The 57,671-nt window shown below is 68.6% G+C and carries 51 protein-coding genes and 2 tRNA genes (2 of these 53 only partly in view); 14 read left to right on the top strand and 39 right to left on the bottom strand.

Annotation, left to right across the window (positions count from 1 at the left end):
• From OG976_RS22420 to ftsY, 4 genes are all read right to left on the bottom strand, one after another.
• On the bottom strand, positions 1 to 570 hold the 5' portion of the coding sequence (locus OG976_RS22420; RefSeq protein ID WP_328353831.1) for a [protein-PII] uridylyltransferase. Its footprint begins 1,914 nt before the window's first position; 570 of the gene's 2,484 nt are visible here — the first part of the coding sequence; it begins with the start codon at positions 568 to 570; its stop codon lies beyond the left edge, outside the window.
• 72 nt (positions 571 to 642) lie between these two features.
• Complete coding sequence (locus OG976_RS22415) at positions 643 to 981, bottom strand: P-II family nitrogen regulator (RefSeq protein WP_167103821.1); 339 nt, start codon at positions 979 to 981, stop codon at positions 643 to 645.
• A 5-nt stretch (positions 982 to 986) separates the two neighbouring features.
• On the bottom strand, positions 987 to 2,366 hold the full coding sequence (locus tag OG976_RS22410) for an ammonium transporter (RefSeq protein ID WP_328353826.1): 1,380 nt from the start codon (positions 2,364 to 2,366) through the stop codon (positions 987 to 989).
• A gap of 177 nt (positions 2,367 to 2,543) precedes the next feature.
• Positions 2,544 to 3,887, bottom strand: coding sequence for a signal recognition particle-docking protein FtsY (gene ftsY / locus OG976_RS22405; protein ID WP_328353823.1), 1,344 nt, complete (start codon positions 3,885 to 3,887; stop codon positions 2,544 to 2,546).
• Positions 3,888 to 3,947: 60 nt separating this feature from the next.
• Here ftsY and fni point away from each other — a divergent pair, with 60 nt between their 5' ends.
• The gene (fni, locus tag OG976_RS22400) at positions 3,948 to 4,973 is read left to right on the top strand and encodes a type 2 isopentenyl-diphosphate Delta-isomerase (protein ID WP_328353820.1); all 1,026 of its coding nucleotides are present in this window, start codon (positions 3,948 to 3,950) and stop codon (positions 4,971 to 4,973) included.
• Here fni and OG976_RS22395 read toward each other — a convergent pair.
• The 16 genes from OG976_RS22395 to OG976_RS22320 all read right to left on the bottom strand — a co-directional run bounded on the left by OG976_RS22395 (position 4,970) and on the right by OG976_RS22320 (position 23,588).
• Positions 4,970 to 6,289, bottom strand: a complete 1,320-nt coding sequence (locus tag OG976_RS22395) for a carboxylesterase family protein (protein ID WP_328353817.1) — start codon at positions 6,287 to 6,289, stop codon at positions 4,970 to 4,972. The two genes, fni and OG976_RS22395, sit on opposite strands and share 4 nt — an antisense overlap.
• 60 nt (positions 6,290 to 6,349) lie before the next feature.
• Positions 6,350 to 9,940 (bottom strand): chromosome segregation protein SMC, encoded by a 3,591-nt coding sequence (gene smc, locus OG976_RS22390; protein WP_328353814.1) that lies wholly within the window; start codon positions 9,938 to 9,940, stop codon positions 6,350 to 6,352.
• 26 nt (positions 9,941 to 9,966) lie between these two features.
• A complete protein-coding gene (locus OG976_RS22385; RefSeq protein WP_328353811.1) occupies positions 9,967 to 10,248 on the bottom strand; it encodes an acylphosphatase in 282 nt (93 codons plus the stop codon).
• Complete coding sequence (locus tag OG976_RS22380) at positions 10,235 to 10,651, bottom strand: OsmC family protein (protein ID WP_328353808.1); 417 nt, start codon at positions 10,649 to 10,651, stop codon at positions 10,235 to 10,237. The genes OG976_RS22385 and OG976_RS22380 overlap by 14 nt, the downstream gene beginning before the upstream one ends.
• A 45-nt stretch (positions 10,652 to 10,696) precedes the next feature.
• Positions 10,697 to 11,152 carry a cupin domain-containing protein gene (locus OG976_RS22375; protein WP_328353805.1) on the bottom strand — a complete coding sequence of 152 codons (456 nt, stop codon included), beginning with the start codon at positions 11,150 to 11,152 and terminating at the stop codon, positions 10,697 to 10,699.
• A gap of 32 nt (positions 11,153 to 11,184) precedes the next feature.
• A complete protein-coding gene (gene mutM, locus OG976_RS22370) occupies positions 11,185 to 12,042 on the bottom strand; it encodes a bifunctional DNA-formamidopyrimidine glycosylase/DNA-(apurinic or apyrimidinic site) lyase (protein WP_328353803.1) in 858 nt (285 codons plus the stop codon).
• 24 nt (positions 12,043 to 12,066) lie between these two features.
• On the bottom strand, positions 12,067 to 12,759 hold the full coding sequence (gene rnc, locus OG976_RS22365) for a ribonuclease III (protein WP_328353800.1): 693 nt from the start codon (positions 12,757 to 12,759) through the stop codon (positions 12,067 to 12,069).
• Positions 12,756 to 13,343: a YceD family protein gene (locus OG976_RS22360; protein WP_328353797.1), complete on the bottom strand. Its 588-nt coding sequence runs from the start codon at positions 13,341 to 13,343 to the stop codon at positions 12,756 to 12,758. Before OG976_RS22360 ends, rnc begins: the two co-directional genes overlap by 4 nt.
• A 76-nt stretch (positions 13,344 to 13,419) precedes the next feature.
• A complete protein-coding gene (locus tag OG976_RS22355) occupies positions 13,420 to 15,387 on the bottom strand; it encodes a PE family protein (protein ID WP_328353794.1) in 1,968 nt (655 codons plus the stop codon).
• Positions 15,388 to 15,442: 55 nt separating this feature from the next.
• Positions 15,443 to 16,180 (bottom strand): cell division protein SepIVA, encoded by a 738-nt coding sequence (sepIVA, locus tag OG976_RS22350; RefSeq protein ID WP_328353791.1) that lies wholly within the window; start codon positions 16,178 to 16,180, stop codon positions 15,443 to 15,445.
• A 254-nt stretch (positions 16,181 to 16,434) separates the two neighbouring features.
• A complete protein-coding gene (gene coaD, locus OG976_RS22345; RefSeq protein WP_328353788.1) occupies positions 16,435 to 16,917 on the bottom strand; it encodes a pantetheine-phosphate adenylyltransferase in 483 nt (160 codons plus the stop codon).
• 20 nt (positions 16,918 to 16,937) lie between these two features.
• Positions 16,938 to 17,492 carry a 16S rRNA (guanine(966)-N(2))-methyltransferase RsmD gene (gene rsmD / locus OG976_RS22340; RefSeq protein ID WP_328363895.1) on the bottom strand — a complete coding sequence of 185 codons (555 nt, stop codon included), beginning with the start codon at positions 17,490 to 17,492 and terminating at the stop codon, positions 16,938 to 16,940.
• Positions 17,489 to 20,953 (bottom strand): pyruvate carboxylase, encoded by a 3,465-nt coding sequence (locus OG976_RS22335; protein WP_328353785.1) that lies wholly within the window; start codon positions 20,951 to 20,953, stop codon positions 17,489 to 17,491. The genes rsmD and OG976_RS22335 overlap by 4 nt, the downstream gene beginning before the upstream one ends.
• A 35-nt stretch (positions 20,954 to 20,988) precedes the next feature.
• The gene (locus tag OG976_RS22330) at positions 20,989 to 21,627 is read right to left on the bottom strand and encodes a vitamin K epoxide reductase family protein (RefSeq protein WP_328353782.1); all 639 of its coding nucleotides are present in this window, start codon (positions 21,625 to 21,627) and stop codon (positions 20,989 to 20,991) included.
• Positions 21,624 to 22,415 (bottom strand): DsbA family protein, encoded by a 792-nt coding sequence (locus OG976_RS22325; protein ID WP_328353779.1) that lies wholly within the window; start codon positions 22,413 to 22,415, stop codon positions 21,624 to 21,626. Before OG976_RS22325 ends, OG976_RS22330 begins: the two co-directional genes overlap by 4 nt.
• A 75-nt stretch (positions 22,416 to 22,490) precedes the next feature.
• Positions 22,491 to 23,588, bottom strand: coding sequence for an alpha/beta hydrolase (locus OG976_RS22320; RefSeq protein ID WP_328353776.1), 1,098 nt, complete (start codon positions 23,586 to 23,588; stop codon positions 22,491 to 22,493).
• 193 nt (positions 23,589 to 23,781) lie between these two features.
• On the opposite strand from OG976_RS22320, the gene OG976_RS22315 reads away from it, so the two are divergent.
• Together OG976_RS22315 and OG976_RS22310 are read left to right on the top strand one after the other, a co-directional pair.
• Complete coding sequence (locus OG976_RS22315; protein WP_328353773.1) at positions 23,782 to 24,621, top strand: aldo/keto reductase; 840 nt, start codon at positions 23,782 to 23,784, stop codon at positions 24,619 to 24,621.
• A 120-nt stretch (positions 24,622 to 24,741) separates the two neighbouring features.
• Positions 24,742 to 26,157: an aspartate aminotransferase family protein gene (locus tag OG976_RS22310; protein ID WP_328353770.1), complete on the top strand. Its 1,416-nt coding sequence runs from the start codon at positions 24,742 to 24,744 to the stop codon at positions 26,155 to 26,157.
• A gap of 13 nt (positions 26,158 to 26,170) precedes the next feature.
• Here the strand turns inward: OG976_RS22310 and OG976_RS22305 are convergent, their stop codons facing one another.
• The 3 genes from OG976_RS22305 to OG976_RS22295 are packed head-to-tail and all read right to left on the bottom strand — an operon-like array spanning position 26,171 to position 30,788.
• The gene (locus OG976_RS22305; RefSeq protein ID WP_328353767.1) at positions 26,171 to 26,878 is read right to left on the bottom strand and encodes an HNH endonuclease family protein; all 708 of its coding nucleotides are present in this window, start codon (positions 26,876 to 26,878) and stop codon (positions 26,171 to 26,173) included.
• On the bottom strand, positions 26,875 to 29,094 hold the full coding sequence (recG, locus tag OG976_RS22300; protein ID WP_328353764.1) for an ATP-dependent DNA helicase RecG: 2,220 nt from the start codon (positions 29,092 to 29,094) through the stop codon (positions 26,875 to 26,877). The genes OG976_RS22305 and recG overlap by 4 nt, the downstream gene beginning before the upstream one ends.
• A gap of 2 nt (positions 29,095 to 29,096) precedes the next feature.
• Positions 29,097 to 30,788: a DAK2 domain-containing protein gene (locus OG976_RS22295; protein ID WP_328353761.1), complete on the bottom strand. Its 1,692-nt coding sequence runs from the start codon at positions 30,786 to 30,788 to the stop codon at positions 29,097 to 29,099.
• 294 nt (positions 30,789 to 31,082) lie between these two features.
• On the opposite strand from OG976_RS22295, the gene OG976_RS22290 reads away from it, so the two are divergent.
• Both OG976_RS22290 and rpmB read left to right on the top strand, forming a co-directional pair.
• Positions 31,083 to 32,312, top strand: coding sequence for an SfnB family sulfur acquisition oxidoreductase (locus OG976_RS22290; protein ID WP_328353758.1), 1,230 nt, complete (start codon positions 31,083 to 31,085; stop codon positions 32,310 to 32,312).
• 136 nt (positions 32,313 to 32,448) lie between these two features.
• On the top strand, positions 32,449 to 32,643 hold the full coding sequence (gene rpmB, locus OG976_RS22285; protein ID WP_328353755.1) for a 50S ribosomal protein L28: 195 nt from the start codon (positions 32,449 to 32,451) through the stop codon (positions 32,641 to 32,643).
• A 79-nt stretch (positions 32,644 to 32,722) separates the two neighbouring features.
• Here rpmB and OG976_RS22280 read toward each other — a convergent pair whose 3' ends face one another.
• Both OG976_RS22280 and OG976_RS22275 read right to left on the bottom strand, forming a co-directional pair.
• Positions 32,723 to 33,451 carry a uracil-DNA glycosylase gene (locus OG976_RS22280; RefSeq protein WP_328353752.1) on the bottom strand — a complete coding sequence of 243 codons (729 nt, stop codon included), beginning with the start codon at positions 33,449 to 33,451 and terminating at the stop codon, positions 32,723 to 32,725.
• A gap of 22 nt (positions 33,452 to 33,473) precedes the next feature.
• Positions 33,474 to 34,439, bottom strand: coding sequence for a thiamine-phosphate kinase (locus tag OG976_RS22275; RefSeq protein ID WP_328353749.1), 966 nt, complete (start codon positions 34,437 to 34,439; stop codon positions 33,474 to 33,476).
• 161 nt (positions 34,440 to 34,600) lie between these two features.
• On the opposite strand from OG976_RS22275, the gene OG976_RS22270 reads away from it, so the two are divergent.
• Both OG976_RS22270 and OG976_RS22265 read left to right on the top strand, forming a co-directional pair.
• Complete coding sequence (locus OG976_RS22270; RefSeq protein ID WP_328353747.1) at positions 34,601 to 34,837, top strand: Lrp/AsnC ligand binding domain-containing protein; 237 nt, start codon at positions 34,601 to 34,603, stop codon at positions 34,835 to 34,837.
• A complete protein-coding gene (locus tag OG976_RS22265) occupies positions 34,827 to 35,399 on the top strand; it encodes a DUF3515 domain-containing protein (protein WP_328353744.1) in 573 nt (190 codons plus the stop codon). Before OG976_RS22270 ends, OG976_RS22265 begins: the two co-directional genes overlap by 11 nt.
• Here the strand turns inward: OG976_RS22265 and OG976_RS22260 are convergent.
• From OG976_RS22260 to OG976_RS22250, 3 genes are all read right to left on the bottom strand, one after another.
• Complete coding sequence (locus OG976_RS22260) at positions 35,396 to 36,496, bottom strand: D-alanine--D-alanine ligase family protein (RefSeq protein WP_328353741.1); 1,101 nt, start codon at positions 36,494 to 36,496, stop codon at positions 35,396 to 35,398. The two genes, OG976_RS22265 and OG976_RS22260, sit on opposite strands and share 4 nt — an antisense overlap.
• Before the next feature lie 67 nt (positions 36,497 to 36,563).
• Positions 36,564 to 37,673, bottom strand: coding sequence for a cystathionine gamma-lyase (locus OG976_RS22255; protein ID WP_328363892.1), 1,110 nt, complete (start codon positions 37,671 to 37,673; stop codon positions 36,564 to 36,566).
• Positions 37,674 to 37,679: 6 nt separating this feature from the next.
• Entirely contained in the window at positions 37,680 to 38,690 is a 1,011-nt protein-coding gene (locus OG976_RS22250; RefSeq protein ID WP_328353738.1) for an NAD(P)H-dependent glycerol-3-phosphate dehydrogenase, read from the bottom strand.
• 149 nt (positions 38,691 to 38,839) lie between these two features.
• Between OG976_RS22250 and cofC the strand changes: the two genes are divergently transcribed.
• From cofC to OG976_RS22235, 3 genes are all read left to right on the top strand, one after another.
• The gene (gene cofC, locus OG976_RS22245) at positions 38,840 to 39,481 is read left to right on the top strand and encodes a 2-phospho-L-lactate guanylyltransferase (protein WP_328353735.1); all 642 of its coding nucleotides are present in this window, start codon (positions 38,840 to 38,842) and stop codon (positions 39,479 to 39,481) included.
• A gap of 50 nt (positions 39,482 to 39,531) precedes the next feature.
• Positions 39,532 to 41,697, top strand: a complete 2,166-nt coding sequence (locus OG976_RS22240) for an RNA degradosome polyphosphate kinase (protein ID WP_328353732.1) — start codon at positions 39,532 to 39,534, stop codon at positions 41,695 to 41,697.
• Between the two features lie 69 nt (positions 41,698 to 41,766).
• Positions 41,767 to 42,735 carry an NUDIX hydrolase gene (locus OG976_RS22235; protein ID WP_328353729.1) on the top strand — a complete coding sequence of 323 codons (969 nt, stop codon included), beginning with the start codon at positions 41,767 to 41,769 and terminating at the stop codon, positions 42,733 to 42,735.
• 70 nt (positions 42,736 to 42,805) lie between these two features.
• Here OG976_RS22235 and OG976_RS22230 read toward each other — a convergent pair whose 3' ends face one another.
• The 3 genes from OG976_RS22230 to leuC form a co-directional block, all read right to left on the bottom strand.
• Positions 42,806 to 43,483, bottom strand: coding sequence for an HU family DNA-binding protein (locus OG976_RS22230; protein ID WP_328353726.1), 678 nt, complete (start codon positions 43,481 to 43,483; stop codon positions 42,806 to 42,808).
• A gap of 198 nt (positions 43,484 to 43,681) precedes the next feature.
• Positions 43,682 to 44,278, bottom strand: a complete 597-nt coding sequence (gene leuD, locus OG976_RS22225; protein WP_328353723.1) for a 3-isopropylmalate dehydratase small subunit — start codon at positions 44,276 to 44,278, stop codon at positions 43,682 to 43,684.
• A 19-nt stretch (positions 44,279 to 44,297) separates the two neighbouring features.
• On the bottom strand, positions 44,298 to 45,728 hold the full coding sequence (leuC, locus tag OG976_RS22220) for a 3-isopropylmalate dehydratase large subunit (protein WP_442930371.1): 1,431 nt from the start codon (positions 45,726 to 45,728) through the stop codon (positions 44,298 to 44,300).
• Positions 45,729 to 45,804: 76 nt separating this feature from the next.
• Between leuC and OG976_RS22215 the strand changes: the two genes are divergently transcribed.
• Positions 45,805 to 46,506, top strand: coding sequence for an IclR family transcriptional regulator (locus tag OG976_RS22215; protein ID WP_328353717.1), 702 nt, complete (start codon positions 45,805 to 45,807; stop codon positions 46,504 to 46,506).
• Between the two features lie 44 nt (positions 46,507 to 46,550).
• The gene (locus tag OG976_RS22210; protein ID WP_328353714.1) at positions 46,551 to 47,048 is read left to right on the top strand and encodes a pyridoxamine 5'-phosphate oxidase family protein; all 498 of its coding nucleotides are present in this window, start codon (positions 46,551 to 46,553) and stop codon (positions 47,046 to 47,048) included.
• Positions 47,049 to 47,068: 20 nt separating this feature from the next.
• On the opposite strand, the gene OG976_RS22205 is transcribed toward OG976_RS22210, so the two are convergent.
• From OG976_RS22205 to OG976_RS22180, 6 genes are all read right to left on the bottom strand, one after another.
• Positions 47,069 to 48,577 carry a zinc ribbon domain-containing protein gene (locus OG976_RS22205; RefSeq protein ID WP_328353711.1) on the bottom strand — a complete coding sequence of 503 codons (1,509 nt, stop codon included), beginning with the start codon at positions 48,575 to 48,577 and terminating at the stop codon, positions 47,069 to 47,071.
• Positions 48,578 to 48,581: 4 nt separating this feature from the next.
• Positions 48,582 to 50,195 carry a S53 family peptidase gene (locus OG976_RS22200; protein WP_442930559.1) on the bottom strand — a complete coding sequence of 538 codons (1,614 nt, stop codon included), beginning with the start codon at positions 50,193 to 50,195 and terminating at the stop codon, positions 48,582 to 48,584.
• Positions 50,196 to 50,404: 209 nt separating this feature from the next.
• A tRNA-Glu gene (locus OG976_RS22195) sits at positions 50,405 to 50,480 on the bottom strand.
• Positions 50,481 to 50,575: 95 nt separating this feature from the next.
• Positions 50,576 to 50,647 (bottom strand) — tRNA-Gln (locus OG976_RS22190).
• Between the two features lie 104 nt (positions 50,648 to 50,751).
• A complete protein-coding gene (gene gltX, locus OG976_RS22185; RefSeq protein ID WP_328353703.1) occupies positions 50,752 to 52,242 on the bottom strand; it encodes a glutamate--tRNA ligase in 1,491 nt (496 codons plus the stop codon).
• Entirely contained in the window at positions 52,242 to 53,018 is a 777-nt protein-coding gene (locus tag OG976_RS22180; RefSeq protein ID WP_328353700.1) for a fumarylacetoacetate hydrolase family protein, read from the bottom strand. The genes gltX and OG976_RS22180 overlap by 1 nt, the downstream gene beginning before the upstream one ends.
• Positions 53,019 to 53,169: 151 nt before the next feature.
• On the opposite strand from OG976_RS22180, the gene OG976_RS22175 reads away from it, so the two are divergent.
• Positions 53,170 to 54,363 (top strand): MFS transporter, encoded by a 1,194-nt coding sequence (locus tag OG976_RS22175; protein WP_328353697.1) that lies wholly within the window; start codon positions 53,170 to 53,172, stop codon positions 54,361 to 54,363.
• Here OG976_RS22175 and OG976_RS22170 read toward each other — a convergent pair.
• Positions 54,360 to 55,370 carry a 3-isopropylmalate dehydrogenase gene (locus OG976_RS22170; RefSeq protein ID WP_328353694.1) on the bottom strand — a complete coding sequence of 337 codons (1,011 nt, stop codon included), beginning with the start codon at positions 55,368 to 55,370 and terminating at the stop codon, positions 54,360 to 54,362. The genes OG976_RS22175 and OG976_RS22170 overlap by 4 nt on opposite strands.
• Complete coding sequence (gene serA / locus OG976_RS22165) at positions 55,367 to 56,953, bottom strand: phosphoglycerate dehydrogenase (protein ID WP_328353691.1); 1,587 nt, start codon at positions 56,951 to 56,953, stop codon at positions 55,367 to 55,369. The genes OG976_RS22170 and serA overlap by 4 nt, the downstream gene beginning before the upstream one ends.
• A gap of 65 nt (positions 56,954 to 57,018) precedes the next feature.
• On the opposite strand from serA, the gene OG976_RS22160 reads away from it, so the two are divergent.
• Positions 57,019 to 57,671 carry the 5' end (the start) of a phytoene desaturase family protein gene (locus tag OG976_RS22160; protein ID WP_328353689.1) on the top strand. Its footprint extends 775 nt past the window's final position, so the window shows 653 of its 1,428 coding nt (coding positions 1–653); the start codon lies at positions 57,019 to 57,021; its stop codon lies beyond the right edge, outside the window.

The raw sequence follows: 57,671 nt of genomic DNA, 5'->3' as shown, positions 1-57,671 counted from the left end.
GGAGTGCTCGACGAGTTCCTCGAAGCGGGAGGCGATTCCGGTGCGCCACTGGCGCCGTGCGCCACCGACCAGCAGCGACGACAGCTCGGAATCCCCGGCGATGTGACGGACTTCCAGCATCGCCAGACCGGCCGAGATGTCCTCGCCGGCGACCTGAAGCGCTTCGGGCACCGTTCGCACGCTGTGGTCCAGCCGAATATTGGCGTCCCACAACGGGTACCACAACATCTCGGCCACCTGGCTGACGATCTCGGGTGGCATGTTGTCGTGCAGCAGCATCAGGTCCAGGTCCGTGTACGGAACCAGCTCCCGACGGCCCAGGCCCCCGGTAGCCACCAGTGCGAAGCCGCTGGTGGCAGTGATGCCGATCTCGGCGGCCTTGGTGGTGAGCCAGAACTCGTGCAGATCTAGCAGAGCGTCGCGTAGCGCGACCGAATCGAGTTGACGCTGGCCGCCTTCCAGCAATTGCTTGTTGGCCGCGGCGAGATCTTTGGCGGGCTTGAAAGAAGCCGCCGCCGGCGCCTCCCATCGGGGCGCGCCGGCGGCGGAATCTCTTGTGTGCTTTGTCATCTCAGTCCTCCTGCGGCCGTTGCCGACGAACTCTTATCCGGTGTGGCCGCAAGAAGACTCACATCGTGTACGTCAGAGGGCGTCCGACCCTCGCTCGCCGGTACGAACCCGAATGACGGTCTCGACCGGGCTGACCCACACCTTGCCGTCGCCGATCTTGCCGGTCCGGGCTGCCTGCACGATGACGTCCACCACCTTGTCGACGGCGGAATCATCAACCAGGACCTCCACCCGAACCTTGGGCACGAAGTCGACGGAGTATTCAGCACCGCGGTAGACCTCGGTGTGACCCTTCTGGCGTCCATACCCCTGGACTTCGCTGACGGTCATTCCGAGAATACCCGCCTGCTCAAGACCGGTCTTGACGTCTTCCAGCGTGAACGGCTTGACGATCGCAGTGATCAGCTTCATTTCCCTCATTCCTCCGCGCCGTGACGACCGAGAACCGAGCCTGTGCCGGCGACCGCGAAGTCGTACGCGGTCTCCGCGTGTTCGGCTTCGTCGATACCGGACGCCTCGGCCTCACGGTCAAGCCGCAGTCCGATGGTGTACTTGACGATCAAGGCCAAGATAGCGGTACCAACAGCGGAGTAGAGCAAAACCGCTCCCGCACCGACGGCCTGTCGCCAGAGTTGGTCGAAGCCGCCGCCGTAGAACAGACCAGCGACTGCTGCCGGTGCTTCGGGCGTTGCGACCAGACCGATGAGCAGGGTGCCCAAGATGCCACCCACAAGGTGCACGCCGACGACGTCGAGCGAATCGTCGAACCCGAACTTGAACTTCAGGCCGACTGCCAGTGCGCAAGCAACGCCCGCGACCACACCAATGACCAACGCGCCGACCACATTCACCGACGAGCAGGACGGGGTGATAGCGACCAGCCCGGCGACGATACCCGAGGCGGCACCCAGGGTGGTGGCATGCCCGTCACGAATACGCTCGGTGAGCAACCAGGCCAGCATTGCCGCCGCGGTGGCCACCGTGGTGGTGATGAAGGTCGTACCGGCAGCGCCGTTGGAGCTGGTGGCCGAACCGGCGTTGAATCCGTACCAGCCGAACCACAGCAGACCAGCACCGAGCATCACGAACGGCAGGTTGTGTGGGCGCATCGGCGTGCTCGGCCAGCCGACACGCTTGCCCAGGATGATGGCAAGCACCAGGCCGGCAGTACCGGCGTTGATGTGCACCGCGGTACCACCCGCGAAGTCGATTGCCTTGAGTTTGTTGGCAATCCACCCGCCCGTCTCAGAAGTCACTCCGTCGAAGGCGAACACCCAGTGGGCGACCGGGAAGTAGACGAAAGTGGCCCACAGACCCGCGAACACGAGCCAGCCGCCGAACTTGAGGCGGTCTGCCACGGCACCGGAGATCAGCGCGACGGTGATGATCGCGAACATCAGCTGGAAGGCCACGAATACCGTCGCCGGCAACGTGCCAACCAGCGGAATGTTCACCGCGTCAGCGGCCTCGACTCCTGCGGCCGGGTCAGCCGACACCGCGGCGATGGCATTGCCGCCGATGAGGCCCTTGAGGCCGAAGAACTGCAGGGGATCGCCGAAGAGGTTGAACTTGTCATTGCCGAAGGCCAGCGAGTAGCCGTAGAGCACCCACAGCACCGTCACGACACCCATCGAGCTGATGCTCATCATGATCATGTTGAGCACGCCCCTGGCGCGCACCATGCCACCGTAGAAAAAGGCCAGGCCTGGCGTCATCAGCAGCACGAGCGCGGAGCTCGCAAGCATCCACGCAGTGTCGCCGGTGTCCGGCGCACCTAATATCGGGAATCCATCCACTCGCAGTTTCCTCCTTCACCCATGCCACGGTTAGGCACCGTTGACCTAGGCCAGAACAATGCTGAGTGGTTGTTTCCACGAGGACGCCTGGGTGTTTCGCATATGTGAACGGATCGGCAGTCTGCGTTTCGCGGTTGTTACATCCCGCAATTCCCACCGCTGAGAACGGATTTGCGGTTATCCGAGCAGCGCATCAACGAAGGCGCCGGGCTCGAACGGAGCCAGATCGTCAGGTCCTTCGCCCAGGCCGACCAGCTTGACCGGGACACCCAGCTCCTGCTGCACGCGGAAGACGATGCCACCCTTCGCGGTGCCATCGAGTTTGGTCAGCGCCACTCCGGTGATGTCGACGACGTCGGCGAACACCCGTGCCTGTGCCAGACCGTTCTGGCCGATCGTGGCATCGAGCACCAGGATCACCTCGTCGACAGCCGCCCGCTTACTGACCACGCGCTTGACCTTGCCCAGCTCGTCCATCAGGCCGGTCTTGGTGTGCAGCCGGCCCGCGGTGTCGATGACGACGACGTCAGCACCCGAGGCGATGCCTTTGTCGACGGCGTCGAAGGCCACCGAGGCGGGATCGGCACCTTCGGCTCCGCGCACCACTTCGGCGCCGACCCGCGACGCCCAGCTCTGCAGCTGATCGGCGGCTGCGGCGCGAAACGTGTCGGCCGCACCCAGAACGACCCGGCGTCCGTCGGCCACCAGGACGCGGGCCAGCTTGCCGACCGTCGTCGTCTTGCCGGTGCCGTTGACACCGACGACCAACAGCACTGACGGTTTGTCGGCGTGCGGCAGCGCCTTGATCGAGCGGTCGAGGCCAGGATTCAGTTCGGCGATCAGCACGGCGCGCAGGATCGCGCGGACATCGTCCTCGGTGCGTACCGTGCTGCTGGCCAGCCGGCTGCGCAGCTGCGCGACCACCGATGAGGTCACGACAGGGCCCAGGTCGGCGATCAGCAGGGTGTCCTCGATCTCTTCCCACGACGCCTCGTCGAGGTCGCCGCCGCCCAGCAGGCCGAGCATGCTGCGTCCGAGCGCGTTCTGGGATTTGGCCAGCCGGCCGCGCAGACGCTCCAGTCGGCCTTCGGCAGGCGCAATGGCGTCGAGGTCGAGCGGGGCGGGCGCAGTCGAGGCAGCTTCGGGGACCGCCGGCGCCTCAGGCTCGACGGGCTCCTCGACCACCGGCGGCTCGGGCAGTCGCACGTCGGAGATCGGCCGCTTGACCGAGTCGCGGGGCACCGCCGCGTCGTCGCCGACTCCGGGCCGCCCCACGCCGGTGTCAATCCCCCGGTCGCCTCGCTCCTGCCCCGGGGCGTCCAGCGTGGCAGTTGCTGACGATTGTGTGAACGATATGCCTGACGAGGCCGTATAGCCGCCCGAGCGGTCGATCGGTGTGGCAGCCTCTGAGCTGCGGCGCAAGCTGATCTGGCGCCGCCGATACCGGACCAGACCGACGATCAGCGCAGCGACAACCAGGACGGCGATGACCGCGATAGCGATCCAGAGACCCTGTGACACCGTGCCATTGTTTCAGGGCCCGGCACGGGTCGGTGTCGCGCCTGCACATCCGGGTAGGCCATGACCGTGGACGAGGGCGGCATCGCGACCCGCAAACTGCGCCACATAGACGCCTGTCTGACCGGGCCGGTCGAGTATGTCTCGGTCACCACCGGTTTCGAGCGCTACGGGCTTGCCTACAACGCGCTGACCCAGACCAGCCTGACCACCATCGACCTGAGCACGCAGTTTCTCGGCGCTCAGCTGCGCGCACCCGTCCTGGTCGGGGCGATGACCGGCGGGGCCGAGCTGTCCCGCACGATCAACCGCAATCTGGCCGAGGCCGCACAGAAGCTGGGTGTCGGCATGATGCTCGGTTCGCAGCGCATCATGCTCGACGACGACACGGCGGCCCGCAGTTTCGAGGTCCGCGAACTGGCACCAGATGTGCTGTTGATCGGCAACATCGGCCTGGCGCAGCTGTCCGACGCCGTCATCCCCAAGCTGGCCGCCGCACTGGAGCGCGTCGGCGCGAATGCTCTTGCCGTGCATATCAATCCGCTGCAGGAGGCGATGCAGGACAACGGTGACACCGACTTCAGCGGCTCCCTGCAACGGCTTCGCCGATTGGCCGAGGAGCTGCCGTATCCGGTGATGGTCAAGGAAGTCGGCCACGGCATCGGCGCCGACGCCGCCGAGCGGCTGCGTGGCCTGCCGATCGCGGCCGTCGACGTCGCCGGCGCGGGCGGTACGTCCTGGGCACGCGTGGAGCAACTGGTGCGCTACGGCGAGGTGCGCTATCCGGCGGTCGCCGAGTGGGGTGTGCCCACGGCGCAGGCGCTGCAGGAGGTGCACCAGACCCTGCCCGGGATGCCGCTGGTGGCCTCGGGAGGCATCCGGACCGGGATGGATGCCGCCAAGGCACTGGCGATGGGTGCGGACGTGGTGGCGCTGGCGCGCCCGCTGCTGGCTCCGGCGATCGAGTCGCCCGCAGCCGCGCTGGACGCGCTGGAGGGTTTCATCGAAGAATTGCGGATCTGCCTGCACGGCTGTGGTGTGGACGACCTGGCCGGGCTGCGCCGGCTCGGTGTGACCCCGGCGTCCTAGCCGAATCGCAGTTCCGGCGCCGACAGCGCGTCCGTGCCGCCGCGTGCGAATCCGGTCCACACCGACCGCAGCCGCTCCCCGAGCGCGTCGTCGATCATGCGGCGCGGCCCGAGCATCGGCGCATCCGACCACGCACCGGCGGTGCCGAACAGGTAGGGCAATTCGATGCAATGGCAGGCGCCGAACGGCGCCCCCGGCGGTGCCCAGTCGAACCGGTAGGTGCCGGCGCGACCGCCGGCTTTGCGCCAACTCGTGACGAACTCGCTTGTGCCGCGGGCGAAGACCCGCATGGTGACCGGCCGGGTCGCCGCCCGGATCACCTGTCGTCGAAGTTGATCGGGTCGCATCGCGGCGACCTGGGACCGCATCGCGACGAACGGGGCGCCATCGTCCTTGGTGTAGCCGATGAACAGTTCGACACGGCGGGCCGCGTCGGCGAGCCGGGATGGCAGGTCCTCGGCGGTCGGCAGCGGATACCGGCCCAGCCGCGGCGCGAACGCCATCCCGCCGAGCAGGCTGAAGCGTTGCGCCGCAACCGCGGCGGCCTGTTCGGCCGCCAGCAGCTGCTCGATGGTCGCCTCCCGCGGCAGCGTGCCGCCGAGTGTGTCACTCATCGCGGCCTGCATGGACACCGCCATCTCGGCGCGGCCCGCGGCCACCGCGGCGGTGCCGGTGCCGACACCCAACGGCGCGCTCTGAGCGATCACCCGGTGAAACAGGCCGTCGGTGCCGTCACTGAGCATCAGGGCGATCACCGAGTCACCGCCGGCCGACTGACCGAACACGGTGACGTCGTCGGGGTTTCCGCCGAAGGCCGCCACGTTGTCGCGTACCCATTGCAGCGCGAGGATCTGGTCGCGCAGCCCGATGTTGTCGTCGGCGTCGGCGTCGGCAGGAGCCAGGTATCCGAAGATCCCGAGCCGGTAGGTGACGGTGACCACCACCACGTCGCCGTCACGGACCAGTGGGGTCGGATCGTATTTCGCCGACTCGCCACCGCCCGCGACATAGGCACCGCCGTGGAACCACACCATGACCGGCAACCTGGCCGCGCCCTGGGGTGCGGTCACCGACAGCACCAGGCAGTCCTCGTCGACACGAAGGTGATCGACGACGGGGCCGGTGACGAAGTCGAGCCGGCCGGCCCGTTGCGGGCAGGCCGGTCCGGGACTGGTGGCTGCACGCCGGCCCGGCCATGGTTCGACCGCTCGGCCGGCTTCGAAGCGCCGGGCCCGGCCGTAGGCCACGCCACGCGCCCGCACCATGCCCTCACCGAGGTCGACAGCGATCAGACCGGCCGAGGTCGCCAATTCCACAACGTTGAACCTAGACCGTGCGACGGACCCGGCGAGCCGCGTCCACTCGGGCTCGGGGCACTAGCCGCTGGTGGCGACCAGTTCCTGGCCGCGCATCCGCTGCGAGATCACGGTGGTGATGCCGTCACCCTGCATGGTGACGCCGTAGAGCGCGTCGGCGATCTCCATCGTCGGCTTCTGATGGGTGATCACGATCAGCTGCGACTGGGTCCGCAGCTGCTCGAACAACCCGATCAGCCGGCGCAGGTTGACGTCGTCGAGCGCCGCCTCCACCTCGTCCATCACGTAGAACGGGGACGGACGCGCACGGAAGATGGCCACCAGCATCGCCACCGCGGTCAGCGACTTCTCCCCGCCGGACAGCAGCGAGAGCCGCTTGACCTTCTTGCCCGGCGGCCGGGCTTCGACCTCCACACCCGTGGTCAGCAGGTCATTGGGGTCGGTCAGCAGCAGCCGGCCCTCACCACCGGGGAACAGGGTGGCGAACACCTGCCCGAACTCACGCTCGACGTCGGCGTAAGCCTCCGCGAACACCTGAAGGATGCGGTTGTCGACGTCGGCGATCACGTCGAGCAGGTCTTTGCGGGCGGCCTTGACGTCCTCGAGCTGGGTGGCAAGGAAGTTGTAGCGCTCCTCGAGTGCCGCGAACTCTTCGAGCGCCAGCGGGTTGACCCGGCCCAGCTCGGCCAGTTCACGTTCGGCCCGCTTGGCGCGCCGCTCCTGGGTCGACCGGTCGAACGGCATCGGGGCAGGCGTGGTCACCTGTTCGCCGCGTTCCTTGGCCTGTTCGTACTCGGCCATCTCCAGCTCCGACGGCGGCAGCGCCACGTCGGGTCCGTACTCGGCGATCAGGTCGTCGGCAGCCATGCCGAACTGTTCGAGCACCATCTCCTCGAGCTGTTCGATGCGCATCGCGGCCTGCGCCTTGGCCACCTCGTCGCGGTGCAACGAATCGGTCAGCGCGGTAATTCGGCTGTTGAGAGTGGTGACTTCCTCGCGTGCCGCGGCCATCGCGGTGGCACGTTGCTGTCGCTCGGCAGCCAGGGTGTCACGGCGACGCGAGGCGGCGACGACGACCCCGGCCAGGCGCTCGGCGACCTGCCGGCCGGACTCGGCCACCGCGGCGGCGACGGCCGCGGCATGGGCACGGGCGGCCCGGGCCCGCTGGGCGCGAATCCGCGCTTCACGCTCGGCCGCCGCGGTTCGGCGCAGTGAATCAGCCCGCCCACGAACGGCATTCGCACGTTCCTCGGCGGTGCGCACCGCAAGCCTGGCTTCGACCTCCACCGCGCGTGCCGCCTCGGCGGCGGCTTGCATCTGCTGGCGGTCCGCCGGGGCGTCGTCGGTGACGGTCGAGGTTTCCTGAGCTGCGTTGAGCCTGCCCTCCAGTGCGGTCAGGTCCTCGACGGTCTGCACCCGGCTGGTTTCGAGTTCGGCGCGTTGGGCGAGCTGACGACGCCAGTCCTCCTCGGCGACGCGGGCGTCCTGCCCCAGCCGGCCGAGTTGTTCGTAGATCGCCGAGATCGCGGCGTCGGACTCGTTGAGGGCGGCCAGCGCCTGCTCGGCGGCGTCCTGCCGGTTGGACTGCTCGCTCAGCGCACCGGCAAGCGCAGCCGACAGCTCTTCAACCTGCGTCTCGGATGCGGCCAGTTCCGTTGTGGCCTTTTCGATTTCGGAGGCGATCTCCAGGGTGCTCGGCTTGCGGTCTGATCCGCCACTGACCCAGCCCGGGCCGACCAGATCACCGTCGAGTGTCGCCGCACGCAGCGCCGGCCGGGCGGCGACAAGGTCAAGGGCCGCACCCAGATCCTCGACCACGGCGACGTCGGCAAGCATCGCCGACAGCGCGCCGCGCAACCGCTGCGGGGCGTCGACCAGATCGACCGCCCAGCGTGCACCGGCGGGCAGCGGCGCGTTGTCACTGTGCGTGGCCACGGGCCAGTCCCCCAACACAATTGCGGCCCGTCCACCGTCGGCCTCCTTCAGCGCTCGGACCGCGGAGCGGGCGGCGTCGAAGTCGTCGGCCGCCACCGCGTCGGCCGCCGCGCCCAGCACTACGGCCAGCGCAACCTCGTAGCCGGCGTGCACCTTGACCAGCGTGGCGATCGTTCCGAAAAGTCCTGCGCTACCGCGGTTCTGCACCAGCCAGGCCGCTCCGTCCTTGCGCTCCAGGCCGACGGACAGCGCCTCGATCCGGGCCCGTAACGAGGCCACCTGGCGTTCGGCGGCCCGTTCGGCGGTCTGCAGCTCGGCGACCCGCTCGTCGGCCACCCGTAGGGCGGCCACACTGCGGTCATGCTGTTCGTCGAGGCCGAGCTCACCCTGGTCGAGTTCACCGATCCGGCTCTGCACCGTTTCGAACTCGGCCTTGGCCTGCTGGGTGCGGGTGGCCGCCTCTTCGATCGCGTTCGTCAGCCGCGCCACACCCTCGTCGATGGACTCGACCCGGGCGCGCATCGTCTCGACCTGACCGGCCAACCGCGCCAAGCCTTCTCGGCGATCGGCCTCGGCCCGGACGGCGGCCATGTGAGCCCGTTCAGCTTCGGCGGCCGCGCGCTCCTTCTCGGTCTGTTCGGCACGGGCCGCTTCCAGCCGGGTGCGGGCCTCGGTCAGCTCGGCCAACAGCTGCTGCTCGCGGGCGGCGATCTCGTCGGCCTGCGCCTCGAGCGCGTCGGGGTCGGGCCCGCTGCTGGCCTCCGGCTCGCTGTCCAGGTACTGCGCCCGCTCGCTGGCGATGCGCACGGTGGCGCTGACCCGCTCGGCGAGCGCCGAGAACCGGAACCAGGCCTGCTGGGCGGCGTCGGTGCGCTCCGAGAGGGTTGCGACAGCGGCTTCGTGGGTGGCCAGCGCCTCGGTGGCCACGGCCAGCCGCTGCGCGGCCTCGTCATGCTCGCGGCGCAGCGTCGTCTCGGTGGTGTCGGCGCCGGCGAACTCGTTACGCCGGGCCACCAGGTCGTCGGCTGCCAGCCGCAGCCGGGCGTCGCGAAGGTCGGCCTGGATGGTCTGGGCGCGCCGCGCCATCTCGGCCTGGCGGCCCAACGGTTTGAGCTGACGGCGCAGTTCGGTGGTCAGGTCGGTCAGGCGGGCCAGGTTGGCCGACATCGACTCGAGCTTGCGGACGGCCTTTTCCTTGCGCTTGCGGTGCTTGAGCACACCGGCGGCTTCCTCGATGAAGGCCCGGCGGTCTTCGGGCCGCGATTCGAGGATCTGTGACAGGCGCCCCTGCCCGACGATGACGTGCATCTCCCGGCCGATGCCGGAGTCACTGAGCAGTTCCTGGATGTCCATCAGTCGGCAGCTGCTGCCGTTGATCTCGTACTCGCCGGCGCCGTCGCGGAACATCCGCCGGGTGATCGAGACCTCGGAGTATTCGATGGGTAGTGCGTTGTCGGAGTTGTCGATGGTCAAGGTGACCTCGGCGCGCCCCAGCGGGGCTCGCGTCGAGGTGCCGGCGAAAATGACGTCCTCCATCTTGCCGCCGCGCAGGGTCTTGGCCCCCTGCTCGCCCATCACCCAGGTCAGAGCATCGACAACGTTGGACTTGCCCGAGCCATTGGGACCGACGACGCAGGTGATGCCGGGTTCGAAGCGCAGAGTCGTCGGGGACGCGAACGACTTGAAGCCCTTCAGCGTCAGACTCTTGAGGTACACGTGCAGTGAGATTACCGGCGGGCGGCTCAGCGCTCGCGGAACCCGGTAATCGGCTCGCCGGGTTCGGTGAAGTCGGCGACCACTGTGTCCACCGAACCGGGGGTCGAATCGCCCCGCAGCAACTCCAGAAGCCGCTCACAATCGGCCCGCGGACCCTGGGCGACCACCAGGACACGGCCGTCGGCCTGGTTGCCTGCGTAGCCGGTCAGGCCCAGTTCCAGCGCCCGCGACCGCGTCCACCAGCGGAAACCCACGCCTTGGACGTGGCCGTGCACCCAGGCGGTCAGGCGAACGTCAGGCTCGGCCAACGTCGGTCACCTCGAAGTTCACCTGCGCGCCGTTCTTCAGCGTGCGTCCGACGGTGCAGACCTGGTCGATGGCGCGGTTGACCACCACGATCAGCCGTTCCACCTCCTCGGCCGACAGCCCGGACAGGTCGATCTCCAGCTTCTCCTGCAGCAGCGGGTAACGCTCCTGGTCCCGGTCGGCGTCACCGGAGACCTTGATGACCGCCTGGAACTCGTCGCCCAGACGGCGGCGCAACGGCTGGTCACTGCTCAGGCCACTGCAACCGGCCAGCGCGATCTTGAGCAGCTCACCGGGTGTGAAGACGCCGTCGTCGGTCTCCGAGCCGATCAGGACTTCCGCGCCGCGGCTGCTGCGCCCCGTATAGCGCCGGATACCGGTGCGCTCCACCCACAGTTCAGTCATGGCACATTCCTACATCCACCGGCGCGGGGATATTCCACCGCACCGTCACAGCTGTGGCTGCGGAGCCGGGCCGCGGCCGAGCATCCGCCGCAGCAGGTGTTTGGCGCGCCGGCCGACGGTGACCTGCTTGCGCAACGGCCAGGGCAGGTTGGTGCGCACCACCGCATGCTTGCGGACGTAGGTCGGCACGTACCAGGTCGCCCAGGTGCCGGTCCGGAAGATCGCCGAGTCGCCGGCCCGCAGCCACGTCGGGGGCACACCGTCCGCGCTCACCTCGACCTCGCCCTCGATGATGTGCACGGTCTCGTCGCAACCGAAGTACCAGCGGAACCTGCCCGCGGTGCAATCCCACACGAAGTTGCCCGCCAGGCCGTCGGTATCACTCGACCACCAGGTGCTGCGGATCTGCGGATCGCCGTCGATGATCCACTCCGGGTTGATGGCGCCAGGAGCCAGTGTCAGGTCTGCGCCCGAACGGATTTCGATGCGATGTTGCTCCATGTATCACCCTCCCGCCGTTGCCGGCATCCTTGTCACCGAGTCGGCCTGCGCGGTGCGGGCTGACAGTTCGGGCAGTAGAACGACGACCGGTTCATGAACTTCTCCCGGCGGATCACCGCCCCGCAGCGCCGGCAGCTTCGATCTTCCTGGCCGTAGGCGTTGAGCGACCGGTCGAAGTAGCCGGACTGGCCGTTGACGTTGACGTACAGCGAGTCGAACGACGTACCGCCTTGCCCCAGCGCCTCGCGCATCACCTCGGCGGCCGCATCCAGCAGCTCCCCGAGCTGGCGCCGGGTCAGCTTCTCGGCCAGCCGGGCACCGTTGATCTTCGCCCGCCACAGTGCCTCGTCGGCATAGATGTTGCCGATCCCGGAGACCACGGTCTGGTCGAGGAGCTGCCGTTTGATCTCGGAATGCTTGCGGCGCAACACCGTAACGACGGCATCGCGGTCGAACAGCGGATCGAGCGGGTCGCGGGCGATATGCGCCACGGGCGCGGGTACCCGGCTACCGTCGACGGTCACCAGATCAGCCAGCTGCCAGCCGCCGAACGTGCGCTGGTCGACGAAGCTCAGCGCGGTGCCGTCATCGAGCAGCGTCGCGATCCGCAGATGGTCGGTATTCGGGACCGGCCCCAGCAGCATCTGACCACTCATCCCGAGATGCACCACCAGCGCCTCGTCGTCGGAGAGGGTGAGCCACAGGTATTTTCCCCGCCGGTCGGTGCCGAGGATGGTGGCGCCGAGTAGCCGGGCAGTGAGGTCGCCGGCACCGGCTTCGTGGCGGCGCACCGCCCGCGGATGGTGCACCCGCACCGCGGTGATCGTCTTGCCCGCGGCGTGGGCCTGCAATCCGCGGCGCACCACCTCGACTTCGGGAAGCTCAGGCATCGGTGAGTTGAATCATGCTGTGTGTCAAGCCTTTTCCAGCGCCTTCCAGGCGGCCGCGGCGGCCTTCTGCTCGGCCTCCTTCTTCGACCGGCCGACACCGCTGCCGTACTCGGTGTCCGTCACCATCACGATGGCGGTGAACTCCTTGTCGTGGTCGGGGCCGGTCGAGGTCACGACGTAGGACGGCGGGCCCAGACTCCGTGCGGCGGTGAGTTCCTGCAGGCTGGTCTTCCAGTCCAGACCCGCACCCAGGGTCGGGGCCGTGTCGAGCAGATCGCCGAACAGTCGCAGAATGACCTCGCGGGCGACCTCGACGCCGTGGTGCAGATACACCGCGCCCAGCAGCGATTCCATCCCGTCGGCCAGGATGCTGGATTTGTCGGCGCCACCGGTGTTGACCTCACCGCGCCCCAGCAGCAGATGTGCGCCGAGGCCTTCGTCGGTGAGGTCTCGCGCCACGTCGGCCAGGGCATGGGTGTTGACCACACTGGCGCGCAGCTTGGCCAGATCACCCTCGGTGCGCTCGGGGTGGCGATGGAAGAGTTCGTCGGTCACGGTCAGGCCGAGGACCGCGTCGCCGAGGAACTCGAGGCGTTCGTTGGTGGGCAGCCCACCATGTTCGTAGGCGTAGCTGCGGTGGGTCAGCGCAAGAGTCAGCAGCTCTTCAGGCAACTCGACACCCAGCGCGTCCAGCAGGTGTTGGCGCGGGGGCGTCACGACGGGTCTGCCTGCTCGTCTCCGTCGCCCACCATGCCGGCCAGCTTCGCCCAGCGCGGATCGATCTTGTCGTGGTGATGGCCGGGTTCGGCGGTGGCCAGTGCGACGCCGCAGTCGGGGCACAGCCCCAGGCAGTCCTCGGAACACAACGGCACGAACGGCAGGGCGAGCCCGACGGCGTCGACGATGGCCTGTTCGATGTTGACGGTCTGATCGATGACGTGGCCCACCTCGTCCTCCTCGGTGGTGGACTCGGTCTCGCTGTCGGGGTAGGCGAACAACTCGGTCAGCTCAATCTCGACCTCGCCCGCGGCCGGCCCCAGGCACCGGGCGCATTCACCACTGGTCGGTGCATGCACGGTGCCCGACACCAGAACGCCCTCGGACACCGACTCCAGCCGCAGGTCCAAGTCGAGGTCGGCGCCGCGATCGATAGCGATCAGGTCGAGTCCGATGCGCGACGGGCTGGGTACCGTCTCGTGCACTTCCATCATCGAGCCGGGCCGGCGGCCGAGCTTGGACACGTCGAAGATGAGCGGCAACCGCGCATCGGGGTGCGTTTTCGCACGGTGTGAGCTCGCCATAACCCCCGATCTTAGGGCCCGGGCCGCACCGATCAGGACGGTTACCGGTCAGCGGGTCCGCGCGTCCAGGACATCGTCACGGGCTGCCGGGATGGCCCGTTGCCCCGGGCTTGCCGCGCGCACCGGCCTGACCGCTCGCACCACCGGCGCCGCCGGCCTTGACCACATTGCCGGCCTGGGTGCCGCTGGCCGCCGCATCACCCCCGTTGCCGCCGCCACCGCCGTTGCCGCGGAACCCGCCGGAGCCGCCTGCGCCGCCCGACCCACCGGTGCTGATCGCGGTGGTAGCAACATCATTGGTCTGCACCGAGCTGCCGCCGCCGTCGCCCCCAGGGCCGCCCGAGGCGAAACTTCCACCGGCGCCGCCGGTTCCGCCGGTGCCGCCCGTCGCATCGCCGCCGTTCTCGCCGTCTCCCGAACCGGTGACGGCCTCGCCGCCGACGCCGCCACCACCGCCGTCGCCGAACGTCCCACCGGCGCCGCCCTGCCCGCCGGTACCGCCGACCCCCGCACCGGAATCCGACTCCCCCACCCCGCCGTCGCCTCCGGCGCCGCCGCGAGCGAACGCGCCACCGGCACCGCCGCTGCCGCCCGCACCGCCGACTCCGGTGCCAGTGCCCTCATAGTTGACCCAGCCGTAGCCGCCGACTCCCCCGGCGCCGCCGGTCCCGGCCAGGCGGGCGTCGCCGCCTCGGCCGCCCGCGCCACCGTAGGCGTTCAGCCCGGCATAGCCATCGGCGTCACCGCCGGATCCGCCGTCACCGCCGGCAGCCCCGATCGACCCCGCACCACCTGCTCCGCCGCTGCCAGCGGTCACGACGGCCCCACCATGCCGGTAGCCGCCCGCGTACCCGCCCTTTCCGCCCGTCCCGCCGGTGCCGCCGAGCAGGACACCGCTGGAGCCACCCTGGCCACCGGAGCCGCCGAGTGCGATGCCATCTCCCTGCATGTCAGCGAGCCCGCCCGTCCCGCCGGCACCGCCGGCGCCGACCAACACAACGCTGCCACCGGCACCGCCTGCGCCACCGGTGGCATCCCCGCCGGCGTACGCGGACGCACCACCGCCGACGCCGCCGACACCCGCAGAGCCCAGGGTGGCTTGGCCGCCGGGCCCACCCGCACCCCCGACAGCCGGGCCGTAGATGCTCGTCACGCCCAGATCGTCGGGTCCGCTGTAGCCGCCGCCGTTGCCCCCGTTGCCGGCGTTGCCCATCAGCAGGCCGCCACGGCCGCCCGCGCCTCCGGCACCACCGGTGGCGCCGTCGGCCGAGCCGTCACCGTGAGCGGCGCTGCCACCGCCGCCGGCATCGCCGCCGCTGCCGAACAATCCGGCGTCTCCCCCGCGGCCACCGGCTCCGCCGCTGGCCCGACCGTTGCCGGTTGCGCCGTAGCCGCCGTCGCCGCCGCTGCCGCCCCGACCCCGGATCAGCCCGCCCCGGCCACCGCTACCGCCGAGGCCACCGGTGGCGTCGACCACCAGTGCCGAATCGCTACTCCCGAAGTCAGTGCCGCCGGCGCCACCCGCGCCGCCGGCGCCGAACAGGCCCGCGTTTCCGCCGCGGCCACCTCTGCCCGCGGCGGTGGCGGTGCCGTCCGCGCCGTACTCGGCGTCCACCCCGGCGCCGCCGTCACCGGCGCTGCCGCCGAACAAGCCGGCGTTTCCGCCGTTGCCGCCGTTGTACCCGTTGCCACCGTTACCGAAGATCAGCCCGCCGCGACCGCCGCTGCACGTGGAGGTGCCTGCGCAGCTGGCGGAGTCGTAGCTATAGCCATTGCCGAGTAGCAAGCCCGCGTCGGGGTGCTCGGCAGTGCCGTTGGAGATGAAGATCGCGGCGATGTCGCCCGGGGTCCGGATTGGCGTCGTCACTGCCGCCGCCGAGACCGCCGGGCCGACCAACGTGCGGTGGTTGGCCCCGCCCACGGGTGACAGCGGCACGTCAAAGGAGGTCAACCGCACCGCGGTGGGGGTGGGCGTGCTCTGCAGCGCGACGAATACTCCGGCGGCCACGAACGCGACGCCAGCCAGGCGCCCCGGAATTGTCATGGCGGTCAGTATTGCGGGCGGCCGTCGCCTACGCTGACCGCCCTGTCAGGACGGCTCAGTGCTGCACGTAGTCGTGGGTTCCGGCGGCGGTGCGCAACTGGTGACGGCCGCGGCTCACCGAGCGCAACGTGCCATTGAGGTAGTCCTCGAACTGGGCAAGCTTGTTGTCGACGTAGATGTCGCACTCGCCGCGCAACCGGTCGGCTTCGGCGTGTGCGGTGTCGATGAGCTTGGTGGCCTCAGCGTTGGCAGCCTGTACGACCTCGGTCTGGGAGACCAGTCGCTGCTGCTCCTTGATGCCTTCCTGGACGGCCTTCTCGTAGGACATGTTGCCGCTCTCCACCAGGCGGTCGGCCTCGGCCTTGGCTCGGCTGGTGGCGGCTTCGTACTCGCGCTTGGACGTCGCAGCCAGCCGCGATGTCTCCTCGCGGGCCTCGTGCACCATGCGCTCGCTGTGCTGGCGGGCTTCGGCCACCATGCGGTCAGCCTGCGACTTGGCGTCGGCCAGCAGTCGGTCGGCCTCGGCGCGGGAGTGGCTGAGCAGCGAGTCGGCCTCGGCGGTGGCGTTGCCGACCATGGAGTCGGCGTGCTCCTTGGCTTCGCGCAGCAGCGCGTCGCGGGCGTCGAGCACGTCCTGGGCGTCGTCGAGTTCGCCGGGGATTGCGTCCTTGATGTCGTCGACCAGTTCCAGCACATCACCGCGCGGAACGACGCAGCCGGCCGTCATCGGCACGCCCCGGGCTTCCTCGACGATTGCGCTCAGTTCGTCGAGCGCTTCAAAAACTCGGTACACGGCGCCGCCCTCCTGGCGTAGTTGGTAGTGACCAGTGTGCCTGGTGTTACGCCTGTGACTGCGGTGGTGTATCGGTGTGTCGGCAACCGAATCTGGCAGGACCACTGGTCAGAGGGCGGGTCACTCCGCGCTCTTCGACCATTATGTCGGCCTGCCGGCACCGAGACGCACCTATCCGCGAGTGTGCAATCTGATCCTGAGGCCGCGGCGTGTCGCGTACGAAACCGCTCACTCGCGGGCGCAGAGCCCGGGGGTCAGCGCCGATCGGCCAGCTTGGCCTGCAGGCGGCGGTTCACCGCGTCGGGCAGCAGAGCCGAGACATCGCCGCCGAAGGTGGCCACCTCTTTGGCCAGTGACGACGACACGAACGAGTACTGCGGTGTGGTCGCGACGAAGAACGTGTCCACCCCGGCGATGTGCTTGTTCATCTGCGCCATCTGCAGCTCGTACTCGAAGTCCGTTCCGGTGCGCAGCCCTTTGACGATCGCGGTCAGGCCGCGCTGCTTGACGAAGTCGACGACCAGGCCGCGGCCGGACTCGGCCCGCAGGTTCGGCAGATGGCTGGTCGATTCCTCGATCATCGCGATGCGCTCGTCGATGTCGAACATCCCGGACTTGTTCGGGTTGATCAGCACCGCGACGACCACCTCGTCGAACTGTGCCGCGGCGCGCTCGAAGATGTCGACGTGCCCCAACGTCACCGGGTCGAACGATCCCGGGCAGACAGCGCCACTCATACGCAGACGCTAGCAGGCACTCACGGCACCTCAGCGGCCTCGACCCGGGTGTCGCCGTAGCGGCGCACAGACCAGGCCGTCCAGTCCGACGGCCAGCTCACCGGCGGTGAGGAGACCGACCGCTCGACGACCACCACCGCTTCGGGGGCGACCCAGCCGTTGCGTACGAGTTGCGCCAGCATGGCGTCGACCTCGGCCGCGGGCACGTCGTAGGGCGGGTCGGCCAGCACCAGATCCGCCGGCCGCGGCGCAGCTCCCGTCAGCACCGCGGCCACCGCACCGCGGCGTACCGTCGCGCCAGCCAGCCCGAGGGTGGCGATGTTGCGGGTGATGACCGCCGCTGCGCGCGAATCGCTTTCGACGAATACCGCCGAGGCCGCACCGCGGGACAGCGCCTCGAGCCCGAGCGCGCCCGAGCCGGCGAACAGATCGAGAACGTGCAGTCCGTCGAAGTCGCGCCGCGCGGCCAGCGCGCTGAACAGCGCTTCGCGCACCCTGTCGGTGGTCGGCCGAGTTCCCTTGGGCGGCACGTCGATTCGCCGGCCCCCCGCCACACCGGCAACGATCCGGGTCAGGTCGATCCCCCGGTCGCTTCGCTCCTGCCCGCCGGTCCTGATCCCCGGGTCGCTTCGCTCCTGCCCGCCGGTCCTGATCCCCCGATCACCACCAGCAGGTCGCCACCCTCAACCCCGGCCGTACTCGCGACCGCGACCCGGTTGACGGTGCCGGCCTTGGGCGCGGTGATCGCCGCCTCCATCTTCATCGCCTCGATGGTCGCGATGGTCTGCCCGGCCTTGACCTCGTCGCCGACAGACACTCCGACGGTGACCACCCCCGCGAACGGAGCGGCGACGTGATCGGGGTTGGTGCGATCGGCCTTCTCGGCGGTGGGCACCGTGTCGGCGATGCTGTGGTCGCGGACCGCCACCGGTCGCAGCTGGCCGTTGATGATGCACATGACGGTGCGCATGCCACGCTCGTCGGGATCGGAGATCGCTTCGAGCCCGACGATCAGCTGGACGCCGCGTTCGAGCTGGATGCGATGCTCGTCGCCGTGGCGCAAGCCCCGGAAGAACTGGTTGGCGCTCAGGCCCGAGGTGTCGCCGTATTCCTCGCGGTGGGCCTCGAATTCGCGGGTGGGGCCGGGGAACAGCAGCCGGTTCAACGCGGCCTGGCGGACCGGGCCGGGTTCGGCGAGCACCTTCTCGTCCTCGGCCGACAGTGGCTGCTCGGGCTTCGCCGGCTCGCGTCCCTGTAATGCCTTGGTGCGCAACGGTTCCGGCCAGCCGCCGGGCGGGTCACCGAGCTCGCCGCGCAGGAATCCGATCACCGAGTCCGGGATGTCGTGGCGGGCGGGGTCGGCGGCGAAGTCCTCGGCGGTGATTCCGGCTCCGACCAGGGCCAGCGCCAGATCCCCGACGACCTTGCTCGACGGGGTCACCTTGACCAGCCTGCCCAGGATCCGGTCGGCACCGGCGTAGGCGTTCTCGACATCCTCGAATCGGTCACCCAGGCCCAACGCGATGGCCTGCGTGCGCAGGTTGCTCAGCTGACCGCCGGGAATCTCGTGGTGGTAGACGCGCCCGGTCGGCGCGGGCAGGCCAGCCTCGAACGGGGCGTAGACCCGCCGCAGCGACTCCCAGTACGGCTCCAGGTCGCATACCGCGCCCAGATCCAGTCCGGTGTCGAACGTGGTGTGCGCGGCGGCCGCGACGATCGCCGACAGCGGCGGCTGGCTGGTGGTGCCCGACAGCGGGGCGGCCGCCCCGTCGACCGCGCTGGCTCCGGCGTGCCAGGCCGCGGTGTAGGTGGCCAGCTGCCCGCCCGGGGTGTCGTGGGTGTGGACGTGCACCGGTAGGTCGAAGCGGCTGCACAAGGCCGAGACCAGCGTGTGTGCCGCCGGTGGACGCAGCAGGCCGGCCATGTCCTTGATGGCCAGCACATGTGCGCCCGCGTCGACGATCTGCTCGGCCAGCCGAAGCCAGTAGTCCAGCGTGTAGAGCGTTTCGGCGGGGTTGGACAGGTCGCCGGTGTAGGACATTGCCACTTCGGCGACCGCTGTTCCGGTGTCGCGCACCGCGTCGATCGCGGGCCGCATCGATTCGACGTTGTTGAGTGCGTCGAAGATCCGGAAGATATCGACGCCGCTGCGGGCGGCCTCGTCGACGAACGCATGCGTCACCGTCTCCGGGTAGGGCGTGTAGCCCACGGTGTTGCGGCCGCGCAGCAGCATCTGCAGACAGATGTTGGGGATCGCCTCGCGCAGGGCGATCAGCCGCTCCCACGGGTCTTCCTTCAGGAAGCGAAGCGCCACATCGTAAGTCGCGCCACCCCAGCATTCGATGGACAACAGCTGCGGCATCATCCGGGCGATGTAGGGGGCCACCGTCAGCAGGCCGGATGATCGCACCCGGGTCGCCAGCAACGATTGGTGGGCGTCGCGGAAGGTCGTGTCGGTCACGCCGACGGCCGCAGAATCCTTGAGCCACGTGGCGAATCCCGCGGGGCCCAGTTCGGTCAGGCGCTGCTTGCTGCCCGGCGCCGGTGTGCTGCCCGCGATGTCGATGGCGGGCAGTTTGTCCTGGGGGTAGACCCGGTCGGGGTCCTGGTACGGCGAGTTCACCGTGACCTCGGCGAGGAACTTGAGCATCTTGGTTCCGCGGTCTGCCGACGTGCGCGAGGTCAGCAGCTGCGGGCGCTCGTCGATGAACGAGGTCGTGACGCGCCCGGCCTGGAAGTCCGGATCGTCCAGAACTGCTTGCAGGAACGGGATGTTCGTCGACACACCGCGGATGCGGAACTCGGCGACCGCGCGCATGGCCCGGGCCACCGCGGTCGGAAAGTCGCGACCGCGGCAGGTGAGCTTGACCAACATCGAGTCGAAGTGCGCGCTGATCTCGGCACCGAGATGGGTGCCGCCGTCCAGGCGGATCCCGGCGCCGCCCGGCGAGCGGTAGGTGCTGATCCGGCCGGTGTCGGGACGAAACCCGTTGGCGGGATCCTCGGTGGTGATGCGGCACTGCAGTGCCGCACCGTGTGGGCGCACCGCGTCCTGGGACAGGCCCAGCTCCTCGAGTGTGGCCCCGGCGGCGATCTTCAGCTGCGAGGACACCAGGTCGACGTCGGTGATCTCCTCGGTGACGGTGTGCTCCACCTGAATTCGGGGATTCATCTCGATGAAGACATGCTGGCCCCGCTCGTCGAGCAGGAACTCGACCGTGCCGGCACAGCTGTACCCGATGTGCCGGGCGAAAGCGACGGCGTCGGCGCACATCCGTTCGCGCAGAACCTCGTCGAGATTGGGCGCGGGGGCCAGCTCGATCACCTTCTGGTGGCGGCGCTGCACGCTGCAGTCGCGTTCATAGAGGTGGATGACGTTGCCGTGGGTGTCGGCCAGGATCTGGACCTCGATGTGGCGCGGATTGATCACCGCCTGCTCGAGGAACACCGTCGGGTCGCCGAAGGCGGACTCCGCCTCGCGGCTGGCCGCCTCGATGGCCTCCGGCAGGGCATCGGGGTCGCTGACCCGTCGCATCCCACGTCCGCCACCACCGGCGACGGCCTTGACGAACAGCGGAAACTCCATGGTCGCCGCCGCGGTCACCAGCTCGTCCACCAACGCCGACGGCGGCGAGGACGCCAGCACCGGCAGCCCGGCTTCCCGGGCAGCGGCGATCGCCCGCGACTTGTTGCCGGTCAGCTCGAGGATGCCGGCGTCGGGGCCGATGAAGGTGATCCCCGCCGTCGCGCACGCCGCGGCCAGTTCGGGGTTCTCCGAGAGGAATCCGTACCCGGGATAGATCGCGTCGGCCCCGCACGCCAGCGCCGTCTCGACGATCTCGCCGACCGAGAGGTAGGCGCGCACCGGGTGACCGATGTCGCCGATCTGATAGGACTCGTCGGCCTTGAGCCGATGCAGAGAATTGCGATCCTCGTAGGGATAGACGGCGACCGTGCCGATACCCATCTCGTAGGCGGCGCGGAAAGCGCGGATCGCGATCTCACCGCGGTTGGCGACCAGGACTTTGGAGATCACAGGCGGACCCTACCCTCAGTGCACACTCGACGCTGCTAGATCAACGTCGACCAATAACTCCAAAAGCGAACCAGGATCAAGAGAATCACCGCGGTGAACCACAGCGTGACGATCGACCACCGCCAGGTGTAGATGCCGCGCAGCACGGCATTTCCGGCCAGCGGACGCAGCGCGATCGACGCCACCACCACGAACAGCGGGATGGTCACCGACCACACCACCATGCAGTACGGGCACAGCGCTCCGATGACGTACAGCGACTGGTAGATCAGCCAGTGCACGAACACCACACCGAGGCCGGTGCCGATCATCAGCCCTACCCAATACCAGTGCGGCAGGCGGACTTTGGTCACCGCGAGCACACCGGTCACGATGGCGACCGTGAATCCGGCGATGCCCATCAGCGGGTTGGGGAAGCCGAACACCGACGCCTGGTGGGTCACCATCACCGACCCGCAGGACAGCACCGGGTTGATGCTGCAGCTCGGCACGTAGGCCGGGTTGATCAGCATCTCGATCTTCTCGATCGTCAGCGTCGCCGCGGACACAAAGCCGATCACACCGGCGATCAGCACCCACCAGGCACTCGTTGCGCGCACCGAGACCCCGGCCGCACGGCCCGCCGACTCGGCGGGCTCGATCGGGCCGACGGGTGCCGGCGTCGCCACGCTCACGGCGCTGCGGGTGCCGGGGCGGGCGGAGCCGGAGGCGCAGCCGGAGCCGGAGCCGGAGCCAGCGCGGGGACGTTACCGACGATCGCCTTGACCTTCGCGATCAGCTCGTCCGGGGAGGCGGGGCTGATGTCCTCGCCGTTGAGCCGGATGGTGGGGGTAGCGGTGATCTTGGCGGCCGCGGCCAGGCCGTCGACCATGTCGTTGTACTTGCCGCCGTTGATGCACGACGACACCTTGTCGGTCGGCACCCCGGCCTGCCGGGCGGTCTCGATCAACCGGCCGTTGTCCGGAGCGCCGCCCGCACCTTCCTCGGGCTGCATGGCGAACAGCGCGGAGTGGTACCGGCTGAAGGCTTCCTTGTCCTCGTTGCCGACGCAGTAGGCCGCGTTGGCCGCACGAGTGGAGTAGTTGTCGTTGGCCCGCGAGTTGAGGATGGCGACCGAGTAATAGTCGGCGGCCACCGCGCCGGCTTCGACCAGCTTGTTGATGGTCGAGCTGTAGGCCTTCTCGAAGTCCCGGCAGTGCGGGCACTGGAAGTCCTCGTAGAGCGACAGCACGGCCTTGGGCTCGTCACTGCCGTCCTTCTTGATCAGCGCGGCCGACGTGATCCGGACGGCTTGAGCGTCTCCGGCGCCGGTCTTCTTGTCGTGGCCCATCACGATGTAGAGCACCAGGGACACCGCGAAGATGACGACGATGGCCGTCAGGCCCAGCTGAATGGCCAGGTTGCGTTTGCGGTCCGCAGCCTTCAGGTCGTAGCGGGGCGTGCTTTTCTTGTTATTGGCCACGGGTCGGGAGATCCTCGCTGATTCAGGACTGGCTTGTTGGCCTCTCCAGAGTACCGGCGTGGTGTCCGCACCCCGTCAGGCGCGGGCCAGGTGGGCGCGCAGCGCCGAGATCATCTCCGCGTTGGCGCCGGCGACCTGCCCGCCGAGTGCGTTGAGATTGAGGAAGGCGTGGGTCATCGATCCCATCCGCCTCGCATCGACGACGACGCCCGCTTCCTGCAGTTTTGCCGCGTACTGCTCGCCCTCGTCGCGCAGCGGATCGAAGCCCGCCGTGACGACCAGCGCCGGCGGCAGACCGCTCAGGTCATCGGCCAGCAGCGGGGACACCCGCGCGTCGGCGGCATCCAGGCCGGATCCACCCAGCAGGGATTCGGTGAAGAAGTCCATGTCCTGCCGGGTGAGCAGGAACCCGTCGGCGAACAACGTCCGGGACCGGCTCTGGCCGCGGAAGTCGGTGACCGGATAGATCAGCCACTGCAGCGCAGGCGCGGGGCCGCCGGCATCCCGGACCCGCAGGGCCACCAGCGCCGCCAGGTTCCCGCCGGCACTGTCGCCGCCGACCGCCACCCGCTCGGGGTCCGCGCCGAGTTCCGCGGCGTGCTCACGCACCCACAGGTAGGCGGCGTACCCGTCGTCGACGGCCGCCGGGGCCTTGTGCTCAGGGGCCAGCCGGTAGTCGACGGCCAGCACGTGGACGCCGGCGTCCCGGCAGATCAGCCGACAGGCCGCATCGTGGCTTTCCAGGTCGCCGACGACGTAGCCGCCACCGTGATAGAAGACCAGCAGCGGAGCCCGGCCATCGCCCAGCGGGCGGTAGTGCCGGGCCGGGATCACGCCCGCGGGCCCGGGTATCGACACCGCAGCGGTACCGGCCACCAGGATGTCCGGCTCGTCGAAGCTGGCGGAGAGTTCTGCCGTCTGGACGCGGCTGGCGATCGGGTCGTCACCGGCGCTGAATCCGGTCAGCCCCTGCAACCGCTGCGCGGTGGCCAGCATCTGCAGCGACGGATCGAGGGTGTTGCCGTCGATCGTGACCGCCCGGCCGCCGGAGACCAGCCGCTTGAGTACGCCGGGTAGATGCGGGATCACCTTCACCCCGGCCCGATTGCCCACCGCGAGCGCCTTCTTCGTCAACGGGCCGCGTGTGGTTTCACCGCTCACTGTCGCTGCCATGGCCTCAGCTTCGCACAGGACGCGATTAACGGATTCGACAATTACCCGGGCCCCTATACAGTGCACGCCTGACGCGGTGCCACAGCCCTGATCAGACGCATGCCTGGCTGGGTACTATCCTCAGCGTCGACGTCGGTCACCCGCGATCTGGGAGGTGTCCGGCGCAAGACCTTCGACAGCACAGGCAGGTGACATGGCACCGGCGGCCGAGATCCCCACCGTCACGCTCAACGACGACAAGACCATCCCCGTGATTGGCATTGGCGTCGCCGAGCTGTCGCCGGATGAGGCCGAGCGGGCGGTGACCGATGCCCTGGCAGCCGGCTACCGCCTGATCGACACCGCCTCGGTCGGCGGCAACGAGGAAGCCGTCGGCCGCGCCGTCGCCGCCTCCGGTGTGCCGCGCGAGGAACTGTTCATCACCACCAAGCTGGCCACCGCCGATCAGGGTTTCCAGGCTTCGCAGGATGCCGTCAAGGTCAGCCTCGAGCGCCTCGGCTTGGACTACGTAGACCTCTACCTGATCCACTGGCCCGCCGAACAGAACGGCAAATACGTCGACGCGTGGGGCGGGCTGCTGCGGATCCAGGAGGACGGCTACACCAAGTCGATCGGCGTCTCCAACTTCACCCCGGAGCACCTGTCGAACATCATCGACCTGTCCTACTTCACCCCCGCGGTCAACCAGGTCGAGCTGCATCCGCTGCTCAACCAGGCGGAGTTGCGGGCGGTGCACGCCGACTACTCGATCGTCACCGAGGCCTACAGCCCGCTGGGCGTGGGCAAGCTGCTGGAGAACTCGGCGATCGCCGCGGTGGCGAGCGCCCACGGCAAGTCCCCGGCGCAGGTGCTGATCCGGTGGAGCCTGCAGCTGGGCAACGTGGTGATCCCCCGCTCCTCGAACCCGCAGCGGATCGCCGAGAACATCGACGTGTTCGACTTCGAGTTGACCGCCGACGAAGTGGCGACCCTCAGCGGCCTCGACGACGGCACCCGCTTCCGGCCCAACCCGGACACCTACACCGGCGCGTAGTTCGGCCACCGATCCCGCTGCCGGACAACCCCATCGGCGTCGGCGGCTGTTTTCGACCGCCGGGTGGAGCGGGCGGTTAGGCTGCCGCGAAGTAACACCGATTGGTTGAAGAGGATCTCGATGAGCCAAGACACAGGCACGTTTCCTGCCCATGATCCCGCCGGCTGGCGACAGCTGCCGACGTCCCACACGCCACTGAACCCTGCGCGGGTCTCGGCACTGATGGCCAAGGAGTGGGAGCGGTACGCCAAGACCACCCCCGGCTCGGCCGATCACGCGGTCCGGTCGAGCAAGACGCTGCCGCTGGGTGTGACCAGCAGCTTCCAGTACTGGGATCCGTATCCGATGGGCGTGAAGTCCGCCCGCGGCGCCTACGTCACGGACTGTGACGACCGTCAGGTGCTGGACCTGTCGATGGGCTTCGGCGCGATGCTCGTCGGCCACCTCAACCCCACGGTGGTCGCCAAGGTCAAAGAGTCTCTCGACGACATCGGCACGCTGTTCGTGACCCCGTCGCCGGTCTCGACCGAGGTTGCCGAGAGGTTCAAGCAACGCTTCGGGCTGGACATGCTGCGGTTCACCAACTCGGGCACCGAGTCGACGGGCTATGCGGTGCGCACCGCACGCGCCTACACCGGCCGCAAGGCCATCGTGAAGATCGAAGGCGGCTACCACGGCGGCTACGACGGCCTTTCGGTGTCGGTCAAGCCCGACCTTTCCGAAACCGGTCCCGCGGACAACCCGACCCCGCAGGTGCCCTTCGACGTCGAGCCAGGCGAAGTGTTCGTCGTGGCCTATAACGACCTCGGCCAGATGGAACGCGTCCTGGCCGCCAACGCTGCTCGCGTCGCGTGCGTGATCATGGAGCCGGTCATCGAGAACCTCGGCATCGTGTTGCCCGACGCCGGCTACCTTGCCGGGGTTCGTGCACTGTGCGACGCGCACAACGTGCTGCTGATCTTCGACGAGGTCAAGACCGGCCTGACCGCCGGCGCCCATGGCGCGGCCGCCCGTCTGGGCGTCAAGCCGGACCTGATCACGTTGGCCAAGTCGATCGGCGGCGGCCTGCCGTTGGCCGCCTTCGGCGGCACCGCGGAAGTGATGCAGGCCGTCGTCGACAACCGCATGGCCCACTTCGGCACCTACAACGGCAACCCGCTCTGCATGGCCGCGGCGGCTGCGGTCGACGAGATCGCCACCCCTCAGGCGTTGGCGGCGGCCGAACAGGTCAACGACAACGCCATGGAAGCCATGGACACCATCATCCGCGAGTACGAACTGCCGGCCCACACCGTCGGCTTCGGCGTCAAGGGCGCGGTCACCTGGTCGCCCACCCCGATCCGCAACTACCGCGACTACAAACTCAGCACCGACTTCGAGGTCGCCGAGCTGGGCTGGTTGTGGGGGATCAACCGTGGCGTACTGACGCCACCCGGCATGGACGATCAGTGGCTGGTGTCGCTGGCCCACACCGATGCCGACATGGACAAGTGGGTGGGCGCGTTCGGTGAGCTGGCCAAGGAGCTACGCGCCTAGCAGCAGTCAGCCGTCAACCACTGGGACAGGAACTGGCCGCCTCGCGTAGTTCGTTGGCCGAGCCCTCGTCGACGGGCAGGGCGTAGCCGCGCAGGACCGCGATGAACTGGATCGCGTACTGACACCAGAAGGCGTGATTCGGCGGCATCCAGCTGGCCGGGCCCTGATCGCCCTTGTCCTGGTTGGCCGGTCCGGCCACCGCGATCAGATTGGCCGGGTCATTGGCGAACCGGATCCGCACGGGCTCGGGCCAGTCCCGGGCGCCCATGTCCCAGGCGTAGGCCAGCGGCACGATGTGGTCGATCTGGACGGCGGCGCCGACCTGGGCGCCCCGCACGAACGAGATGGTCTCGTTCGTGTACGGGTCGTGCAGCACGCCGCTGGCCACCGCGTGGGGGCAGCGCTTGATCGACACGTAGGCCTTGTCGACGAGGTCGCGGTCGAGGATGTCGTTGCGGGTGTCGCAACCGTTGTGCCCCAACGGGGCATCGTTGTCGTCAGCCCAGGCATCACCGAAGGCCGCGCGCCGGTAGTCGTAGCCGCGTTGCCGTTGCGGCACAACGACAATTCCGGCCAGCACGTCGGAGCCGGGGGCCACCGTCGGCACGTCGGCCCGGGCGGTCAGTTCCCGATCGTCACCCGCGGCGCCCACCGCCTGGACGGCGACGATCACAGCCAGCGCGGTGATGGCCGCCAGCCAGATCAGGTGGGCGCGTCTCACGCCTTGTCCAGGAAGTCGACGCGATCGGTGCCGGTGAACTGTCCGGCCAGCACCGCCATTCCCGCATCCTTGGGATTGGCGGCATACAGCTGCTGGCACAGCTCCCGGGCCTCGACGATCAGGTCGAGATGCTCGGCCAGCGACAGGAAGCGCAGTGTGATCGGTCGCCCGGACTGGTTGAGCCCCAGCACATCTCCCTCGCGGCGCTCCTGCAGGTCGAGGTCGGCCAGCACGAACCCGTCCAGGGTGCCCGCGACAGCCCTGAGCCGTTCGCCCGCCTTGGAGCCCTCCGGTAGTTTCGTGGCCAGCAGACACAGGCTCGGATGCTCGCCACGACCGATGCGGCCCCGCAACTGGTGCAGCTGGCTGATCCCGAAACGGTCGGCGTCCATCACCACCATCACCGTGGCGTTGGGCACGTCGACGCCGACCTCGATGACGGTGGTGCACACCAGGACATCGATCTCGCCGGCGCGAAACGCAGCCATCACCGCGTCCTTGTCCTCGGCGGAGAGGCGTCCGTGCATGAGCCCGAGCCGCAGTGCGGCCAACGGCCCGCGCCGGAGGGTGTCGTAGAGCTTGACCACGGTCTCGGCGGGCGGGCCGACCTGTTCGCCGCCGGTCTTGTCGTCCTCGTCGATGCGCGATGCCACGACATAGGCCTGCCGGCCCGCGGCGACCTCCTCGGCGATCCGCTGCCAGGCTCTGGCCAGCCACTGCGGCTTGTCCTTGACGAAGATCGTGTTGGTGGTGATCGGCTGGCGCCCGCGCGGAAGTTCGCGCAGCGTCGAGGTTTCCAGGTCGCCGTACACCGTCAGTGCCACGGTGCGCGGGATCGGGGTCGCGGTCATCACCAGCAGGTGCGGGGTCAGACCCGTAACAGCCTTGGCCCGCAACCGATCTCGCTGCTCGACACCGAACCGGTGTTGCTCATCGACGACGACGAAGCCCAGGTTTCGGAACTCGACCGCATCCTGCAGCAGGGCATGGGTGCCGACGACGATGCCCGCCTCACCGGATACCACTTCGTCGCGGACCTGACGCTTCTGCGCCGCCGACATCGAACCAGTCAGCAGCGCGATCCGCGTCGCCCCCTCGGCCCCGCCGAGCTGACCGGCCATCGCCAACGGCCCCAGCACGTCTCGGATCGACCGGGCATGTTGGGCGGCAAGGACTTCGGTGGGAGCCAACAGTGCGCACTGATACCCGGCGTCGACCATCTGCAACATCGCCAGCACCGACACGATGGTCTTGCCCGACCCCACCTCGCCCTGCAGCAGCCGATGCATCGGTTTGGTCGCGGCCAGCTCGTCACAGATCACCTCGAGCACCTCACGCTGACCGGCCGTCAGTTCGAATGGCAGTCGCCCCCTCAGGGCTTCGGCCAGGCCGTCGTCGCGTCGCGGCGCGGGCGGGCCGGACTCGGCCAGCTCGCTGTTGCGGCGCTGGGCCAGCGCCCACTGCAGCCCGACGGCCTCGTCGAACAGCAGCCGGTGGCGCGCCTCCTCGCGCTCGGCGTCGTTCTCGGCGAGATGGATTGCCCGCAGCGCGGAGTCTTCGTCGAGCAAACCGTAGTGGTGCACAACGCTTTCCGGCAGGGGGTCAGGGATCGGATCGAGCACGGCGAGCACCTGGCGCACGCAGGCGTAGATCTCCCAGCTCTGCAGTTTGGAGCTGGCTGCGTAGATCGGGAAGAAGTCACGTTCGAACGCCGACATCGAGAACTCGCCGGTCTCGGCCTTCGATACGTCGGCGATGGTCTTGAGGGACTTGCTCCCGAACTGGCGATCGCCATTAGGTGAGCTGAGCACCAGGAAATCCGGGTGGGTCAGCTGCATGGTGCTACGGAAGTAGCCGACCTCGCCGGACAGCATCAGCCGGGTGCCCGCGACCAAGCCCTTCTTGAGGTACTTGGCGTTGAAGAACGTCGCGGTGACCTTGCGCCGCCCCTGATTCAGGGTGATCACCAGGTATTCGCGCTTCGGGCTGCGATTGGTCCACCGCACCTCGGCCTTGTCGATCTCGCCGACAAACGTGACGTGTTCGCCTTCCTCCGGGGGCACCTCGTCCTCACCCCACACCGTCATGCCGTGGCTGTACTTGCGTGGGTAGTGCCGCAGCAGGTCGTCGACCGTGCGGAAACCGAATACGTCCTCGAGCAGGCCGGCCGCCTTGGCGCCGACGATCCCGTCCAGTCGGTCAGTGAGCCCGACCACGGCTACTCCACCCCGATCAACAGCGCATCCCCGCGGTGGCCGGTGCAGTACGTCACCAGTTCGATGCCGGGGTGGCGGCGGTGGACGTGGTCGGCCAGCGCCGCGGTGATGCCCGGGTCGATGCCCTGGCCGATCAGCACGGTCACCAATTCCCCGCCGGCAACCAGCAGCAGGTCGATCAGCCCGGCGGCCGCGGCGGTGACGTCCTTGCCGACAACGAGCACCTCGTCGCCGGCGATACCGAGACCGTCGCCGGGATGGCAGGTGCCCGCCCAGGTGAGGGCCTGCTCGGTGGCGATGCGCACCGAGCCGTGCCGGGCCCCTGCCGCGGCGCGGGCCATCGTGTATCCGTCGTCGACCGCCTGGCGACCGGGGTCGTGAACGGCCAGCGCCGCCAGCCCCTGCACCATCGACGCCGCAGGCAGCGCGACGACGTCGATCCCCCACCCGATACCTGCGGTGGCACCGGCCACCATCTCTTCGGCGGCCACGTAGCCGTTCGGCAGCACCATGACCTGGGCTGCGCCGGTATCGACGAGAGCCCGCAACAGTTGACGGGCGCTGATGCCGTTGGCCGGGTCGGCCGACGCCGGCGGGCTGGAGCGAAGCGACGGGGGGATCTGGACCGACTCCGGCCGCAGCACGAACGCGCCTTCCTGGCTGAACAATTCCTCGGCGCCGTCTCCGTCGACGACGGCCAGCACCGCGCGTTCGCGGCTCCAGCCGCCCGGCGAGACCCGGGCCGCGCCGGTGGTCAGCACCGAGATCTGGATCTTGCTGACCGCACCCGCCGCCAGCCCGGCCTCCACGGCCGCGCCGGCGTCGTCGGTGTGGACGTGCACCGAGTAGCGGTCCACCGACTCGCCCGCCGAAGCGGCGATACCCACCGAGTCGCCGAGTTCACCCAACCGCACGCGCAGCGCCTCCACGGCCGCCGCATCGCAGTCCGCGAGCAAATACATCACCTCGAACTGCGGCGGGGCGATGTCGGCGGGAGCGCTCTCCAGCGGCAGCGGTGCCGGTTCGTACGCGCGGCGATGGGCCGCGTCACCGCCGATCGTGGCGGTGAGCGCGTCGAGAAGGACCAACAGGCCGCGCCCGCCCGCATCGACCACGCCGGCATCGGCCAGCACGGCGAGCTGATCGGGGGTGCGCTCGAGCGCCGCGGCGGCGGCGTCTCCCGCTGCGGCCAGCGCGCCGGCCAGCCCGGCGCCGTCGGCGGCCCGATGCTCGATCGTGTCGGCGGCGGCCTGCAGCACCGAGACGATGGTGCCGTCGACCATCTGGCCGCCCATCGACGAGACGACCAGTCCGACGCCGTGGCGCAGCGCCGCCCCGAGTAGCTCGGCGTCGATATCGGCCAGCGCGCCCTCGGTGTCGGCGGCAGCCGACGCGGTCACGTCGGCCACTCCCCGCAGGATCTGGGACAGGATGACCCCGGAGTTGCCGCGGGCACCGTGCAGTGCGCCCTCCGACAGTGCGGCTGCCACCGCGGTCACGTCGCCCGAGCCTGCCGCGGACTTGGCTTCAGCCAGCGCCGAGCGCATGGTGAACAACATGTTGGTGCCGGTATCGGAGTCGGCCACCGGGAACACGTTGAGCCGGTTGATCTCGTCGGTGTGAGTGATCAGGTCGCCAACGGCGGTATGGGCCCAGTCACGCAGGGCTGACGCGTCCAGCCGTCGGTCCGGCATCGGCACCTCCCTCGCGATCCCTGACACACCGCATTCCGTCGCGTCAGCCTAGCCAGTCCACCCGACAGTTCGCCGTCACCGACGAACCTTTCGGACGTCGCGCACCACCGCATCTCGATCAGCGTGATTTTTACCCGTGCTGCAGCGGTGCGCGACTCACCTCGACCTGCCCAGCCCCCGTGCGGCGGCCCGGATTCGCGGCCGGTGGTGGCATGTCGCGGCGATGTCAGCGTCGGTCGCCGGTTCGGCGCGCGATCATGTCAGCGCATGTATCAGGCACGTTCAAAGGATCTGATGACCGCCTCACCCAGCGCCGAAGCCGGCACCACCCGAATCGCCTCGGTGCAGCAGGCGCTGGCGGTGGCCGCCGAACTCTCGAAGTCCTTCGCCGTCGGGGCACCCTCCCGGGACGCCCGCCGCGAACTGCCCCACACCCAAGTCGAAGAACTCAAGCGGTCCGGGCTGCTGGCCTTGCCGGTGCCGGTGGCCTACGGCGGCATCGACGCCCCCGCCACGGTGCTCGCCGAGGTGTTCCGCCTGCTGGCTCAGGGCGATCCGTCACTGGCACAGATTCCGCACTCACACTTCACCTTCTCCGAGGCACTGCGGCTGGAGGGCACCCACGAGCAGAAGGCGTTCTTCTACGCCCAGATCCTCGACGGGGCGCTGGTGGCCAACGCCCAGTCCGAACGCGGGCCGCACCTGATCGACGTGGACACCACCGCACTGGTGCCCTCGGCTGGCGACTTTGTGCTCAGCGGCCGCAAGTTCTACTCCACGGGGGCGCTGTTCGCCGACTGGATCGTGGTGCGCGCGTCACTGTCCGACGGCAACGGGGCCGCCCCGACGTCGCGTACACCCAAGGCGGTGGCGTTCGTCCCCCGCGACGCGGCGGGCCTGACCGTCGTCGACGACTGGGACGGCATGGGACAGCGCACCACCGCTTCGGGAACGGTGACGCTCGACCAGGTCCGGGTGCCGGCGGTTCATGTGGTGCCCTACACCCCGATCTTCGCGCGCCCGACGATCTACGGGGCGCGGGCCCAGCTTCTGCACGCGGCTCTGGACGTGGGAATCGCCACCGGTGCTCTCGCCGAGGGCGTTCGGCAAGCCGGCACAGCGCGCCCGCACTTTGAAGCCGGTGTCCCGGTCGCCACCGAGGACCCGACGCTGATCCAGGTGGCCGGCGAGGTCACGGTCACCGTGCGCGGGGCGCAGGCGCTGCTGGGTGAGGCCGCCCGGGCGGTCGACGTCGCGCGGGCCGACACCACCGAGGAGACGACGGCGGCGGCGTCGGTCGCGGTGGCGGTCGCCAAGGTGGCGGCGGTGCGGGCTTCGCTGGAGGCCGCCAGCGTGCTGTTCGAGCTGGGCGGCACCCGCAGCGCCACCGACGCGGCCAACCTGGCCCGATACTGGCGTGACGCCCGCACCCACACGCTGCACGACGCGACGCGCTGGAAGCTGCAGCACATCGGCCGCCACACGCTGTCGGGGACCCACCCGCCGCGCCATGGCCAGCTGTGATCGGCCCAGTTCAGCGCCATCAGCGGGACCATTTTGGCGTTCGGTTCACCTGCCGGTTATCCTAGTCAGGTTGTCGGGTCACCCGTAGCTCGGTCGTTGGCCCCTTGACCAGACGTTTACTACAGAGGAGTTCTACATGGCTGCCGTGTGCGAGATCTGCGGAAAGGGCCCCGGCTTCGGTAAGTCGGTGTCGCATTCCCATCGCCGGACCAGCCGTCGCTGGAACCCGAACATCCAGACCGTGAACGCCGTGAGCCGCCCCGGCGGCAACAAGCAGCGCGTGAACGTCTGCACCTCCTGCCTCAAGGCCGGCAAGGTCAGCCGCGGCTGATCTCCCTTATCTACGCCCAAACCGACGTTTGGGCGTAGATAGACGAGACGATCACGCCAATTCGTCGATCTCGGCGCTGCTAGGGCAGCCGCCAGTCGATCGGTTCGGCACCCATCCCGGCCAGTAGCTCATTGGCCCGGCTGAACGGCCGCGACCCGAAGAAGCCCCGCGAGGCCGACAGCGGCGAGGGGTGTGCCGACTCGATGGCCACGCACTTACTGTGCCCAATCGCCGAGTCGCTTCGCTCCTGCCCGCCGGAACCGTCCAGCATGGGCTTGAGGGTCGAGGCATCGCGTCCCCACAGGATCGCCACCATCGGCTGATCGCGCGCGGCCAACGCCCGGATAGCGCACTCGGTCACCGCCTCCCAGCCCTTGCCGCGATGCGAGGCCGGGGTGCCCGGGCTCACCGTCAGCACCCTGTTGAGCAGCATGACGCCGCGCTGCGACCAGGGCGTCAGGTCACCGTTCGACGGTGCCGGATAGCCAAGGTCGGCGGTGTACTCCGAGAAAATGTTGGACAGGCTGCGCGGCAGTGGGCGGACCTCGGGAGCCACCGAGAAGCTCAGGCCCACCGCATGGCCCGGTGTCGGGTACGGATCCTGACCGACGATGAGCACCCGCACCGACTCGAATGGGAAGGTGAACGCCCGCAGCACATTCGGGCCTGCGGGCAGATAGCGGCGGCCCTCGGCGATCTCGGTGCGCAGGAACTGGCCCATCTGCGTCACCTGGTCGGCCACCGGTGCCAGCGCCCGGGCCCAGCCGTCCTCGACGAGTTCATTGAGCGGTCGGGCGGTCGTCGTCACGAACGCAAACCTACCGAGGCGATCAGTCGAAGGATTGCCAACCCGCCGGTCCGGCCCACGGCTGCCCGTCCACCAGCACGGCGGGTGTCCCGTCAGAGACCGCACCGATCACCCGCCAGCCGTCGGGAACACCGCCGGCGAAACAGGCCACCAGAGCGTGATCTTCGCCACCGGCCAGCACCAGCGACCACGGATCGGTGCCGGTTGCCGCGGCCGCGGCCGTCACCGCGGCAACGTCGGGGTGCAGCGAGTCCGCGGCCAGATCGACCACCACCCCGGATGCCTGCGCCAGATGACCGAGGTCGGCGAGCAACCCGTCGGACACATCGGTCATCGCGAGGGCTCCCGCTTCGGCGGCGCGCACCCCCTGCCCGTACGGCGGCCGCGGCACCAGATGCCACCGCTTCAGATCCTCGAAGTCGTCGATGCCGTTGCGCCACAACGAGTATCCGGCCGCCGAGCGGCCCAGCTCGCCGGCGACCGCGATCACCGAACCGGCACGCGCTCCGCTGCGCAGCACCGGGGCACGCCCGGCCAGGTCACCCAGCGCCGTCACCGAGACCACCCACTGCGGGCTGGCCACCAGGTCGCCGCCGACGATCCCGGCGCCGAACTGCCCGGCCTCCTGCCACATTCCGTCGGACACGTCCTGCAGTTGCCGGGCCGGGGTGTCGGCCGGGGCGCCGAATCCGACGACGAACGCGGTGGCGCGAGCGCCCATCGACTCGACGTCGGCGGCGTTCTGCGCAATCGCCTTGCGCCCCACATCATGTGGCGCAGACCAATCCAGCCGGAAATGGCGGCCTTCAACGAGCATGTCGGTGGTCACCACCACCCGCCCGTCCGGTGCGCTCACCACTGCGGCGTCATCCCCGGGACCCACCGTCACACCGGAGGGTTGGCGGCGTCCGGCCACCAGGCGCTCGATCATCGGGAACTCACCCAACTCATGCAGCGTCGGTTCAGTGCCCTCGGCGCCCTCGGCCACCACGTTTCCCCTTCCGCAACGGCGCGCTCCACAGCCGCAAGGCGTCCCAACCTGCGGTAAGTTTGGTGCCTGCCGACGCGCAGCCCGCGTCGCGAACGGGACACGTCAGTGTAGGCGGGGCGGCACCGCACACGGCAAACATCGAGACGAGGAGACGACGGGTGGCCGAGGCGTACATGCTGATCCAGACCGAAGTGGGCCGCGCCGAGGTCGTCGCCAAGCAGGTGGCTTCGCTACCCGGCGTGCTGTCCTCGGAGTACGTCACCGGCCCCTATGACGTCGTCGTGCGCGTCGGCGCGAACAGCACCGCCGACCTCACCGCCAACATCGTTCCCAGCGTTCAGCAGGTTGCCGGGATCACCCGCACGCTGACCTGCCCGATCGCCGATGCCGACTGAGCCGCTGCCCGCTGCGGCGCAGGACCAGGACGACATCTCGGATGGTCCGCCGCGCGCGGTCCTGATCGCCGCACTGGTGATCGCCGTGGTCGCTATCGGCGCGATCCTGGTCATCGCCGCCACCCGCAGCACCCCCACCCAGCCGGTGGCGATCGCGTCGGTGCCCGCCCCGCAGGCAGACTCCCCCGACTGCCACGCCCTCGTTGAGGCCGTGCCCGGAAAACTCGGCGGTGCGGACCGGGCGGCGGCCATGGAGCCCGTCCCGGCCGGGACCGCGGCCTGGCGGGCCGACGCCGACGGCGATGCGGTGATCCTGCGATGCGGCATCGACCGTCCTGCCGAGTTCGTCGTCGGCTCCCCTATTCAGATGGTCAACCAGGTGCAGTGGTTCCGGCTCGACGACACTGCCACCGACCGCAGCACCTGGGTCAGCGTGGACCGGCCGGTCTATGTGGCGCTGACACTGCCGTCCGGCTCGGGCCCGACTCCCATCCAGGCGGTGTCGGACCTGATCGCGCGCACCTTGCCGGCCGTGGCGATCAGGCCTGGCGCGGCCCGCTAGCGAAGGCCGGTCCCGCGGGCCAGTGCGGTCTCGACCATGGTGCCCACCAGCGTCGGATAGTCGATACCGCTGGCGCCCCACATCCGCGGAAACATCGAAATCGTGGTGAACCCCGGCATCGTGTTGATCTCGTTGACCACCGGGCCGTCTTTGGTGAGGAAGAAGTCGACGCGGGCCAGGCCCTGGCAGTCGAGCGCCTCGAATGTCCGAATCGCCAAGCGCTGCAGTTCTTCTGCGACGTCGTCGTCGATCTTCGCCGGTACGTCCAACTCGGCCGCGTCGTCGAGGTATTTGGTGGCGAAGTCGTAGAAACCGTCCTCGCGGCCCCGCACGCCGGCGACCCGGATCTCTCCGATCGCACTCGCCCGCACCGAGCCGTCCGGGAATTCCAATACGCCGCATTCGAGTTCGCGGCCGACGATCGCGGCTTCGACGATCACCTTGGGGTCGTGTCGCCGGGCCTCGGCGATCGCCCCTGGCAGTTCGTCGGCGTGCATCACCCGGCTGACGCCGATCGAGGACCCACCGCGCGACGGTTTGACGAACATCGGGAAACCAAGGCGCTCAATGTCATCCAAAGTCAGCGCGGCTTGCTGCGGCCGCAGCACCACGTGATCGCCGATCGGCAGTCCCGCGGCGGCGAGCAACTTCTTGGTGAACTCCTTGTCCATCCCCGCAGCGCTGGCGAAGACCCCGGCACCCACGTACGGCACCCCGGCCAGCTCCAGTAGGCCCTGGATGGTGCCGTCCTCGCCGTACGGGCCGTGCAGGATCGGGAACACCACGTCGACCGAAGCGAGAATCTCCCCCGCACCCGGCTCGAGTGATACCAATTCGCCCCGGCGCTGCGGGTCGGCCGTCAGCACCAGCGCGGCCCCCGACTCGCCGCTGACCTCGGGAAGCTGCCGTCCGCTGATCGCCAGGGTTTCGGGCCGGCCGTCGGTCAACACCCAGGACCCTTCGGGCGTGATGCCGATGGCCACCACCTCGAAACGCTGCGGGTCGAGGTGGCGCAGGATGCTGCCCGCCGAGACGCACGAGATGGCGTGCTCAGAGCTGCGGCCGCCGTAGACGACGGCGACGCGGATGCGTGTCACAACCTAGAGAGGCTACAGCCCGGCCATTGGGCACACGATCCGGCGGCGCGAGCAGCGGCGCTGCCGTTCACCGCGGGTCGAGGGCCCGCAGCACGTCAGCCACCAGGTCGTCGGTGTCCTCGATACCGGCCGAGATCCGCGCGAAACCGTCGCTGACCGGGTCGCCCCAGCGGGCACGCCGGTCCACCGACGTATGCAGCCCGCCGAAGCTGGTCGAGGCCACCAGCAGCTCGCTGCGCCCCACCAGGTCGTGGACGGCCTGGGCGTCGGCGAGTTCCACACTCACCAGCCCGCCGAAGTGGCGCATCTGCGCGGTGGCCACCGGGTACGACGGGTCCTCCGGCAGGCCGGGGTAACGCACCGCACGCACGCCGGGATGGCTGCGCAGCGCGGCGGCCAGGGCTGATGCGTTCTGGCATTGGCGGGGGAAGCGCAGACCCACACTGCCGATGCTGCGCAGCACCAGCCAGGCCTCGAAGGCGCCCAGGATGGCACCGGAGAGCAGGCGCTCCCGCTGCACTTCGGCCATCAGCTCGGGTTGGCTGCCCGCGACATAACCGGCCAGCAGATCGCTGTGGCCGGCCAGGGCCTTGGTGGCGCTGGCCACCACGAGGTCGGCGCCCAGCGACAGCGGCTGCTGACCCAGCGGCGTCGCGGTGGTGTTGTCGACCACCAGCTTGGCCCCGCGCCGTCGACAGATTCCGGCCAGCCGATGCAGGTCGATAACATCGAGGTTGGGGTTGGTCGGGGTTTCGGCCAGCACCGCGTCGGCACCCTCGGCCGCCTCGCAGATCTGCTCGGCCGAGGCCTCCCTGACGATAATGCCCAGGGGTGCAAGGCTTTCCGAGGCAAAACGGCGGACCTGGTAGTAGCCGTCAGCGGGCACGACCAGCACCGAGCCTGGCTTGGTCACCACCCGCAGCGCCGCGGTGATCGCCGCCATCCCGGAACTGAAGCTCAGTGCGGCGGTCGCGCCCTCGAGTTGGCCGAAAGCGGACTCGAGTTGCCGCCAGCTCGGATTGGAGCTGCGGCCGTAGGTGTCCGCCTCGCTGCCCTCGTCGGGCGACAGGTGAAACGCCGAGGCCGGAACCGGGCCGGGGCTGACCGGCTGGCCCGGAATCGCTTCGGCACCAACCGCTTTGACTGCGCGGGTGGAATCGCCGTAACCGTCGACCATCGTCACCTACTCCGGCTTGGTGCTTCGGCCGAGCAGCAGCACCACGGCCTGATCGACCGACAGCCCCTTGTGGCAGACCTGCTGCACGGCGTCGGTGAGCGGCATCTCCACGTCATAGCTGGAGGCCAGCGCCAGAATCGAGGTGCAGGAGGTGACGCCCTCGGCGACGTGGCCGTCGGTGGCGCGCAACGCCGCATCCAGGGTTTCACCGCGGCCGAGCCGTTCGCCGAAGGTCCGGTTGCGCGAGCGCGGCGAGGTGCAGGTGGCCACCAGGTCGCCGACACCGGCCAGACCGGCCAACGTGGCGGGCTTGGCGCCCAATGCGATACCGAGGCGCATGATCTCGGCCAGCCCGCGGGTGATGATGGCCGCGGCGGTGTTCTCCCCCAGCCCAACCCCGGCCGCCATCCCGCATGCCAGCGCGATGACGTTCTTACAGGCGCCGCCGATCTCGGTGCCGATGACGTCGGCGTTGGTATAGGGCCGCAGATATCCGGTACTCATCGCGCGCTGCAATGCCACAGCACGCCCGGAGTCAGTGCACGCCACGACGGTGGCCGCGGGCTGTTCGTCGGCGATCTCGGCGGCCAGGTTGGGGCCGGAGACCACCGCGACCTGACCCGGGTCGACTCCGGTCACCTGAGCGATGACCTGACTCATCCGCATGAGCGTGTCCAGTTCGATGCCCTTGGCCAGGCTGACCAGGGTGGCGCCGTCGGCCAGCAGGCCGCGCCAGTGTTCGAGGTTGGTGCGCAACGTTTGCGACGGCACCCCCAACAGAACGGTGGTCAGGCCGTCGAGCGCCTCGGCCGGGTCGGTGGTGGCTCGGATCCGGGCAGAGAGGTCGACGCCGGGCAGGTAATGCGTGTTGGTGTGCTTGGTGTTGATCTCCTCGGCCACCTCGGGTCGACGCACCCACAAGCGCACATCCGAACCCGCGTCGGCCAGCACCTTGGCCAGGGCAGTACCCCACGCGCCGGCACCCATCACCGCGGCCGTGCCCACCGTGCTCGTCATCCCCATAACGTACCCAGGGCCGCTGATCACCCGCGAACAGGCGCAAAATCGCAGGATTGGTGTCCCAGCAGTGCGATTTTGGGGCTGCTCGCGGGCCAGGCGCACCACCGCGGCGTCGCCGCTGCGCTGACGCTGGCAGGATGGCCAGCATGAGCGCTGGGCCCGATGTCGCACTGATCATCGCGGTCAAACGGCTCTCGGCGGCCAAGACCAGGCTGGCACCGGTCTTCGCAGACGGGGTGCGCGAACAGGTGGTGCTGGCGATGCTGGTGGACACCATCACCGCAGCCCAGGGGGTCGAGGCGGTGCGGTCGATCACCGTCGTCACCCCCGACCAGACGGCCGCGGCGACCGTTCGCGCGCTGGGCGCCGACGTCGTGGCCGACCCCACCGCACCCGGTCATCCCGACCCTCTCAACACCGCCGTGCTGACCGCGTGGACGGCGGTGAGCAGCCACACCCCCAACACCGTTGTGCTGCAGGGTGATCTGCCCGCGCTGCGGGCGGCCGAACTGGGCGAGGCGCTTGCGCAGGCCCGCTCCCATGAGCGCAGCTTCGTCAGCGACCGCCACACGAGCGGAACCGCGGCGCTCTTCGCGTTCGGAGTGCCCCTGGATCCGCGGTTCGGCACCCATTCCGCGCAGTGGCATCGCGACTCGGGTGCGGTCGAGCTGACCGGCGCGTGGCCGGGGCTGCGCTGTGACATCGACACCCCCGACGACCTGCAGCAGGCTCGCCGACTCGGTGTCGGAAGCGCGACGATCCGGGCAATCGACCTGAACAAAGCCTGAACGACAGTTGACTTTGAGCGGCAGGCATCCGCGTCCCGCGCCGATGAGGGATGATCGCTGGTGTGACCGATACGGAAGCAGAACCGAGAGCCGCGGACGACGACTGGCAGCCGGGTGAGACGCCGGTCGCCCCGCCCGCGGCCACCGCGGCGGCGGTGGAGGACCCTCTGCCCGAAGACCGGTACCTCAACCGCGAGCTGAGCTGGCTGGACTTCAATGCCCGGGTGCTGGCGCTGGCCGCCGACACCTCGATGCCGCTGCTGGAACGCGCGAAGTTCCTGGCGATCTTCGCGTCCAATCTCGACGAGTTCTACATGGTCCGCGTTGCCGGACTCAAGCGGCGCGACGAGATGGGCCTGTCGGTCCGCTCGGCCGACGGATTGACCCCCCGCGAGCAGTTGCGCCGCATCGGCGACCGCACCCGGCAGATCTCTCTGCGGCACGCCGAGGTGTTCCTGGAATCGGTCCGGCCCGGCCTGGCCGAAGAGGGCATCCACATCGTCACGTGGAAGGAACTCAGCGAGGCCGATCGCACCGATCTGTCGAAGTACTTCCACGATCAGGTTTTCCCGGTCCTCACACCGCTGGCCGTGGATCCGGCGCACCCGTTCCCGTTCGTCAGCGGCCTGAGCCTGAACCTGGCCGTCGCCGTCCGCTCACCAGAGGACGGCGGGGAGCACTTCGCCCGGGTCAAGGTGCCCGACAACGTGGATCGCTTCGTCGTGCTCCGCAGCGCCGATCCCGATGACAAGTCGGTTCGCTTCCTGCCCATGGAGGAACTCATCGCGGCGTTCCTGCCGGTGTTGTTCCCCGGCATGGAAATCGTGGAGCAGCACGCATTCCGGATCACCCGCAACGCCGACATGGATGTCGAGGACCGCGACGAAGACCTGCTGCAGGCTCTCGAGCGGGAACTGGCGCGGCGACGCTTCGGCCCGCCGGTGCGACTCGAGGTCGCCGACGACATGACCGAGCACATGCTCGAGTTGCTGCTGCGCGAATTGGACGTCCACCCCGGCGATGTGGTGGAGGTGCCAGGGCTGCTGGACCTTTCGGCGCTGTGGCAGGTCTACGGAGTCGACCGTCCCGCCCTCAAGGACCGTCCGTTCGTGCCGGCCACACACCAGGCCTTCGGTGAACGCGAAACCCCCAAGAGCATCTTCTCGACACTGCGTGACGGCGACGTGCTGGTGCATCACCCGTACCACTCGTTCTCGACGAGTGTGCAGCGGTTCATCGAGCAGGCCGCCGCAGACCCGAATGTGTTGGCCATCAAGCAGACGCTGTATCGCACCTCCGGTGACTCCCCGATCGTCAACGCCTTGATCGAGGCTGCCGCCGCGGGCAAGCAGGTGGTCGCGCTGGTGGAGCTCAAGGCCCGCTTCGACGAGCAGGCCAACATCAAGTGGGCCCGCGCCTTGGAAGATGCTGGCGTGCATGTGGTCTACGGCCTCATCGGGCTCAAGACCCACTGCAAGACCTGCCTGGTGGTGCGCCGCGAGGGCTCGACCATCCGCCGTTACTGCCACATCGGCACCGGCAACTACAACCCGAAGACAGCTCGGCTCTACGAAGACGTCGGCCTGTTGACGGCGTCGCCCGACATCGGCGCCGACCTGACCGACCTGTTCAACTCGCTGACCGGCTACTCGCGCAAGGTGAGCTACCGCAACCTGCTGGTGGCCCCGCACGGCGTTCGCCGCGGCATCGTCGAGCGCATCGATCGCGAGATCGAAGCTCACCGCGCCGGAGGCAACGGCCGGATCCGGCTGAAGGCCAATGCCCTTGTCGACGAGCAGGTCATCGATGCGCTCTATCGCGCGTCGCAGTCGGGGGTGCGGGTCGAGATCGTCGTACGCGGTATCTGTGCACTCAAACCGGGCGTCGAGGGATTCTCCGAGAACATCGTCGTCCGGTCGATTCTCGGTCAGTTCCTGGAGCACTCGCGGATTTTCCACTTCAACGCCATCAACGAGTTCTTCATCGGCAGTGCCGACATGATGCACCGAAACCTCGACCGCCGCGTCGAGGTGCTGGCTCAGGTCAAGGACCCGCGCCTCACCGGATATCTCGACGAGATCTTCGAGTCGGCGATGGACCCGTCGACCCGGTGCTGGGAACTCGGATCCGACGGCAGTTGGACCGCCTCACCACAAGACGGTCGCCAGGTCCGCGACCACCAGGTGTGGCTGATGGAACTCCATCGGCAACGCTGAGAGCACCTTCCATTACAGCCGGCCGGTTCTGCCCTGAGGCGGGACCCGAATTGACTTGTGGGAGTTGAAGTGGCCAAGGGGACGTCACGCGGCGGCTCGAAAACCAGTTCGACCAAGAACGTTTCGAGTAAGAAAGGCAAACCCGCCCAGCGCGTGATCGCCGCGGGAGCTGTCCTGTGGCGGCCGGGTCCCGAGACCGGCCGGATAGAGATCGCGCTGATCCACCGACCGCGCTATGACGACTGGTCACTGCCCAAGGGCAAGCTTGACGCCGGCGAGAACGAACCGGCGGCCGCGGTACGCGAGATCTGGGAAGAGACCGGCCAGCGGTCACATCTGGGCCGCTGGCTGACCGAGGTGAGTTACCCGATCCCCGAAGGCATCAAGGTGGTGCACTACTGGGCGGCACGCGCTGTTGGTGGCGAGTTCGCTCCCGGCGACGAAGTCGACCGACTGGAGTGGCTGTCACCGGAGGACGCCTCGGACCGGCTTACTTATCCGCACGACCGCGACGTTCTCAAGAAGTTCGCCGAACACCCCGCTGACACCCAGACGGTATTGGTCGTCCGGCACGGGACCGCCGGGGTGAAATCGCGCTACAAGGGTGACGACCGGAAACGGCCGCTGGACAAGAACGGTCGCGCCCAGGCCGAATCACTGGTCGCACAACTGATGGCGTTCGGGCCCACCGCTATCCACGCCGCCGACCGGGCCCGCTGCACGCAGACGGTCGAACCGCTGGCACAGGAACTGGGCGTCACGATCACCACAGAAGCCGACCTCACCGAGGAGTCCTACGCCGAGAATCCCCAGGCCGCACGGGATCGCCTGCTCGACATCGTCGCCCACGGCGGCACCCCGGTGATCTGCACGCAGGGCAAGGTGATTCCGTATCTCCTGGCGTGGTGGCGCGAGGGTGACGTCGGCAAGCCGGACCGGGTCCGCAACCGCAAGGGAAGCACGTGGGTGCTCTCGCTGGCGGGCAACGAGATCATCGCGGCCGATTACATCGCCAGCCCGCTGGCCCGCAAGAGCTAGCCCGCGTTCGGACCCCAAACATGCGAATACGCCGCGGGCACTGGGCCCGCGGCGTATCCGACGGTGAACTTTAGCGACGGCCCTTCTTGGCCGGAGCCTTCTTGGCCGGGGCCTTCTTGGCCGGAGCGGCCTTCTTGACCGGAGCCTTCTTAGCCGGAGCGGCCTTCTTGGCCGGAGCGGCCTTCTTGACCGGAGCCTTCTTAGCCGGAGCGGCCTTCTTGACCGGAGCGGCCTTCTTGACCGGAGCCTTCTTAGCCGGAGCGGCCTTCTTGACCGGAGCGGCCTTCTTGACCGGAGCCTTCTTAGCCGGAGCGGCCTTCTTGACCGGAGCGGCCTTCTTGACCGGAGCCTTCTTAGCCGGAGCGGCCTTCTTCACGACGGCCTTGCGGACCGCCTTCTTGACGGCAGCCTTCTTGACCGGGCCACTGACGGCGCCGCGCTTGACCGCGGGTCCCTCGGACGGAAGCTTCTGCGCGCCAGAGACGACAGCCTTGAACTGGGCGCCGGGACGGAAGGCAGGAACGGAAGTCGGCTTTACTTTCACGGTTTCACCGGTGCGCGGATTGCGCGCAACGCGGGCGGCCCGACGACGCTGTTCGAAAACACCGAAACCGGTGATGGTCACACTGTCGCCCTTGTGCACCGCGCGCACAATGGTGTCGACGATGTTCTCGACCGCGTCAGTAGCCTGCCGACGATCCACGTTCAGCTTCGCGGTGAGAGCGTCGATCAGCTCTGCTTTGTTCATTCAATTCCTCCGAAAACAGTGGTCCTTTTTGGACCGACTGACAAACACGTTAAACCCAAGGCCAGCAGATTTCCAAGTGCCACGCCCAATTTCAGGTATTGCTTAGGAGGATTTCAGCAAAGCGGTTGCCGCCCTAGGGCGGTGAATCCCCGAACCGCGAACCCCCCGCCAGAGGCGGGAATTCGGCTCCGGGAGGCCTCAGGAGGGCGCCACGATGCGCGGCTTCCAGCTGGGCCGAGCCGCTTCGTAGGCCTCGATTTCGGAGAGTTTCCGCAGCGTGAGGCCTATATCGTCGAGACCTTCGAGCAGTCGCCATGCCGTGTAATCGTCAATCGTGAACGGCACCACGGTTGTTCCGGCGGTGATATTCCGATCTTGAAGATTCACAGTGATTTCCAGCCCCGGATTCTGCTCGAGCAGCTTCCAGAGCAGTTCGACGTCATCTTGGGCCACTTCGGCTGCCAAGAGGCCGGCCTTGCCCGCATTGCCGCGGAAGATGTCGGCGAATCGGGATGAGATGACCACTCGGAATCCGTAGTCCATCAGCGCCCAGACCGCATGCTCGCGCGAGGATCCGGTGCCGAAATCGGGTCCAGCGACCAACACTGAGCCCCGGTCGAATGGACTCAGGTTGAGGATGAATGACGGATCGTTGCGCCATGCGGCGAAAAGTCCGTCCTCGAAACCAGTTCGGGTGACCCGCTTCAAATACACCGCCGGAATGATCTGGTCGGTGTCGACATTGGACCGTCGCAGCGGAACGCCGATGCCGGTATGGGTGTGGAAGGCATCCATCGTGTTCTCCTTAGCAGGGCTAGTTTTCGAGATCGGCGGGCGAGGACAGCGTGCCGCGCACCGCGGTGGCGGCGGCGACAGCAGGCGAAACCAGGTGCGTGCGGCTTCCCTTGCCCTGCCTGCCTTCGAAGTTCCGGTTCGACGTCGAGGCGCAACGCTCGCCCGGCGCGAGCTGATCGGGGTTCATTCCCAGGCACATCGAGCAGCCTGCCTGGCGCCATTCGGCGCCTGCGGCGGTGAAGATCTCGCCGAGGCCTTCGGATTCGGCCTGGGCGCGCACCCGCATCGAGCCGGGCACGACGAGCATCCGCACTCCGTCGGCGACCTTGCGGCCGCGCAGCACATCGGCGACTGCCCGCAGATCCTCGATGCGACCATTGGTGCACGAGCCGACGAACACGGCGTCGACGGAGACCTCGCGCATCGGGGTACCCGCTCGAAGGTCCATGTATGCCAAAGCCTTCTCAGCTGATTGCCGCTCGGAATCCGGCATCAGCTCCGGATCGGGCACAGATCCAGACAGCGGCACGCCCTGACCGGGATTGGTACCCCACGTCACGAATGGGCTCAGCGTCGTCGCGTCGATGTAGACCTCGGTGTCGAATTCTGCCCCGGGGTCGGTTTTCAGCTTCTCCCAAGCATCCACCGCGGCATCCCAATCCGCGCCGGTGGGCGCGTACGGGCGGCCGCGCAGGAACTCGTAGGTAGTCTCGTCAGGGGCGACCAGGCCGGCGCGCGCACCGGCTTCGATGCTCATATTGCAGATGGTCATGCGCCCTTCCATCGACAGCGATTCGATGGTGCTGCCCCGATATTCGATGACATAGCCCTGGCCGCCGCCGGTGCCGATCTTGGCGATGACGGCCAGGATGATGTCCTTGGCCGTCACCCCGCGCGGCAGCTGACCGTCGACGTTGACCGCCATCGTCTTGAACGGGCGCAACGGAAGTGTCTGTGTTGCCAGCACATGTTCGACCTCCGAGGTGCCGATTCCCATTGCGATGGCGCCGAACGCGCCATGGGTGGAGGTGTGGCTGTCGCCGCAGACGATCGTCATGCCCGGCTGGGTGAGGCCGAGTTGCGGTCCCATCACATGCACGATGCCCTGTTCCGCGTCGCCCATCCGGTGCAACCGGACGCCGAATTCTTCGCAGTTGTGCCGCAGGGTGTCGACCTGGGTGCGTGAGATCGGGTCGGCGATCGGCTTGTCGATGTCGACCGTGGGGACATTGTGGTCCTCGGTGGCGATCGTCAGATCCGGGCGATGCACCGGACGTCCGGCCAACCGCAGGCCGTCGAAGGCCTGCGGGCTGGTCACCTCGTGGACGAGGTGGAGATCGATGTAGATCAGATCGGGTTCACGCGAACTGCCACTGCCCGCGCCGGGGACGACCACGTGGTCCTCCCACACCTTCTCGGGCAGCGTTCTTGGCTTGTCGGTCTGGGCCATCACTTCTCGATTCCTCCGTCGGCCACTCCGCGCCGGAAGCTGGCCATCTCACATTTCGGGACGTTAGTATCTCGATATGAGACAGGATAGCGGCATCGGCGTGCTCGACAAAGCTGTGGGCGTGCTGCATTCGATTGCCGAGTCACCCTGCGGGCTGGCCGAACTCTGCGAGCGCACCGGCCTGCCGCGCGCGACCGCGCACCGACTGGCCGCCGGACTGGAAGTCCACCGCCTACTGGCCCGCGACACCGCCGGGCGCTGGCGGCTGGGACCGGCGCTGAGCGAACTGGCCGCACAGGTCAACGATCCCCTGCTGGCCGCAGGAGCTGCGGTTCTGCCGCGGCTGCGGGAGATCACCGGCGAAAGCGTGCAGCTGTACCGCCTGGAGGGCACGTCGCGGGTGTGTATTGCGGCCCTGGAACCACCTGCGGGCCTTCGCGATACGGTGCCGGTCGGGGCCCGTCTGCCGTTAACGGCAGGTTCGGGGGCCAAAGTGCTGCTGGCCTACAGCGACACCGCCACCCAACAGGCCGTGCTTGCGTCGGCGAAGTTCACCGAGCGCACCCTGGCCGAGGTGCGCCGTCGCGGCTGGGCGCAGAGCGCGGCCGAACGCGAGCCCGGAGTGGCCAGTGTCTCTGCGCCGGTGCGCGATCGCAGCGGCGCGGTCATCGCGGCGGTGTCGGTTTCCGGGCCGATCGACCGGATGGGCCGGCGTCCGGGTGCGCGCTGGGCGGCCGACTTATTGTCCGCCGCCGAGGCGCTCACCCGCCGTTTGTGATCTCCGTGCAACAGCCGATGAGACACCTGCCACACTGACAGCCCATGGGAACCAACCAGCGCAACCAGATCGTGATGACCGACGAGGAGATCGTCGACTTCGTCGCCCGCAGCCGCACCGGCACCATGGCCACCGTCGGCCCCGACGGCCAGCCGCACCTGGTGGCGATGTGGTACGGCGTTATCGACGGCGAGATCTGGGTCGAGACCAAAGCCAAGTCGCAGAAGACGGTGAACCTGCGCCGCAACCCGCGGGTCAGCTTCCTCATCGAGGACGGCATGACCTACGACACGCTGCGCGGTGTGGCGTTCGAAGGTGTCGCCGAGATCGTCGAGGACCCGGACACCATCTTCAAGGTCGGGGTCAACGTCTGGGAGCGCTATAACGGGCCCTACACCGACGACCTCAAGCCGGCCGTCGACATGATGATGAACAAGCGCATCGCCGTGCGCATCGTGGCCAATCGCACCCGCTCGTGGGACCACCGCAAGCTCGGCATGCCAGCGATGCCGGTGGCCGGTTCCACAGCTCCCCAGCGGTAGGGGCCCAGCAGATAGGACGGTCACGGGCGGCGCCCGTAGCGGTCGCCTCCCCACCGGAAACTGTTGACGTACTTGCCCATGTCCATGGCCAGTTCCAGGTTGGCTCCCGACGGGTGACCCGTCCCGTAATCGGGACTGAATTCGTGATAGGGCCCCACCGCAGCCGCGACGAGTGCGTAATCGTGCTTGACCGCTGCCATGACGATCACCCGCAGCCTGGTGTAGGACGCCGCCGAGTCCCGGGAATGGACGTCGGCGACGACCCCGTACCCCGGCTGGTAACCGACTGACGCGTTGGGGATCTGGTAGCTGACTCCTGCCTGCGGGTACTTGCTGCGCAGAACCTGCTCGACGATCTGCTCGGGCGTGCGCCCCAGCGCCGGCTCACCGAAAAGCACCATGGTTCCGGTGTCGCCGCCGACATAGGTCAACTCGACGCCGGCCACTCCCGCCGGCTCGAACGTGACCTCGTAGGCCGATCCCTTGTCCGGATAGGCCACCGAGAACGCGCCGTTGTCCCCGCTGTAGCGCGGGTTGGTTTCCACCGGTGTGCCCAGCGGTGGCCGGCCGCAATCCGGTGGGCACACATACGCCTTGGCGACCGGCGTGATCAGCGTCGACACGCCCACTCCTGCGGCGGCGACGACGCCGAGAACACTCACCCACGAGACCAGCACACCGGTCGGCGACTGCGCTGCACCGTCAGGCACCTCGCGCGGCAGGGCACCGCGACCGGCGATCCGCAGCGCTACCACCGCGAGCACCGCGATGAGCAGTTGTGCGACAACGTATGCCCGCAACGGCAGCGGGGCGATGTCCACCAACCCCATCGCGGTTATCACGATCAGCGCCACCGCCAGTGCGCCCGCGAGTCGTTTCCCGTTGCGCCGAAGCCCATCCGGGAACGCCGTGCGCCACAGGGCGATACCGACGATCGCACCGCCGGCCAGCGACGCCAATGGCCACGCCAGTCCCTCCACGAGTGCCTCGGCAAGCAGGCTCGCCGCCGATTGGTCGTGCGCGACCACGCCCATCGCCAGCTGCGGCCACAACAGCGTGGCCGTTGAGGCCCCATTGAAGGCGGTGGCCCCCAGTGCGCCGGCGGCGAAGCCGCGCAACGGCTCCCGACTCGCACGGTCGATCGCCCGCACCACCACGGCGGGCACCAGCATCAGAAGCGCGCCACCGGCCGGGATCGCCACCCCGGAGACCGCGACGTGGCGCAGCTCCGTTTGCGAGCCCAGGGCAGCGCTGTAGGCCTGGGCAACGATAGGACCGACGACCACCGCCCAACCCACACCCAGCCCGATCCCGATCACCGCGGATATGACGGCATCACGGGTCGGCTGGCGGGTCTGACGCAGATAGAGAAGAAACAGTGCGGGCAGCCCGAGCGCGGCGATCGCGATCATCGGCGCCTGCCACCGCAACAGGGCACAGCCGGCCAGTACCACCGCCAAGAGGATCAGGCAGGCACCGAAACCACGGCGCCCCGATGGGGACTGCTGCGGGAAAATCGGACTCGGCAACGGCTCACCCGCCGGCGGGCAGATAGTCGCCCGCGATGAGCCGTGCCCGCTGCGCGTCGAGGAGATTGGGGGCCAGATTCGCGACGTTGGGGCTTCCCAGCCCGGTCACCAGGTCATATCCCGCACCTGGTGTGTCGACGGCGTTGCCGCCCAACGTGATATCGCGGAAGCCGGGTAGATGCGAGCCCTCGGCCACCCGGTAGAGCAGAGCGTTGATGTCGCCCAGCGGCCTGCCGCCGCGATCCATCACGTACTGATTCATCAGCACCGTGAGGCCCGCCCAGATCGGTGCCGCCTGCGAGGTGCCGCCACCGATTCGGGAAGCCTGCTCGTAGATCAGCTTCACACCGGTGAAGGGATCGGCGACCGCCGACACGTCAGGAACCAGCCGGTGTGCGGCATCGCGCTCGCCGGAGAGCTCGTGCTGATATGCGGGGCGGGCGAACAATTGGGACACGCCTCCGCTGGTGCCCTGCGACATCGGCACGTCGACCCATGCTCGCTCCTCGAGCCACCTGCCCTCCAGATCGGTGGACAGCGTGGTGCCCCCGACCGAGGTGATCTCCGGCAGCGACGCGACCGAGTCCACCCCCACGTCGTCTGGGCCGGGGGGCGCCGACCAGTCCTGGCCGCCCTTGCATTCCAGTCCCCCGGCGTCACCGCTGGCGTCGAAGACCGCGATGCCGCGGCGATGGGCGTTGGTCAGCGCGGCACGCACCGGCGCTAGGTCGGCCGCGGTGACCAGAGCCTCACAGCCCCAACCGATCGACAGGCTCCACACCGAGCCGGGGTATTGCCGGGCGGCGGAATCGAACATCGCGCCGATCTTCTCGAAGGTGCCCCCGCCTACCAGGGTCGGGCGGGCGTTGACCACCACCAGGCGCGCATCGGGGGCAATGGCGTGGGCCACTTCCAGATCCATCACGGTCTCGCCGTGCGCGGGACCGAGTGGGCCGTCGACCACGACCGGGGCGAACCGCGGCAGCCCGGAGGTGTCGGCGAACATGTCCAGATCACGTTGGTCGAAGCCGTCGAACGCGAAGAAGACGACGGTGGCGCCTTTTCCGGTGTAGCCGGCGTCGACGAGCGGGGTCGCGTTGTAGGCGGTGAGCAGATTCTTCGGGCTCAAACCGGGCCGGGGTACGTCCAGTGGCAGGACGGGGCGCGCCATCCGGTGCGGCAGGTAGCTCAGGATCCGTCCGGCGGCATCGGCCTCGCCGCGCAGCGCGCTCGGCAGGACCGGTTGTTGCGGCGAGGCGTAGAAGACCTGGCCGCGTTGGCCCCGGTAGTCGTGAATCGGGACGGCGAACGCATCCGAGAGTCGTTGTGCGGGTCCGGTGACCACCGCCCAGCCCTGGCCGTCGCGCCAGCGGACCGCAAGGCCGTGGGACTGCGCCCACCCGATCAGCGTGGCCGGGCGTGCGGGCGTGGACAGCGTGACAGTGAGCTGGGCATCAGCCGCCTGCGAGGGGCCGAGGTTCGACGACGCGGCCAGCAGCGAGGCATACGGACCGGAGATCGCCGGTGGCTGCGGTGTCCATCGCGACGCCCATGGTGCGGATGCCGCGATTACGACCAGCAGCACCACGGCGACCACGATCCCGGATCGGCGGCGCATGCGCCGTGCCCGGCCGTCGCCAACGGCGATCAGGGTGCGTCCCGGATCGTGCGCGTCCATCGCCGGAGTCCTCTCTTGCGGGTGCTGCCGGAATTATGCGCCTCTGCGGACTTTGCTGAATGTCACCCGCGGCAGACGGTCGCTATATGCGGTGCAGCACAGCGGGCCGAAACGAGAAATCGCCCGGTCGATGACCGGGCGATTCGGTTTGGTAGCCCCGATGGGATTCGAACCCACGCTACCGCCGTGAGAGGGCGGCGTCCTAGGCCGCTAGACGACGGGGCCAGAACCAATCCGTGGCGCGCCTTGCGGCGTACCGGGAAGTCAGCATAGCTCAGAGCGTCGTACCGACGAAATTGAGCAGCTTGCCGATGAAATTGCTGGGGTACCAGGACTCGAACCTAGAATGAGGGAATCAGAATCCCTAGTGTTGCCAATTACACCATACCCCATTGGCTACCAGTAACCGCTGGTCAGAAGGCTGTCATCCAGTTTAGCGGGTGACGTACGCCTGTCCGGCATCGGTTGCGGGCCGACGAGCACACTATCAAAGATTCTAGCCGTCCTCGTCCAGCACCCCCGCGTGGTCGCGCGCGCCCCGCAGTCGCCGCAGGCTGCGGTCGCTGCCCAGCAGTTCCAGCGACTCGAACAGTGGCGGACTGATCGTGGCACCCGTCACAGCCACCCGGATCGGCCCGAACGCCTTGCGCGGCTTGAGCTCGAGCCCCTCGAGCAGTGCGGCCTTGAGGGCGTCCTCGATGGCCGGCGTGGTCCACACGGTCAACCCCTCGAGTGCGGTGATCGCCGCGTCGAGCACGGGCACCGCGTCGGGCCCGAGTTCCTTGGCCGCAGCCTTCGGGTCCAATTCGTAGGAGTCGTTGTCGAGGAACTTCAACAGCCCCCAGGCGTCGGAGAGCACCACGATGCGGGTCTGCACCAACTCGGCTGCGGTGGCGAACGCGGCGTCGTCGAGCCCGGTGTCATGACCGTGCTCCCCGAAGTAACCGGCCAGCCGCGTGGCGAATTCAGCAGGATCCAGGCGCCGGATGTGCTCGGCGTTGACGGCGTCGGCCTTCTTCTGGTCGAAGCGAGCCGGGTTGGAGTTGACGTCGACGACGTCGAAGGCGGCCACCATCTCCTCGATGCTGAAGATGTCGCGGTCCTCGGCGATCCCCCAGCCCAGCAGCGCCAGATAGTTCAGCAGACCCTCGGGAATGAACCCTCGCTCGCGATGCAGGAACAGATTCGATTCCGGATCGCGCTTGGACAGCTTCTTGGTTCCATCCCCCAGAACCGGTGGGAGATGGGCAAATTCGGGAACCTGGTCGGTCACACCGATGCGAATCAGCGCCTGGTACAGGGCGATCTGGCGCGGCGTCGAGGGCAGCAGGTCCTCACCGCGCAGTACGTGGGTGATCTTCATCAACGCGTCGTCGACGGGATTGACCAAGGTGTACAACGGTTCTCCGGTCGCGCGGGTCAGCGCGAAGTCGGGCACCGTGCCGGCGGCAAAGGTCGTCTTGCCGCGCACCAGGTCATGCCAGCTGATGTCCTCATCGGGCATCCTCAGGCGCAGAACGGCATTGCGCCCCTCGGCGGCATAGGCGGCGCGCTGCTCCTCGGTCAGGTCGCGGTCGTAATTGTCATAGCCCAGCTTCGGATTGCGGCCGGCCGCGAGGTGACGCGCCTCCACCTCTTCGGGTGTGGAGTAAGCCGGGTAGGCCTCACCGGACTCGACGAGTTTGGCGACCACATCGGCGTAGAGATCCTTGCGCTGGGACTGCCGGTACGGTTCGTACGGGCCGCCGACCTCAGGTCCCTCATCCCAGTTCAGACCCAGCCAGCGCAGCGCTTCCAGAAGTGCGGCATAGCTTTCCTCGGAGTCACGCTGGGCGTCGGTGTCCTCGATGCGGAAGACGAAGGTGCCACCGGTGTGACGGGCGTAGGCCCAGTTGAACAACGCGGTGCGCACCATACCGACATGCGGAATACCCGTCGGCGACGGGCAAAACCGCACGCGCACAGTCTTGTTGGCCGCCCCGGTCATCATTTGCCCTTTCGCACGACGGGATTGGTGAGGGTGCCGATGCCCTCGATGCTGACGCTGACGGTGTCGCCGTGCTCGATCGGGCCAACGCCCTCGGGGGTGCCGGTGAGGATGAGGTCGCCGGGCAGCAGGGTCATCACCGACGAGATCCACTCGATGATGGCGCCGATGTCGTGGATCATCATCGAAGTCCGGCTGAGCTGGCGCACTTCACCGTTCACCTCGGTGCGGATCTCCAGATCCGACGGGTCGAGGTCGGTGACGATCCACGGCCCGACCGGGCAGAAGGTGTCGTGGCCCTTGGCACGCATCCACTGGCCGTCGGCCTTCTGCTGATCACGTGCCGAGACGTCGTTGGCGATGGTGTAACCGAGGATGTTCTCGGCGGCCCGCGCGGCGGGAACGTCCTTGCACGGACGCCCGATCACTGCCGCCAGTTCGCCCTCATGGTGCACCGGTGAGGCATTGGCAGGCAGCTGGATCGGTATGCCCGGGCCGATGATCGCGGTGTTCGGCTTGAGGAAGATCACCGGATCCTCCGGCGCTTCGCCGCCCATCTCCTCGATGTGGGCCAGGTAGTTCTTGCCCATGCAGACCACCTTGCTGGCCAGGATCGGCGCCAGCAGGCGGACGTCGGCCAGCGGCCAGCTCCGCCCGGTGAACGTCGGAGTGCCGAACGGATGCTCGGCGATCTCACGGGCTTGGAGGTCCGACCCGTCACCTTCGATGCTGACGAAGGCGACCCCGTCGGGACTGGCAATTCGACCCAGGCGCATTCGATAGAGCCTAGTGGTCGGCCGTTTCGCTTCGAGTGAGGAGTCAGGCCCAGCGCCACTCGGAGCGCCACTGCGATATTCCTCACGCCATGGTTCTCATATTCTGAGATTCTGATTCAGCATCGTGAGATGCCCGTGCGATCATGACCAGGTGGACGTCGACACCATCAGCAATCTGCGGCGCTGGTCGATGCTCGTCATCGCCCTGTTCGCGACGCTGTCGGCCAATGTCTTCATCAACGGCGTCGCCTTCCTGATTCCCACGCTGCACACCACGATGGGGCTGGATCTGGCGAAAGCCGGCCTGATCTCGGCGCTGCCGAGTTTCGGCATGGTGTTCACGCTCATCGCCTGGGGTTATGTGGTGGACCGCATCGGTGAACGGTTCGTCCTGGCCGTCGGCTCCGCGCTGACCGCGGTGGCTGCCTTCGCCGCCTCGACCGCGCACTCGCTGCCCGTCATGGGCGTGTTCCTGCTGCTCGGCGGCATGGCGGCGGCCAGCAGCAACTCCGCCAGCGGACGGCTGGTGGTGGGCTGGTTCCCGCCCCAGCAGCGCGGGCTGGTGATGGGCATCCGCCAGACCGCACAGCCTCTGGGTGTCGGCTTCGGCGCGCTGGTGATCCCCCGACTCGCCCAGGAACACGGCGTCGGACCCGCGCTGCTGTTCCCGGCCGTGGTGTGCGTGGTGGCGGCCATCGTGTGCGCGGTCCTGGTGCTGGACCCGCCGCGACCGCCGCGCGCGCAGGCTCCCGCCGGCGACCTGGCCAACCCGTACCGCGGGTCGACGGTGCTGTGGCGCATCCACGCGGTGTCGGTGCTGCTGGTGGTTCCGCAGTGTGTGGTGTGGACCTTCACGCTGGTGTGGCTGATCGCCGATCGCGGATGGTCGCCAGAGTCCGCCGGCGTGCTGGTGCTGGGCGCCCAGGTCCTGGGCGCGCTGGGCCGCATCGCGGCCGGCCGCTGGTCGGACTGGATGGGCTTACGGCTGCGACCGATCCGGATGATCGCCGTCGCCGCGGCCGCCTCGATGCTCACCCTCGCGGTGACCGATGCGCTGCACTGGCCGGTCAGTATCGCGGTGATGGTCGCCGCGTCGGTGATCACGGTCAGCGACAACGGACTGGCGTTCACCGCCATCGCCGAGATCGCCGGGCCGTTCTGGAGCGGGCGGGCGCTGGGCACGCAGAACACCAGCCAACTGTTCACGGCGGGGCTGACCCCACCGCTGTTCGGCGCCGTGATCGGTGTGCTGGGCTATCCGGTGGCGTTCGCGGTGTGCGCGCTGTTCCCGCTCGCCGCGCTGAAGTTGGTGCCGGCCGACCCGCCGAGCACCCAGAGCAGCTAGAGCGCCGCGCGGATCCGCTCGCCGACCTCGCGGGTGGAGTAGGTCGTGTCTCCCCGGGTGGCCAGATGGTTGGCGACGGACTTGTCGACGCGTGCGGCGGCGGCGTGCTCACCAATGTGGTTCAGCAGCAAGGACACCGACATCACCGCCGCCGTGGGATCGGCGATACCCTGGCCCGCGATGTCCGGGGCGCTGCCGTGCACCGGCTCGAACATCGACGGGTTGGTGCCGGTGGCGTCGATGTTGCCGCTGGCCGCCAAGCCGATTCCACCGCAGACCGCTGCGGCGAGGTCGGTGATGATGTCGCCAAAAAGGTTGTCGGTGACGATGACGTCGAACCGGCCGGGGTCGGTCACCATGTGGATGGTGGCCGCGTCGATGTGCTGGTAGGCGACCTCGACCTCGGGGTACTGCGCGCCAACCTCGGCGACCACGCGCGACCACAGGCTGCCCGCGAAGGTCAGCACGTTGGTCTTGTGCACCAGCGTCAGATGTTTGCGGCGGGACTGGGCCCGAGCGAACGCGTCACGCACCACCCGCTCGACGCCGAACGCGGTGTTCACGCTGACCTCGGTGGCCACCTCGTGCGGTGTCCCAACGCGCAGCGCCCCGCCGTTGCCGGTGTAGGGACCTTCGGTGCCCTCGCGCACCACGACGAAGTCGATACCCGTCACCCCGGAGAGCGGGCTGCTGACACCCGGGTACAGCCGACCCGGCCGCAGGTTGACGTGATGGTCCAGCGCGAAGCGCAGTTTGAGCAGCAGGCCACGTTCGAGCACGCCGCTGGGCACCGACGGGTCGCCGATCGCGCCGAGCAGGATCGCGTCGTAGCCCTTGAGTTCCTCGATGGTCTGCTCGGTGAGCAGCTCACCGGTGGCGTGGTAGCGCCGCGCGCCGAGGTCGTACTCGGTGATGTCCACACCGGGCAGCACGACGTCGAGCACCTGCAGTGCTTCACCGATGACTTCCGGGCCGATACCGTCGCCCGCGATCACAGCCAGTTTCATGACAGGTCCACCACTTCCAGAGTCACCGCGCCCACGGCGGCGCCGATCGCCGCACGGACATCGGCAGGCACGTCACGGTCCAGGCGCAGCATCACGGTGGCTGCCGTACCGCTGGTGTCCTGGCTCATCTGCGCGGCCAGGATATTGACGTCCGCCCCGCCGAGCAGGGTGCCGATCTTTCCGATCGCGCCCGGCTGATCGGTGTAGTGCAGGATCAGGTTGACACCCTCGGCCCGCAGATCGAAGTTGCGCCCGTTGATCTGGACGATCTTCTCGGTCTGCTGTGGACCCGACAGGGTGCCGGAGACGTTGGTCGCCGAACCGTCCGGACCGACCACCCGCACGTCGACCACGCTGCGGTGGTTGATGCTCTCGCTGGCGGTGCTCAGCTCGGTCTGCAGACCGCGATCGTTGGCCAGGCCGGGGGCGTTGACGAAGGTGACCTGCTGGTCGGTGACGGTGGAGAAGAACCCGCGCAAGGCCGAAAGTTTCAGTACCTCAACATCTTCGGATGCCAGCTCGCCGCTGACCCGAACCGACAGGGTGGTGGGCGGCTCGCTGGTGAGGACGCCGACGAGCACACCGAGCTTGCGGACCAGGTCCAGCCATGGCGATACCTCTTCGCTGACCGCGCCGGCACCGACGTTGACCGCGTCCGGGACGAACTCCCCGGCCAGTGCGAGCTTCACGCTTTCGGCGACATCGGTGCCCGCCCGGTCCTGCGCCTCGGTGGTCGATGCGCCCAGGTGCGGGGTGACCACGACCTGAGGCAGCTCGAACAGCGGGCTGTCGGTGCAGGGTTCGGTGGAGAACACGTCGAGCCCGGCGGCGCGGACATGACCGCTCTTGATCGCCTCAGCCAGCGCGTGCTCGTCGATGAGGCCGCCGCGGGCGGCGTTGACGATGATCACACCCGGCTTGGTCTTGGCCAGCGCCTCCTTGCCCAGCAGACCGGCGGTTTCCGGGGTCTTAGGCAGGTGGACGGAAATGAAGTCGGCGCGGGGCAGCAGGTCCTCGAGGGACAGCAGTTCGATGCCGAGCTGGGCAGCGCGGGCCGGCGGGACGTAGGGGTCGTAGGCGACGACGTGCGTGCCGAAGGCAGCCAGGCGCGCGGCGACGAGTTGGCCGATGCGGCCGAGGCCGACGACGCCGACGGTCTTGCCGAAGATCTCGGTGCCGTTAAACGACGACCGCTTCCAGGTGTGCTCCCGCAGCGTGGCGTCAGCGGCCGGGATCTGGCGCGCGGCCGACAGCATCAACGCCAGCGCATGTTCGGCGGCGCTGTGGATGTTGGAGGTCGGCGCGTTGACGACGAGCACACCCGCAGCGGTGGCCGCCGGGACGTCGACGTTGTCCAGGCCGACGCCGGCGCGGGCGACGATCTTGAGCTTGGGTGCGGCCGCGATCACCTCGGCGTCCACGGTGGTCGCCGAGCGCACCAGCAGTGCGTCGGCGTCGGCCACCGCTGCCAGCAGTTTCGGGCGGTCCGGGCCGTCGACCCAGCGCACCTCGACGTTGTCGCCGAGGGCTGCGACGGTCGATTCGGCGAGTTTGTCGGCGATCAACACAACGGGCAGATTCACGCCGGTCAGCCTAATGTGTCCCGGCCCCCGCGCGACCATCGGCTTCGGTGGGGTGTACTGGGTAGGTGGACGTCACCGTGGTCGGCAGCGGTCCCAACGGGTTGGCGGCTGCCGTCATCTGCGCCAGGGCCGGGCTGGCTGTGCAGGTTGTGGAGGCCCAGCCCACATTCGGCGGCGGGGCACGCACCCTGCCCGATCCAGAGTACGGCGGGGTGCGCCACGACATCTGTTCGGCGATCCACCCGCTGGCGTTGGCCTCCCCGTTCTTCGCCGAGTTCGACCTCGCCGCACGCGGGGTGGCGCTGCGCGTGCCGGAGATCTCCTACGCCAACCCGCTGCCGAGCGGCCGGGCGGCGATCGCCTATCACGACCTGGCGCGCACCTGCGCGGACCTTGAACACGGCGACTCGTGGCGGGCGCTGCTGGGCCCGTTGACCAAGCACCCAGAGGGTGTGCTCGGCTTCTTCCTCGGCGACAAGCGTTCGCTCCCGCCGGATCTGCCGACCACCATCCGGGCCGGCCTGCGGGTCCTTGCTCAGGGCAGTCCGGCATGGGGAATGCTGCGCGGCGACGATGCCCGCGCCTTGTTCACTGGTGTTGGGACGCATGCGATTTCGACGATGCCGTCGCCGGTCAACAGTGGCGCCGGGGTCATGCTCGCCACCGTGGCCCACACCGCCGGGTGGCCGGTACCGGTGGGCGGGAGCCAGGTGATCGT

It is taken from the genome of Mycobacterium sp. NBC_00419, assembly GCF_036023875.1.
In the GTDB taxonomy this organism is placed as follows: Bacteria; Actinomycetota; Actinomycetes; order Mycobacteriales; family Mycobacteriaceae; genus Mycobacterium.
Note: the sequence above shows the minus strand (reverse complement) of the source record. Positions and strands in the feature narration are given on the sequence as shown.

Bases quoted from the DNA above. Each gene is read 5' to 3' on its own strand.
- leuC (WP_442930371.1), bottom strand. From the start codon at position 45,728: ATGGCCCAGACCGACAAGCCAAGAACGCTGCCCGAGAAGGTGTGGGAG.
- OG976_RS22315 (WP_328353773.1), top strand. From the start codon at position 23,782: ATGGCACCGGCGGCCGAGATCCCCACCGTCACGCTCAACGACGACAAG.
- mutM (WP_328353803.1), bottom strand. From the start codon at position 12,042: ATGCCTGAGCTTCCCGAAGTCGAGGTGGTGCGCCGCGGATTGCAGGCC.
- OG976_RS22180 (WP_328353700.1), bottom strand. From the start codon at position 53,018: ATGCGCCTGGGTCGAATTGCCAGTCCCGACGGGGTCGCCTTCGTCAGC.
- leuD (WP_328353723.1), bottom strand. From the start codon at position 44,278: ATGGATGCCTTCCACACCCATACCGGCATCGGCGTTCCGCTGCGACGG.
- OG976_RS22290 (WP_328353758.1), top strand. From the start codon at position 31,083: ATGACCGCCTCACCCAGCGCCGAAGCCGGCACCACCCGAATCGCCTCG.
- OG976_RS22355 (WP_328353794.1), bottom strand. From the start codon at position 15,387: ATGACAATTCCGGGGCGCCTGGCTGGCGTCGCGTTCGTGGCCGCCGGA.
- OG976_RS22380 (WP_328353808.1), bottom strand. From the start codon at position 10,651: ATGACTGAACTGTGGGTGGAGCGCACCGGTATCCGGCGCTATACGGGG.
- rpmB (WP_328353755.1), top strand. From the start codon at position 32,449: ATGGCTGCCGTGTGCGAGATCTGCGGAAAGGGCCCCGGCTTCGGTAAG.
- OG976_RS22215 (WP_328353717.1), top strand. From the start codon at position 45,805: ATGAGACAGGATAGCGGCATCGGCGTGCTCGACAAAGCTGTGGGCGTG.
- OG976_RS22255 (WP_328363892.1), bottom strand. From the start codon at position 37,673: ATGGTCGACGGTTACGGCGATTCCACCCGCGCAGTCAAAGCGGTTGGT.
- gltX (WP_328353703.1), bottom strand. From the start codon at position 52,242: ATGACCGGGGCGGCCAACAAGACTGTGCGCGTGCGGTTTTGCCCGTCG.
- OG976_RS22265 (WP_328353744.1), top strand. From the start codon at position 34,827: ATGCCGACTGAGCCGCTGCCCGCTGCGGCGCAGGACCAGGACGACATC.
- OG976_RS22295 (WP_328353761.1), bottom strand. From the start codon at position 30,788: ATGCCGGACCGACGGCTGGACGCGTCAGCCCTGCGTGACTGGGCCCAT.
- OG976_RS22310 (WP_328353770.1), top strand. From the start codon at position 24,742: ATGAGCCAAGACACAGGCACGTTTCCTGCCCATGATCCCGCCGGCTGG.
- OG976_RS22375 (WP_328353805.1), bottom strand. From the start codon at position 11,152: ATGGAGCAACATCGCATCGAAATCCGTTCGGGCGCAGACCTGACACTG.
- OG976_RS22210 (WP_328353714.1), top strand. From the start codon at position 46,551: ATGGGAACCAACCAGCGCAACCAGATCGTGATGACCGACGAGGAGATC.
- OG976_RS22230 (WP_328353726.1), bottom strand. From the start codon at position 43,483: ATGAACAAAGCAGAGCTGATCGACGCTCTCACCGCGAAGCTGAACGTG.
- OG976_RS22360 (WP_328353797.1), bottom strand. From the start codon at position 13,343: ATGGCGAGCTCACACCGTGCGAAAACGCACCCCGATGCGCGGTTGCCG.
- fni (WP_328353820.1), top strand. From the start codon at position 3,948: ATGACCGTGGACGAGGGCGGCATCGCGACCCGCAAACTGCGCCACATA.
- OG976_RS22200 (WP_442930559.1), bottom strand. From the start codon at position 50,195: ATGCGCCGCCGATCCGGGATCGTGGTCGCCGTGGTGCTGCTGGTCGTA.
- OG976_RS22320 (WP_328353776.1), bottom strand. From the start codon at position 23,588: ATGGCAGCGACAGTGAGCGGTGAAACCACACGCGGCCCGTTGACGAAG.
- cofC (WP_328353735.1), top strand. From the start codon at position 38,840: ATGAGCGCTGGGCCCGATGTCGCACTGATCATCGCGGTCAAACGGCTC.
- coaD (WP_328353788.1), bottom strand. From the start codon at position 16,917: ATGAGTGGCGCTGTCTGCCCGGGATCGTTCGACCCGGTGACGTTGGGG.
- OG976_RS22170 (WP_328353694.1), bottom strand. From the start codon at position 55,370: ATGAAACTGGCTGTGATCGCGGGCGACGGTATCGGCCCGGAAGTCATC.
- OG976_RS22250 (WP_328353738.1), bottom strand. From the start codon at position 38,690: ATGACGAGCACGGTGGGCACGGCCGCGGTGATGGGTGCCGGCGCGTGG.
- OG976_RS22415 (WP_167103821.1), bottom strand. From the start codon at position 981: ATGAAGCTGATCACTGCGATCGTCAAGCCGTTCACGCTGGAAGACGTC.
- OG976_RS22240 (WP_328353732.1), top strand. From the start codon at position 39,532: ATGATCGCTGGTGTGACCGATACGGAAGCAGAACCGAGAGCCGCGGAC.